General features: G+C 74.5%; 54 protein-coding genes, 1 tRNA gene and 3 pseudogenes (2 of these 58 only partly in view). 29 read left to right on the forward strand and 29 right to left on the reverse strand.

What is annotated here, in order from left to right:
- From F1C76_04045 to F1C76_04055, 3 genes are all read right to left on the reverse strand, one after another.
- A protein-coding gene (locus F1C76_04045; GenBank protein QNG35875.1) for an undecaprenyl/decaprenyl-phosphate alpha-N-acetylglucosaminyl 1-phosphate transferase crosses the window boundary here: on the reverse strand, positions 1-1203 show its 5' portion. Its footprint begins 81 nt before the window's first position; only the first 1203 of its 1284 coding nucleotides appear in the window; it begins with the start codon at positions 1201-1203; its stop codon lies beyond the left edge, outside the window.
- A 78-nt stretch (positions 1204-1281) separates the two neighbouring features.
- Positions 1282-2565 carry a serine hydroxymethyltransferase gene (locus F1C76_04050; protein ID QNG35876.1) on the reverse strand — a complete coding sequence of 428 codons (1284 nt, stop codon included), beginning with the start codon at positions 2563-2565 and terminating at the stop codon, positions 1282-1284.
- 77 nt (positions 2566-2642) lie between these two features.
- Positions 2643-3284: a threonylcarbamoyl-AMP synthase gene (locus F1C76_04055; GenBank protein ID QNG35877.1), complete on the reverse strand. Its 642-nt coding sequence runs from the start codon at positions 3282-3284 to the stop codon at positions 2643-2645.
- Between the two features lie 106 nt (positions 3285-3390).
- Between F1C76_04055 and F1C76_04060 the strand changes: the two genes are divergently transcribed.
- Positions 3391-4080: an endo alpha-1,4 polygalactosaminidase gene (locus F1C76_04060; GenBank protein ID QNG38997.1), complete on the forward strand. Its 690-nt coding sequence runs from the start codon at positions 3391-3393 to the stop codon at positions 4078-4080.
- On the opposite strand, the gene prmC is transcribed toward F1C76_04060, so the two are convergent.
- From prmC to F1C76_04110, 10 genes and pseudogenes are all read right to left on the reverse strand, one after another.
- Entirely contained in the window at positions 4077-4931 is an 855-nt protein-coding gene (gene prmC, locus F1C76_04065) for a peptide chain release factor N(5)-glutamine methyltransferase (GenBank protein QNG35878.1), read from the reverse strand. The two genes, F1C76_04060 and prmC, sit on opposite strands and share 4 nt — an antisense overlap.
- Positions 4928-5998: a peptide chain release factor 1 gene (gene prfA, locus F1C76_04070; protein QNG35879.1), complete on the reverse strand. Its 1071-nt coding sequence runs from the start codon at positions 5996-5998 to the stop codon at positions 4928-4930. The genes prmC and prfA overlap by 4 nt, the downstream gene beginning before the upstream one ends.
- 90 nt (positions 5999-6088) lie before the next feature.
- Complete coding sequence (gene rpmE, locus F1C76_04075) at positions 6089-6313, reverse strand: 50S ribosomal protein L31 (protein ID QNG35880.1); 225 nt, start codon at positions 6311-6313, stop codon at positions 6089-6091.
- Between the two features lie 124 nt (positions 6314-6437).
- Positions 6438-8696, reverse strand: coding sequence for a transcription termination factor Rho (locus tag F1C76_04080; protein QNG38998.1), 2259 nt, complete (start codon positions 8694-8696; stop codon positions 6438-6440).
- An 8-nt stretch (positions 8697-8704) separates the two neighbouring features.
- Positions 8705-8797, reverse strand: a pseudogene (locus tag F1C76_04085) (energy transducer TonB).
- A gap of 266 nt (positions 8798-9063) precedes the next feature.
- Positions 9064-9987, reverse strand: coding sequence for a homoserine kinase (locus F1C76_04090; GenBank protein ID QNG35881.1), 924 nt, complete (start codon positions 9985-9987; stop codon positions 9064-9066).
- Positions 9984-11046, reverse strand: a pseudogene (locus F1C76_04095) (threonine synthase). Before F1C76_04095 ends, F1C76_04090 begins: the two are co-directional and overlap by 4 nt.
- Positions 11043-12358, reverse strand: a pseudogene (locus F1C76_04100) (homoserine dehydrogenase). The pseudogenes F1C76_04095 and F1C76_04100 overlap by 4 nt, the downstream one beginning before the upstream one ends.
- Positions 12355-13836, reverse strand: coding sequence for a diaminopimelate decarboxylase (gene lysA, locus F1C76_04105; GenBank protein ID QNG35882.1), 1482 nt, complete (start codon positions 13834-13836; stop codon positions 12355-12357). The pseudogene F1C76_04100 and the gene lysA overlap by 4 nt, the downstream one beginning before the upstream one ends.
- A complete protein-coding gene (locus F1C76_04110; protein ID QNG35883.1) occupies positions 13833-15494 on the reverse strand; it encodes an arginine--tRNA ligase in 1662 nt (553 codons plus the stop codon). Before F1C76_04110 ends, lysA begins: the two co-directional genes overlap by 4 nt.
- Before the next feature lie 214 nt (positions 15495-15708).
- Here F1C76_04110 and F1C76_04115 point away from each other — a divergent pair, with 214 nt between their 5' ends.
- The 6 genes from F1C76_04115 to F1C76_04140 all read left to right on the forward strand — a co-directional run bounded on the left by F1C76_04115 (position 15709) and on the right by F1C76_04140 (position 19988).
- On the forward strand, positions 15709-16578 hold the full coding sequence (locus tag F1C76_04115) for a DUF3105 domain-containing protein (protein QNG35884.1): 870 nt from the start codon (positions 15709-15711) through the stop codon (positions 16576-16578).
- A gap of 5 nt (positions 16579-16583) precedes the next feature.
- On the forward strand, positions 16584-17267 hold the full coding sequence (locus F1C76_04120; GenBank protein ID QNG38999.1) for a DUF305 domain-containing protein: 684 nt from the start codon (positions 16584-16586) through the stop codon (positions 17265-17267).
- A gap of 63 nt (positions 17268-17330) precedes the next feature.
- A tRNA-Arg gene (locus F1C76_04125) sits at positions 17331-17405 on the forward strand.
- A 70-nt stretch (positions 17406-17475) separates the two neighbouring features.
- Positions 17476-17967, forward strand: a complete 492-nt coding sequence (locus F1C76_04130) for an SRPBCC family protein (GenBank protein ID QNG35885.1) — start codon at positions 17476-17478, stop codon at positions 17965-17967.
- Positions 17968-18002: 35 nt separating this feature from the next.
- Entirely contained in the window at positions 18003-19139 is a 1137-nt protein-coding gene (locus tag F1C76_04135) for an MFS transporter (GenBank protein ID QNG39000.1), read from the forward strand.
- Between the two features lie 63 nt (positions 19140-19202).
- Positions 19203-19988: a hypothetical protein gene (locus tag F1C76_04140; protein ID QNG35886.1), complete on the forward strand. Its 786-nt coding sequence runs from the start codon at positions 19203-19205 to the stop codon at positions 19986-19988.
- Here the strand turns inward: F1C76_04140 and F1C76_04145 are convergent.
- The 3 genes from F1C76_04145 to F1C76_04155 are packed head-to-tail and all read right to left on the reverse strand — an operon-like array spanning position 19960 to position 23127.
- A complete protein-coding gene (locus F1C76_04145; GenBank protein QNG35887.1) occupies positions 19960-21597 on the reverse strand; it encodes an ABC-F family ATP-binding cassette domain-containing protein in 1638 nt (545 codons plus the stop codon). The genes F1C76_04140 and F1C76_04145 overlap by 29 nt on opposite strands.
- Positions 21598-21605: 8 nt before the next feature.
- Complete coding sequence (locus tag F1C76_04150; protein ID QNG35888.1) at positions 21606-22622, reverse strand: adenylate/guanylate cyclase domain-containing protein; 1017 nt, start codon at positions 22620-22622, stop codon at positions 21606-21608.
- Positions 22623-22668: 46 nt separating this feature from the next.
- Entirely contained in the window at positions 22669-23127 is a 459-nt protein-coding gene (locus F1C76_04155) for a universal stress protein (GenBank protein QNG35889.1), read from the reverse strand.
- 218 nt (positions 23128-23345) lie between these two features.
- Between F1C76_04155 and F1C76_04160 the strand changes: the two genes are divergently transcribed.
- The 7 genes from F1C76_04160 to F1C76_04190 all read left to right on the forward strand — a co-directional run bounded on the left by F1C76_04160 (position 23346) and on the right by F1C76_04190 (position 33163).
- Positions 23346-24143 (forward strand): ankyrin repeat domain-containing protein, encoded by a 798-nt coding sequence (locus F1C76_04160; GenBank protein QNG39001.1) that lies wholly within the window; start codon positions 23346-23348, stop codon positions 24141-24143.
- A gap of 129 nt (positions 24144-24272) precedes the next feature.
- On the forward strand, positions 24273-28136 hold the full coding sequence (locus F1C76_04165; protein ID QNG35890.1) for a multifunctional oxoglutarate decarboxylase/oxoglutarate dehydrogenase thiamine pyrophosphate-binding subunit/dihydrolipoyllysine-residue succinyltransferase subunit: 3864 nt from the start codon (positions 24273-24275) through the stop codon (positions 28134-28136).
- Between the two features lie 5 nt (positions 28137-28141).
- The gene (locus F1C76_04170; GenBank protein ID QNG35891.1) at positions 28142-28333 is read left to right on the forward strand and encodes a hypothetical protein; all 192 of its coding nucleotides are present in this window, start codon (positions 28142-28144) and stop codon (positions 28331-28333) included.
- Positions 28334-28366: 33 nt separating this feature from the next.
- Complete coding sequence (locus tag F1C76_04175; protein QNG35892.1) at positions 28367-29680, forward strand: MFS transporter; 1314 nt, start codon at positions 28367-28369, stop codon at positions 29678-29680.
- The gene (locus tag F1C76_04180) at positions 29677-31122 is read left to right on the forward strand and encodes an aspartate aminotransferase family protein (GenBank protein ID QNG35893.1); all 1446 of its coding nucleotides are present in this window, start codon (positions 29677-29679) and stop codon (positions 31120-31122) included. The genes F1C76_04175 and F1C76_04180 overlap by 4 nt, the downstream gene beginning before the upstream one ends.
- An 80-nt stretch (positions 31123-31202) precedes the next feature.
- A complete protein-coding gene (locus F1C76_04185; GenBank protein ID QNG35894.1) occupies positions 31203-32354 on the forward strand; it encodes an IS30 family transposase in 1152 nt (383 codons plus the stop codon).
- A 104-nt stretch (positions 32355-32458) separates the two neighbouring features.
- Positions 32459-33163, forward strand: a complete 705-nt coding sequence (locus tag F1C76_04190; GenBank protein ID QNG35895.1) for a metal-dependent hydrolase — start codon at positions 32459-32461, stop codon at positions 33161-33163.
- Between the two features lie 2 nt (positions 33164-33165).
- Here F1C76_04190 and F1C76_04195 read toward each other — a convergent pair whose 3' ends face one another.
- Both F1C76_04195 and F1C76_04200 read right to left on the reverse strand, forming a co-directional pair.
- Positions 33166-34359 carry an NADP-dependent malic enzyme gene (locus tag F1C76_04195; GenBank protein QNG35896.1) on the reverse strand — a complete coding sequence of 398 codons (1194 nt, stop codon included), beginning with the start codon at positions 34357-34359 and terminating at the stop codon, positions 33166-33168.
- Between the two features lie 32 nt (positions 34360-34391).
- Positions 34392-34850 carry a S26 family signal peptidase gene (locus tag F1C76_04200; GenBank protein QNG35897.1) on the reverse strand — a complete coding sequence of 153 codons (459 nt, stop codon included), beginning with the start codon at positions 34848-34850 and terminating at the stop codon, positions 34392-34394.
- On the opposite strand from F1C76_04200, the gene sodN reads away from it, so the two are divergent.
- The 6 genes from sodN to F1C76_04230 all read left to right on the forward strand — a co-directional run bounded on the left by sodN (position 34806) and on the right by F1C76_04230 (position 39331).
- On the forward strand, positions 34806-35210 hold the full coding sequence (gene sodN, locus F1C76_04205) for a superoxide dismutase, Ni (GenBank protein QNG35898.1): 405 nt from the start codon (positions 34806-34808) through the stop codon (positions 35208-35210). The genes F1C76_04200 and sodN overlap by 45 nt on opposite strands.
- A gap of 83 nt (positions 35211-35293) precedes the next feature.
- Positions 35294-36532, forward strand: a complete 1239-nt coding sequence (locus F1C76_04210; protein QNG35899.1) for a serine/threonine-protein phosphatase — start codon at positions 35294-35296, stop codon at positions 36530-36532.
- Positions 36533-36571: 39 nt separating this feature from the next.
- Positions 36572-37261: a phosphatidylserine decarboxylase gene (locus F1C76_04215; GenBank protein QNG35900.1), complete on the forward strand. Its 690-nt coding sequence runs from the start codon at positions 36572-36574 to the stop codon at positions 37259-37261.
- Entirely contained in the window at positions 37258-38073 is an 816-nt protein-coding gene (pssA, locus tag F1C76_04220) for a CDP-diacylglycerol--serine O-phosphatidyltransferase (GenBank protein ID QNG35901.1), read from the forward strand. The genes F1C76_04215 and pssA overlap by 4 nt, the downstream gene beginning before the upstream one ends.
- A 92-nt stretch (positions 38074-38165) precedes the next feature.
- The gene (locus F1C76_04225) at positions 38166-38555 is read left to right on the forward strand and encodes a GNAT family N-acetyltransferase (GenBank protein ID QNG39002.1); all 390 of its coding nucleotides are present in this window, start codon (positions 38166-38168) and stop codon (positions 38553-38555) included.
- Positions 38552-39331 (forward strand): HAD family hydrolase, encoded by a 780-nt coding sequence (locus tag F1C76_04230; GenBank protein QNG35902.1) that lies wholly within the window; start codon positions 38552-38554, stop codon positions 39329-39331. Before F1C76_04225 ends, F1C76_04230 begins: the two co-directional genes overlap by 4 nt.
- A gap of 4 nt (positions 39332-39335) precedes the next feature.
- Here F1C76_04230 and F1C76_04235 read toward each other — a convergent pair whose 3' ends face one another.
- The gene (locus F1C76_04235; protein QNG39003.1) at positions 39336-39764 is read right to left on the reverse strand and encodes a hypothetical protein; all 429 of its coding nucleotides are present in this window, start codon (positions 39762-39764) and stop codon (positions 39336-39338) included.
- A gap of 122 nt (positions 39765-39886) precedes the next feature.
- Here F1C76_04235 and F1C76_04240 point away from each other — a divergent pair, with 122 nt between their 5' ends.
- Positions 39887-40843 carry a diacylglycerol kinase family lipid kinase gene (locus tag F1C76_04240; GenBank protein QNG35903.1) on the forward strand — a complete coding sequence of 319 codons (957 nt, stop codon included), beginning with the start codon at positions 39887-39889 and terminating at the stop codon, positions 40841-40843.
- 293 nt (positions 40844-41136) lie between these two features.
- Entirely contained in the window at positions 41137-41388 is a 252-nt protein-coding gene (locus F1C76_04245) for a WhiB family transcriptional regulator (protein ID QNG35904.1), read from the forward strand.
- Positions 41389-41466: 78 nt separating this feature from the next.
- On the opposite strand, the gene F1C76_04250 is transcribed toward F1C76_04245, so the two are convergent.
- Positions 41467-42957: a PAS domain-containing protein gene (locus tag F1C76_04250; protein QNG35905.1), complete on the reverse strand. Its 1491-nt coding sequence runs from the start codon at positions 42955-42957 to the stop codon at positions 41467-41469.
- A 41-nt stretch (positions 42958-42998) separates the two neighbouring features.
- On the opposite strand from F1C76_04250, the gene F1C76_04255 reads away from it, so the two are divergent.
- A complete protein-coding gene (locus F1C76_04255) occupies positions 42999-43481 on the forward strand; it encodes a GNAT family N-acetyltransferase (GenBank protein QNG35906.1) in 483 nt (160 codons plus the stop codon).
- A gap of 5 nt (positions 43482-43486) precedes the next feature.
- Here the strand turns inward: F1C76_04255 and F1C76_04260 are convergent, their stop codons facing one another.
- The 4 genes from F1C76_04260 to F1C76_04275 all read right to left on the reverse strand — a co-directional run bounded on the left by F1C76_04260 (position 43487) and on the right by F1C76_04275 (position 46115).
- The gene (locus F1C76_04260) at positions 43487-43708 is read right to left on the reverse strand and encodes a biotin/lipoyl-binding carrier protein (protein ID QNG35907.1); all 222 of its coding nucleotides are present in this window, start codon (positions 43706-43708) and stop codon (positions 43487-43489) included.
- A gap of 84 nt (positions 43709-43792) precedes the next feature.
- Positions 43793-44761 (reverse strand): carbamoyl-phosphate-synthetase, encoded by a 969-nt coding sequence (locus F1C76_04265; protein QNG39004.1) that lies wholly within the window; start codon positions 44759-44761, stop codon positions 43793-43795.
- Between the two features lie 374 nt (positions 44762-45135).
- Entirely contained in the window at positions 45136-45471 is a 336-nt protein-coding gene (rsrA, locus tag F1C76_04270; protein QNG35908.1) for a mycothiol system anti-sigma-R factor, read from the reverse strand.
- Complete coding sequence (locus tag F1C76_04275; GenBank protein ID QNG39005.1) at positions 45468-46115, reverse strand: sigma-70 family RNA polymerase sigma factor; 648 nt, start codon at positions 46113-46115, stop codon at positions 45468-45470. Before F1C76_04275 ends, rsrA begins: the two co-directional genes overlap by 4 nt.
- A gap of 264 nt (positions 46116-46379) precedes the next feature.
- Here F1C76_04275 and ybaK point away from each other — a divergent pair, with 264 nt between their 5' ends.
- Positions 46380-46859, forward strand: coding sequence for a Cys-tRNA(Pro) deacylase (gene ybaK / locus F1C76_04280; protein QNG35909.1), 480 nt, complete (start codon positions 46380-46382; stop codon positions 46857-46859).
- A 7-nt stretch (positions 46860-46866) separates the two neighbouring features.
- Here ybaK and F1C76_04285 read toward each other — a convergent pair whose 3' ends face one another.
- Both F1C76_04285 and F1C76_04290 read right to left on the reverse strand, forming a co-directional pair.
- The gene (locus tag F1C76_04285) at positions 46867-48402 is read right to left on the reverse strand and encodes a spermidine synthase (GenBank protein QNG35910.1); all 1536 of its coding nucleotides are present in this window, start codon (positions 48400-48402) and stop codon (positions 46867-46869) included.
- Between the two features lie 33 nt (positions 48403-48435).
- Positions 48436-49182: an SOS response-associated peptidase gene (locus F1C76_04290; GenBank protein QNG35911.1), complete on the reverse strand. Its 747-nt coding sequence runs from the start codon at positions 49180-49182 to the stop codon at positions 48436-48438.
- 120 nt (positions 49183-49302) lie between these two features.
- On the opposite strand from F1C76_04290, the gene F1C76_04295 reads away from it, so the two are divergent.
- From F1C76_04295 to F1C76_04310, 4 genes are all read left to right on the forward strand, one after another.
- Positions 49303-50715, forward strand: coding sequence for an NAD-dependent succinate-semialdehyde dehydrogenase (locus F1C76_04295; protein ID QNG35912.1), 1413 nt, complete (start codon positions 49303-49305; stop codon positions 50713-50715).
- A gap of 50 nt (positions 50716-50765) precedes the next feature.
- Positions 50766-52055, forward strand: a complete 1290-nt coding sequence (gene aroA / locus F1C76_04300) for a 3-phosphoshikimate 1-carboxyvinyltransferase (protein QNG35913.1) — start codon at positions 50766-50768, stop codon at positions 52053-52055.
- Between the two features lie 16 nt (positions 52056-52071).
- Positions 52072-53088 (forward strand): ribosome small subunit-dependent GTPase A, encoded by a 1017-nt coding sequence (rsgA, locus tag F1C76_04305; GenBank protein ID QNG35914.1) that lies wholly within the window; start codon positions 52072-52074, stop codon positions 53086-53088.
- An 82-nt stretch (positions 53089-53170) separates the two neighbouring features.
- Positions 53171-54949, forward strand: coding sequence for a bifunctional diguanylate cyclase/phosphodiesterase (locus F1C76_04310; protein ID QNG35915.1), 1779 nt, complete (start codon positions 53171-53173; stop codon positions 54947-54949).
- Here the strand turns inward: F1C76_04310 and F1C76_04315 are convergent.
- Entirely contained in the window at positions 54916-55464 is a 549-nt protein-coding gene (locus tag F1C76_04315) for a DUF2087 domain-containing protein (protein QNG35916.1), read from the reverse strand. The two genes, F1C76_04310 and F1C76_04315, sit on opposite strands and share 34 nt — an antisense overlap.
- A gap of 39 nt (positions 55465-55503) precedes the next feature.
- Between F1C76_04315 and hisN the strand changes: the two genes are divergently transcribed.
- A complete protein-coding gene (gene hisN / locus F1C76_04320; protein ID QNG35917.1) occupies positions 55504-56298 on the forward strand; it encodes a histidinol-phosphatase in 795 nt (264 codons plus the stop codon).
- A gap of 463 nt (positions 56299-56761) precedes the next feature.
- On the opposite strand, the gene F1C76_04325 is transcribed toward hisN, so the two are convergent.
- Both F1C76_04325 and F1C76_04330 read right to left on the reverse strand, forming a co-directional pair.
- Positions 56762-57268 carry a xanthine dehydrogenase gene (locus F1C76_04325; GenBank protein ID QNG35918.1) on the reverse strand — a complete coding sequence of 169 codons (507 nt, stop codon included), beginning with the start codon at positions 57266-57268 and terminating at the stop codon, positions 56762-56764.
- On the reverse strand, positions 57265-57671 hold the final stretch of the coding sequence (locus tag F1C76_04330; GenBank protein ID QNG35919.1) for an aldo/keto reductase. It continues 595 nt past the right edge of the window; 407 of the gene's 1002 nt are visible here — the last part of the coding sequence; its start codon lies off the right edge, out of view; the stop codon is at positions 57265-57267. Before F1C76_04330 ends, F1C76_04325 begins: the two co-directional genes overlap by 4 nt.

Genomic DNA, 57671 nt, shown 5'->3' on the forward strand with positions numbered 1-57671 from the left:
CCGGCGCACCGACACGGTCTCCCGCCGGCGTCGTCGTCCCCAGGGCCGGCGTCGTGCGGTGCGGGCGGCCCGGCTCTCCGAGGCGGCCACCGAGGCCGCCGTCCGATCGGCCCGGCGGGCCCGCGGGCTGAGCACCACGACCACCCCGACCACCAGCAGCGCGGAGACGACCACGAGCACCTCGACGGTGCCCCCGGTGATGGACAGCGCGATGACGCCGAAGCTGAGCAGCGCGGCCCAGAAGTACATGATCAGCACCGCTCGCCGGTGCGAGTGTCCGATGGTGAGCAGCCGGTGGTGCAGGTGCATCTTGTCCGGGCTGAACGGCGACTGGCCCTTGCGGGTGCGCCGGACGACGGCCAGCACCAGGTCGGTGAAGGGGATGAAGAGCACCGCGAGCGGAACGAGCAGCGGCAGGGCGAGCGGGAGCACGCTGGCCGCGGAGTCGAAGCTCTGGGTGTCCACCCGTCCGGTCGCCGACACCGCGGCGGCCGAGAGCATCAGGCCGACCAGCATCGACCCGGAGTCGCCCATGAAGATGCGGGCCGGGGAGAAGTTGTGCGGCAGGAAGCCCAGGCAGGCTCCGGCGAGCACGGCGGTGATCAGCGCGGGGGCCGAGGCGGTGTCGTCGTAGCCGACGAGGCCCAGGTTGTAGCTGTAGGCGAACAGGGCCAGCGCCGAGATCGCCGAGACCCCGGCGGCGAGGCCGTCGAGGCCGTCGATGAAGTTCAGCGCGTTGACCACCAGCACCGTGACCAGGATGGTCAGCGGCACCCCGACGTCCCCCAGCGACAGCGTGCCGATGTTGGCGAAGGGCAGGAAGACGAAGAGGAACTGCACCCCGAGCAGCACCATCACCCCGGCGCAGGCGATCTGGCCGGTGAGCTTGGTGAGCGCGTCGATGCCGAACCGGTCGTCCAGCACCCCCAGCAGGCAGATCAGCCCGCCGGCGACGAGCACCGCGTAGGTCTGGGAGTCCTCGAAGGTGCGTTGCAGGGCCGGCAACCGGCTGGCCACCAGCACCGCGGCCGCCACGCCCAGGTACATCGCCACCCCTCCCCCGCGCGGGGTGGGGATGACGTGCACGTCCCGGTCGCGCACGGCGGCCACGACCTTCAGCCGCACCGCGAGCATGCGGACGACCGGCGTGGTCAGGAAGGTGACCAGCGCTGCCACGAGGCAGACGACGACGTACTCGCGCACCGGTGCTCGGGCTCCTCGCGGTCGGACGTCGGGTGGGCGGTCACGTCCGGGCCGCGCGGGGCGGCCCGGACGCCGGGGTCAGCGGACGGGCTCGGGGTAGGCCGGGTGCGCGGTGACGAGCTCGTGGACGCGGCCGGCGACCTCGGCCGTGCGCGAGCCGTCGGTGTCGCGGATCGCGACGCCGATCAGCGAGGCGATCTCCTTCATGTCCGACTCGGCCATGCCCTGGGTGGTCACCGCGGGGCTGCCGACCCGGATGCCGGAGGCGATCGAGGCCGGCTGGGGGTCGAAGGGGATGGCGTTCTTGTTCAGCACGATGCCGGCGGCGTCGCAGCGCGCCTCGGCCTCGGCGCCGGTGACCCCGGTGGACTGCAGGTCCAGCAGCGCCAGGTGGGTGTCGGTGCCCCCGGCGACCGGGCGCAGGCCCTCGGCGGTCAGGCCCTCGGCGAGTGCCTGGGCGTTGGCGATGACCTGGCGGGTGTAGGCCTGGTACTCGGGCGTCAGGCACTCCTTGAGGTTCACCGCCTTGGCGGCGACGGCGTGCATGAGCGGCCCGCCCTGCATCATCGGGAACGCGGCCTTGTCGATGGCCTTGGCGTGCTCGGCCCTGCAGACGATCGCGCCGCCGCGGGGCCCGCGCAGCACCTTGTGCGTGGTGAAGGTGACGACGTCGGCGTGGGGCACCGGTGAGTTTATCGCCTTGCCGGCGACCAGGCCGATGAAGTGCGCGGCGTCGACCATGAAGACAGCGTCCACCTCGTCGGCGATCTCCCGGAACGCGGCGAAGTCGATCAGCCGCGGGATGGCCGACCCACCGGCGATGATCAGCTTGGGGCGGTGCTCGCGGGCCAGGTCGCGGACCTGGTCGTAGTCGATGTGCTCGGTCGTCGGGTCCACGCCGTACTGCACGGCGTTGAACCACTTGCCCGAGAAGGACACCTTGGTGCCGTGGGTGAGGTGCCCGCCCATCGGCAGTGCCATGCCGAGCATCGTGTCGCCGGGCTTGAGGAACGCGCCGTAGGCGGCCAGGTTGGCGCTGGCCCCGGAGTGCGGCTGCAGGTTGACGTGCTCGGCCCCGAAGAGCTCCTTGCCGCGCTCGATGCCGATGGACTCGGCCCGGTCCACGACCTCGCAGCCGCCGTAGTACCGCTTGCCCGGGTAGCCCTCGGCGTACTTGTTGCTCAGCGTGCTGCCCAGCGCGGCGAGCACCGCGGGGCTGGTGAAGTTCTCGCTGGCGATCAGCTGCAGACCGCTGCGGAGGCGGTCGAGCTCGTCGGTGACGACGCCGGCGATGTCGGGGTCGAAGGACGCCAGGGCGTCGAAGTCCGGACCCCAGTAGGGGGTGTCGGCGAGGGTGCTCATCGCGGCTGCGCTCCAGAGGGAGGGGGCGCCGCGTGCCCGGGGACGGGCACGCGGAGGTCACCCCACGGTATCGCCCTTCAGTCGGTGACCGAGGGCACGACCTCGCGGAGGCGGTCGGGGTCGATGGCGCCGACGCGGAGGACGCGCGGGTGGTCGCCGGTGCAGTCGACGATGGTGCTGGCGGCCGAGGAGTCGCGGGGGCCGCCGTCGAGGACCACGGCCACGTGCTCGCCGAGCTGGTACTCCGCCTGCTCGGCCGTGGTCGCGGCCGGGCGGCCGGAGCGGTTGGCACTGGAGACCGCGAGCGGGCCCGTGCGGCGCAGCAGGTCGCGGGTCAGGTCGTCGTCGGGCAGCCGGACGGCGACGGTGCCCTCGGCCTCGCCGAGGTCCCAGGACAGCGTCGGGGTGTGCTCCAGGACCAGGGTGAGCCCGCCGGGCCAGAACGCCTCGGCCAGCCGGTGCGCCATCGGGGGCACGACGGTGACCAGGCCGGCCAGCGTCGAGGCCTCCCCGATCAGCACCGGCACCGGCATGTTCCGGCCCCGGTTCTTGGCCGCGAGCAGCTTGCCCACCGCCTCGGGGGTGAAGGCGTCGGCGGCCACCCCGTAGACGGTGTCGGTGGGCAGGAGCACCAGGTCACCGCGGGAGAGCGCGCCGGCCGCGACCGTGAGGCCCGCGGAGCGCTGCTCGTCGTCGGTGCAGTCGTAGACGTCGGCCACGGTTGCCCAGTCTCCCCCACCTAGAGTCCCGGACGTGCGCGGGTTCCTGCTGGTGGCGGTGCTGCTGCTGGGCGCCTGCGGCTCCCCCGCGGCCGACCGACCGTCGATGGGCACCCGGGTGGACTACCAGCTGGGCGGCGCGTACGAGCCGGCCGACGACGTCACCGGCGTCGTCCGCGACCGCACCGACTCCCCCGCCCCCGGCCTGTGGTCCTCCTGCTACGTCAACGCCTTCCAGACCCAGCCGGGCGAGTCGGCCTTCCCCGAGGACGTGCTGCTGCACGACGCGGCCGGTGATCGCGTCGAGGACCCCGACTGGCCGGGTGAGTTCCTGCTCGACATCGGCACCCCGGAGCAGCGGCAGCGGGTGCTCGACGTCGTCGGCCCGTGGTTCGACGGCTGCGCCGCGGACGGCTTCGACGCCGTCGAGCCGGACAACCTGGACAGCTGGACCCGCTCGGAGGGCCTGCTGGACGCCGACGACGCGGTGGCGATGGCCCAACTCCTGGTGGACCGCGCCCACGACGCCGGGCTGACCATCGCGCAGAAGAACACCGCCGAGCTGCTGGATGCCGACCTCGGCTTCGACCTCGCGGTCACCGAGCAGTGCCAGGAGTTCGACGAGTGCGACGCCTTCACCGACGTCTACGGCGCCGACGTCATCGAGGTCGAGTACACCGACGACGCCTTCGCCGCGGCGTGTGCGGCCCGGGGCGGGGAGATCGCCGTCCAGCGGCGCGACCTCGACGTCAGCACCCCGGACTCCCCGGACCACGTCTCGCGCTTCTGCGACTAGCCCCGACCCAGTCGTGCCGTCGTGTACCGCGGCCGGCCCGCGAGGTCGGGGTGGTCGACGACGTCGGCCCACGGGCCGTGCGCCCGGACCAGCGCCGGCAGGGAGTCGCCCTGCAGGTCGGCGTGCTCGATCGCGAGCAGCCCGCCGGGGCGCAGCAGCCGGGCGGCGGTGCGCAGCAGGCCCCGGACGACGTCCAGCCCGTCGGGCCCACCCCACAGGGCCAGCGGCGGGTCGTGCTCGGCCACCTCGCGGGGCAGCCCGGCGCCATCGGGCACGTAGGGCGGGTTGGAGACCACGACGTCGACAGCACCCTCGAGCTCGGTGAGCAGCCCGGGGTCGGTCATGTCCCCCGCGGTGACGGTGACCGGGGTGTCCCCCGCGGCGGCGCGGGTGGCGGCGTTGGCCCGGGTCCAGACGATCGCGTCGGGGTCCCGCTCGACCGCGGTCACCCGGGCGCCGGGGTGCTCGTGCGCCACCGACAACGCGATCGCCCCGGAGCCGGTGCCCAGGTCGACCACGACCGACACCTCGACGCCGGCGACCTGCTCCAGCACCCAGCCGGCGATCTGCTCGGTCTCCGGGCGGGGCACGAACACCCCGGGGCCGACGGCGAGCTCGACGTGCCGGAAGGCCGCGGTCCCGGTCAGGTGCTGCAGCGGCACCCGGTCGGCGCGCTGGTCGACCAGGGCCAGGAAGCGGGCGGGGTCGGCGACGTCGTCGGCGGTGATCAGCCGGGCCCGGGAGACGCCGAGCGCGTGGGCGAGCAGCAGCTCGGCGTCCACCCGCGGGGACTCGACCCCGGCGGCGGCCAGTCGTGCGGTGGCCTGCCGGAGGAGCTCGCGCGGGCTCAGCTGCCGGCCTCGAGCAGCTCGGCGGTGTGCGCGGTGACCAGGGCGTCGAGCACGGGGTCCAGCTCGCCGTCGAGCACGGCGTCGAGGTTGTGCGCCTTGAAGCCCACCCGGTGGTCGGAGATCCGGTTCTCCGGGTAGTTGTAGGTTCGCACCCGCTCGCTGCGGTCCACGGTGCGCACCTGGCTGCGCCGGGCGTCGCTGGCGGTCGCCGCGGCCTCCTCGCGGGCGGCGACCAGCAGCCGGGAGCGCAGCACCCGCAGCGCGGACTCCCGGTTCTGCAGCTGGCTCTTCTCGTTCTGCGAGCTGACCACGGTCCCGGTGGGCAGGTGGGTGATCCGGACGGCGGAGTCGGTGGTGTTCACGCTCTGCCCGCCCGGGCCCGACGAGCGGAAGACGTCGATCCGCAGGTCGTTCGGGTCGACGGTGACGTCGACCTCCTCGGCCTCGGGCAGCACCAGCACGCCCACGGCGGAGGTGTGGATGCGGCCCTGGCTCTCGGTGACCGGCACCCGCTGCACCCGGTGCACGCCGGCCTCGAACTTCAGCCGGGACCAGATGCCCTCGTCGGTGCGCGACTTCACCGCGACCGCGACGTCCTTGTACCCACCGAGCTCGGCGTCGACGGCGTCGAGGACCTCGGTGGCCCAGCCGCGCCGCTCGGCGTAGCGCAGGTACATCCGCAGCAGGTCCCCGACGAACAGCGCCGACTCCGCGCCGCCCTCCCCGGCCTTGATCTCGAGGATGACGTCCTTCTCGTCGTCGGGGTCCTTGGGCAGCAGCAGCTCGCGCAGCCGCGCCTCCAGGCCCCCGATCTGTCCCTCGAGCTCCACGGCCTCGGCGGCGAAGGCCTTGTCCTCGTCGGCCAGCTCGCGCGCGGCGGTCAGGTCCTCGCGGGCGGCCTCGAGGGCGCGGGAGGTCTCCACCAGCGGGGCCAGCGAGGCGTACCGGCGGGCCAGCCGGCGGGCGCGGGACTGGTCGGCGTGCACGGCGGGGTCGGCCAGCTCCAGCTCGAGGGAGGCGTGCTCGGCGAGCAGGTCGGCGAGGCCGCCGTCCGGTGTGCCGCTCACGTGCGTCTCCTCATCGGTGGTGGTCTCCGGACACGACGACGGCGCCCGCTCCTCCCCCCGTGGGGGGCGGTGCGGGCGCCGTCGGTGGTGCTACTTGCTGGCTGCGGTCTCGCGCTTGCCGAACCGCTTCTCGAAGCGGGCCACGCGGCCACCGGTGTCCAGCACGCGCTGCTTGCCCGTGTAGAAGGGGTGGCAGGCCGAGCACATCTCGACCGACAGCGTGCCGCCGGCGATGGTGCTGCGGGTGGTGAAGGTGTTGCCGCAACCGCACGTGACAGCAGTCTCGTGGTAGTCGGGGTGGATGTCGGGCTTCATGTCCCTGGCCCTCTCTCTGTGGTCTGGCGGGCCGAGGTCAGTCGGCCTGTGCATGGGGGTGAACGTCGTCAGCGGGCGGGGTTGTTCCACGCGCGCCGGGGCTCGGTCGGTCAGTCTCCCACAGTCAGGAGTTGCGACCGCCCTGGGGCTGGTCCTCGCGCAGGGTCGTCTTCTGGACCTGCATGAGGAACTCGATGTTGTTGCGGGTCTTCTTCAGCTGACCCAGCAGCAGCTCGAGGGCCTGCTGCGGCTCCAGCGCTGCGAGCACCCGGCGGAGCTTGATGACGATGGCCAGCTCGTCCGGGCTCATCAGCAGCTCCTCCTTGCGGGTGCTGGAGGCGTTGACGTCGACGGCGGGGAAGACCCGCTTGTCGGCCAGCCGGCGGTCGAGCTTGATCTCGGCGTTCCCGGTGCCCTTGAACTCCTCGAAGATGACCGTGTCCATCGTGGACCCGGTCTCCACCAGCGCCGAGGCGATGATGGTGAGCGAGCCGCCGTTCTCGATGTTGCGGGCGGCGCCGAGGAAGCGCTTGGGCGGGTACAGCGCCGTGGAGTCCACGCCACCGGAGAGGATGCGCCCGCTGGCGGGGGCCGCCAGGTTGTAGGCGCGGCCCAGCCGGGTGATCGAGTCGAGCAGCACGACGACGTCGTGGCCCATCTCGACCAGCCGCTTGGCCCGCTCGATGGAGAGCTCGGCGACCGTGGTGTGGTCGGTGGCCGGCCGGTCGAAGGTCGAGGCGATGACCTCGCCCTTCACCGAGCGCTGCATGTCGGTGACCTCTTCGGGCCGCTCGTCGACGAGGACGACCATGAGGTGGCACTCGGGGTTGTTCGTGGTGATCGCGTTGGCGATCGCCTGCAGCACCATGGTCTTGCCCGCCTTGGGCGGGGACACGATGAGCGCCCGCTGGCCCTTGCCGATGGGCATGACCAGGTCGATGACCCGGGTGGTGAGGGTCGTGGAGTCGGTCTCCATCCGCAGGCGCTCCTGCGGGTAGAGCGGCACCAGCTTCTGGAACTCCGGCCGGGTCTTGGCCTGGTCGGGGTCCAGCCCGTTGACCGAGTCCAGCCGCACGAGGGCGTTGTACTTGTCCTTGCGCTCGCCCTCGCGGGGCTGGCGGACGGCGCCGGTGATCGCGTCGCCGCGGCGCAGGCCGTAGCGGCGGACCTGGGACAGCGACACGTAGACGTCGTTGGGCCCGGTCAGGTAGCCCGAGGTGCGGACGAACGCGTAGTTGTCCAGCACGTCGAGGATGCCGGCCACCGGCAGCAGGACGTCGTCCTCGGCGACCGCGGGCTCGCCCTGCTCGTAGCGGTCACGCCCACCCTGGCCGGGGGTGGCGGTGCCCCGCCGGTTGCGGTCGCGGTAGCGACGGCCCCGACGACGGCCGTTGCCGTCGAACTCGTCGTCGTCGTCGTCCTGCGCGGGGCCGGCGTCCCGGTCGGTGCGACCGGCGGGCCGGTCGTTCCGGTCGGTGCGACCGCGGTTGCCGTCGGGCCCGGAGCCGTTGCCGTTCTGCCGGTCGGTGCGGTCCTGGCGGTCCTGCCGGTCGCCCCGGTCCTGCCGGTCGCCCCGGTCCTCACGGGCCGGGCGCTCGTCCCGGTCGTCGCGGGCGGTGTCGCGCGGGGTGCGACCCCGCTGGCCGCGGTCGGCACCCTGGTCGTCCTGGGTGTCGCGCTCCCGGTCGCCGCGGTCGCGGTTCCGGTTGCGGGCGCCGCGCTCGGGGCGGTCGCCGTCCTGGGCGTCCCGGCCGTCCTGGGACCGGCCGTCCTGCGACGGGCCGCCGTCCTGGTCCTGCTGGGCGCGCTCGGTGCGGCTGCGGTCCCGGCTGCGCGGGGGACGCTCGTCCTCACGGGGCTGCTCGGTGCGGGGCTGCTCGCTGCGGGGCTGCTCGGGGCGCTCGTCCTCGCGGGCGGGCTCGTCCCGGACCTGGCTGCGGGTGCGGCTGCGTCGTCCGCGGCCCTCCTCGGCCGGAGCGGCGTCCTGCTGCGCCGCGGCCGGCTCGGCGGCCTCGTCGGAGGCCTGGACGGGCGCCTCCACGGGCGCACGGTCGCCGAGCACGGCGGCACCCGGGTGGGTGTCGGCCGGCGCGGGCGCCTCGACGTCCGGAGCGCCGGCCGGGCGGCTGGCCCCCCGGCGGCGGCGGGTCGGCGGGGCGGCCTCGGCGCGCGGCGGGGTCGCCACGGGCGCCTCGGCCGGCGTCTCGACGGTGGTCTCGGCGACCGGCTCGGTGACGGGGGCGTCCGCGACGGGAGCCGCGGCGGGGGCCGGGCTGCCGACCTGGCGCGCCTCGATGGCGCTCACCAGGTCGCCCTTGCGCATCCGGCCGGTGCCGGCGATGCCCAGTTCGGCGGCCAGGCGCTGCAGCTCCGGCAGGAGCATGCCCGACAGGCCGGTGCCGCGGCGGCGCTTGCCGGCGGCGGCCTCGGCGCCGGAGCCGGCGGACCCGGTGGGGTCGGCGGCGCCATCGGCGACGAGGGAGGTGGTCTCGCTCACGTACAGGTCCTTCCCTGCGGTGACCTGCGCCTACTGGCGCAGGGGGTGACCGGTGGTCCTCTCGGGTTCGCCACGACGTGGTCGTGGCGGGACCGAGGAGGGGTTCAGGTCTTCGGGGAGCGGGACGAAGGACGGCAGTCGCGCGTCGTCGACGTCTCGCGATCAGGCTCGCCCGAGGGCGGCTGCACGACGAGCCTAGACACCGGCCGACGCAACTCGCGACATCGGCTGTCCCCGATGCCTCCTCAGGCGGTCATGACGGTACAGCACGGTCTTCGTACCGGACCCGCGCTCCGGACGCCTCGACCGCCAGGTCCAGCACCTCCCAGCCGGCCGGCACGACGGTGCGGACCAGGGCGGCGTCCTCCGGTCCGGCATCGAGCACGAGCACGCTCGGCCCGGCCCCGGAGACCACGGCCGCGTGCCCGGCGTCGCGCAGGTCGGCGACCAGCGCAGCGGTGTCGGGCATGGCCGCGGCGCGGGGACCCTGGTGCAGGCGGTCCCCGGTCGCCTCGAGCAGGAACTGCGGTGCAGCCGTCAGGGCGTGCACCAGCAGCGCTGCCCGCCCGGCGTTGTACGCGGCGTCCTCGTGCGGGACCACCGACGGCAGCAGACCGCGGGCCACGTGGGTGGACAGCGTCGTCGTCGGCACGCACACCAGCGGGGTGACCTGGGCGTGGACCGGGAGCGACACCGCCCGCGGGCCCTCGTCACCGGACCAGGACAGCGTCAACCCCCCGAGCAGGCAGGCGGCCACGTTGTCGGGGTGGCCCTCGATCGCGTCGGCGAGGGCGAGCACGCGGTCGTCGTCGACGCCGGTGACGGCCGGGCACAACGCCCAGGCCGCCAGGATGCCGGCGACGACGGCAGCCGCGGAGGAGCCGAGCCCCCGGCCCTGCGGGATGCCGTTGCGGGCGTGCAGGCGCAGGCCGGTCGGGAGCCAGCCCAGGTCGACGCACGCCGCGCGGAAGGCCCGCACGACCAGGTGGGACTCGTCGGTGGGCAGCTCGCCGGCGCCGACGCCCTCGACGACGACCTCGAGGCCGTCGGCGACGGAGACCTCCAGCTCGTCGAAGAGGGCCAGGGCGAGGCCGGCGCTGTCGAAGGCCGGACCGAGGTTGGCGCTGGTGGCCGGGACCCGGATGCGGACCGTCCCACCGTTCACGGCGGCGCTCACAGGCCCAGCTGTGCGGCCGCGGCCTGCGCGTCGACCGGGATCGTCACCGGGGCCGGGGCCCCGGAGATGGCCCACTCCGGGTCCTTGAGCCCGTTGCCGGTCACCGTGCAGACGACCCGCTGGCCGGGCTCGAGCTCACCGGCAGCCGCCACCTGCAGCAGCCCGGCGACCGAGGCGGCCGAGGCGGGCTCCACGAAGACGGCCTCGGTGCGGGCCAGCAGCCGGTAGGCGGCCAGGATCGCCCGGTCGGTGACGGCGTCGATCCGCCCGCCGGAGTCGTCACGCGCGGTGAGCGCCTTGGCCCAGGAGGCCGGGTTGCCGATCCGGATCGCGGTGGCGATCGTGCTCGGGTTCTCCACGACCGCGCCGTTGACGATGGGGGCCGAACCGGCGGCCTGGAAGCCCCACATCCGGGGCCGCTTCGTGGCCGGGCCGTCGTCGCAGTACTCCCGGTAGCCCTGCCAGTAGGCGGTGATGTTGCCGGCGTTGCCGACGGGCAGGCAGTGGATGTCCGGGGCGTCGCCGAGCACGTCGACGATCTCGAACGAGGCGGTCTTCTGCCCCTCGATCCGGTACTGGTTGACGCTGTTGACCAGGCTGACCGGGTAGTCGATCGCGAGCTTGGAGGCCAGCGCCAGGCAGTCGTCGAAGTTGCCGGTGACCTGCAGCAGCTTGGCCCCGTGCACCAGGGCCTGGGCCAGCTTGCCGGTGGCGATCTTCCCCTGCGGCACGAGGACGGCGCAGACCAGACCGGCGCGGGCGGCGTAGGCCGCGGCACTGGCCGAGGTGTTGCCGGTGGAGGCGCAGATGACGGCCTGCGCGCCCTCCTCGACGGCCTTGGTGATGGCCATCGTCATGCCGCGGTCCTTGAACGAACCGGTGGGGTTCGCGCCCTCGACCTTGAGGTAGACGTCGCACCCGGTGCGGCGGGACAGCTCGGGGGCAGGCACCAGCGGGGGTGGCGCCCTCCTGCAGCGTCACCACCGGGGTGCTGGCGGTGACCGGCAGGCGGTCCCGGTAGGCCTCGATGAGCCCGGGCCAGAACGGTGACGCGGTCATGACAGTCCCTCCACGCGCAGCACGCTGGTCACGGCCCGGACGGCCGGCATCTCGCGCAGCCGGGAGATGGTGGCAGACAGCGCCGCGTCCGGGGCGCGGTGGGTGACGATCACCAGGGTGGCGGCCTCGCCGGCGCCGTCCTGGCGGACGGTGGAGATGCTCACGCCCTGCGCGGCGAACTCCTGCGCGACGGTGGCCAGCACACCCGGCTTGTCGGCCACGTCGAGGCTGACGTGGTACCGGGTGGGGGTGTCGGCCATCGGCGCGACCGGCAGGCCCGCGTAGGCGGTGGTGCCCGGCCCGGCGACGCCGGCGACCCGGTTGCGGGCCACCGCGACCAGGTCACCGAGCACGGCCGACGCCGTCGGCTCTCCTCCGGCGCCCTGGCCGTAGAACATCAGCTGTCCGGCGGCCTCGGCCTCGACGAAGACCGCGTTGAACGCACCGCCGACCGAGGCCAGCGGGTGCGAGGTGGGGATCATCGCCGGGTGCACGCGGACGGCGATCGCGTCGCCGTCGGCGCCGGACACCTTCTCGCAGATCGCCAGCAGCTTCACCGTGCAGCCGATCTCGGTGGCCCGGGCGACGTCGGTGGAGGACACCGCGGAGATGCCCTCGCGGTAGACGTCGGCGGCGGTGACCGGCGAGTGGAAGGCCAGCGACGCCAGGATCGCCGCCTTCGCGGCGGCGTCGAAGCCGTCCACGTCGGCGGTCGGGTCGGCCTCGGCGTAGCCCAGCTCGGTGGCCTCGGCCAGCGCCTCGGCGAACCCGGCACCGGTCTCGGCCATCCGGGACAGGATGTAGTTCGTCGTCCCGTTGACGATGCCGACCACCCGGGTCAGCTGGTCCCCGGCGAGGGACTCGCGCAGCGGGCGCAGCAGCGGGATGGCCCCGGCGACGGCGGCCTCGTAGTAGAGGTCCACCCCGGCGTCGGCGGCCGCGGCGTGCAGCGCGACGCTGTCGTCGGCCAGCAGCGCCTTGTTCGCGCTGACCACCGACTTGCCGGCGTCGAACGCGGCCAGCATGAGCGAGCGGGCCGGCTCGATCCCGCCGATCACCTCGACCACGAGGTCGACGTCGGGCGAGGTGACCAGCGCGTGCGCGTCGGTGGTCAGCAGCTCGGCGGGCACCTCGGGTGCCGGTCGGGCCGGCGGACGGCGACCCCGGCCACCTGCACCGGTCGCCCCACCCGGGCGGTGATGTCGTCGGCCTGGTCGGCGAGCAGCCGCAGCACGGCGGACCCGACCGTGCCGCAGCCGAGCAGGGCGACCCGCAGCGGGGCGCCGTTCGGGGCTGGCGAGGGTGCGGTCACGAGGGGCTCCCGACGGCGGGCTGCGAGGGTGCGACAGCAGGGGCGGGGACGTCGGCGAGGACGGCGTCGAGGGCGAACACGTCCGACAGTGTCTGCCGTCGGACGATCTCGGCCGACACCCCGTCCCGCACGGCGACCACCGGCGGCTTGAGCAGGTAGTTGTAGTTCGAGGCCATCGACCAGCAGTAGGCCCCGGTGGCGGCGACGGCGAGCAGGTCACCGGCGACCACGTCCGAGGGCAGCCACAGGTCCCTGACCAGCACGTCCCCGCTCTCGCAGTGCTTGCCGACGACGCGGCACAGCGCCGGCGGGGCGGTCGAGACGCGGTTGGCCAGCACGCAGGTGTAGTTGGCGTCGTACAGCGCGGTGCGGATGTTGTCGCTCATCCCGCCGTCCACCGAGACGTAGTTGCGCACCATCGGCGTCCCCGGGGACCCCGAGGCACCGAGCCGGACCGGCTTGATGGTGCCGATCTCGTAGAGGGTCACCGTGCCGGGTCCGGCGATGGCGCGGCCGGGCTCGACGGCCAGCCGCGGGACGGCGAGGCCGAGCTCGGCGCACTCCGCGGCGACGATGGAGCGGAGCTTGACCGCGACGTCCTCGGCGGCGACCGGGTCGTCGTCGGGCAGGTAGGCGATGCCGAACCCGCCACCGAGGTTGAGCTCGGGCAGCACCAGCCCGGTGGCGTCGCGGACGGCGCCCATCAGGCCGACCACCCGGTGCGCGGCCGCCTCGAAGCCGGCGGTGTCGAAGATCTGCGAACCGATGTGGCTGTGCAGCCCGGCCAGCTGGAGCGCGGGCTCCCCCACCACCCGCACGGCGGCGGCCAGGGCGTCGCCGGTGGCCAGCGAGAACCCGAACTTCTGGTCCTCGTGGGCGGTGGCGATGAACTCGTGGGTGTGCGCCTCGATGCCCACCGTCGAGCGGATGAGCACCGGCACCGGGGCGCCGCCGGCGGCGACCCGGGCGGCGGCCAGCGGCACCAGGCGGTCGATCTCGTCGAAGGAGTCCAGCACCACGTGGCCGATGCCGGCGTCCACGGCCAGCGCCAGCTCCAGCACCGACTTGTTGTTGCCGTGCAGCGCGATCCGGCCCGCGGGGAAGCCCGCGGCCAGCGCGATCGACAGCTCGTTGCCACTGCAGGCGTCCAGGTGCAGGCCGTCCTCGGCGACCCACCGGGCCACCTGCCCGCAGAGGACCGCCTTGGACGCGTAGTGCACGTCGGCGCCGTCGAACGCGGCGGCGAAGTCCGCGGCCCGGCCGCGGAAGTCGGCCTCGTCCAGGACGAACAGCGGGGTGCCGTGCTCCCGGGCCAGGTCGGTGACCGACCGGCCGGCCAGGTGCAGCTCGCCGTCGACCCGGGTCGCCCCGCGCGGCCAGACCTGCGCGTCGAGCTCGCCGAGGGAGGCCGGCGGTGCGCCGGCGGCCGAGGGCGGGGTGAGGTTGCCGTGCAGCGGACCTGCCGGGTGCGCCCTCACATCCGCTCCGGGGCGTGCACGCCGAGCACGGTCAGGCCGTTGCGCAGCACCGTGGCGGTCGCCGCGCACAGCCACAGGCGGGCGACGGTGGTCGGGGTGGACTCCTCGTCCCCGCGCGGGAGCACCCGGCACGAGTCGTAGAACCGGTGGTAGGTCCCGGCCAGCTCCTCCAGGTAGCGGGCCACCCGGTGCGGGGCGCGCAGCTCGGCCGCGGCGGTGACCACCCGGGGGAACTCGGCGATCGCCCGCAGCAGGTCGGTCTCCCGGGGGTGGGCCAGCGCGGTGGCGTCGACGTCGTCCGCGGTGCCCAGGGCGATGCCCAGGTCGGCAGCACCCCGCAGCAGCGAGGAGATCCGGGCGTGCGCGTACTGGACGTAGAAGACCGGGTTGTCGCTGGACTGCCGGCTCCAGAGGTCCAGGTCGAGGTCGATCTGCTGGTCGACCGAGGCCCGGGCCAGCGCGTAGCGGGCGGCGTCGGCGCCGACGGCCTCGGTGAGGTCGGCCAGGTTGATCACGGTGCCGGCCCGCTTGCTCATCTTCAGCGGCTGGCCGTCGCGGACCAGGTTCACCAGCTGACCCAGCAGGATCTCCAGGTTCTGCGCCGGGTCGTCGCCCAGTGCGGACACCAGCGCCTTGTAGCGGCCGACGTACCCGGCGTGGTCGGCGCCGAGCATGATCACGACCTTGTCGAAGCCCCGGTCCCGCTTGTCCTGGTAGTAGGCGCAGTCGGCGGCGAAGTAGGTGTAGTCGCCGTCGCTCTTGACCAGCGGCCGGTCCTTGTCGTCCCCGAAGTCGGTGGTCCGGAGCCAGGTGGCGCCGTCGGCCTCGTAGACGTGGCCGCGGGCACGCAGGGTGTCGATCGCCCGCTGCAGCGCCCCGCTCTCGTGCAGCGTCGCCTCGGAGAAGTAGGTGTCGAAGACGACGCCGAAGTCGGCCAGCGAGCTCTTGATCTCGGCGAACATCAGCTCGACCCCGCGCACCCGGAAGCGCTCCTGCTGCTCGGCCTCGGGGAGCTCGGCCACCCCGGGCTCGGCCGCGACCACGGCCGCGGCGATCTCGCCGATGTAGCTGCCGGCGTACCCGTCCTCGGGGGCGGGCTGCCCGTGCGCGGCGGCCATCAGGCTGCGGGCGAACCGGTCGATCTGGGAACCGGCGTCGTTGAAGTAGTACTCGCGGCTGACGTCGGCACCGGTGGCGGTGAGCAGGCGGCCCAGCGCATCGCCGACCGCGGCCCACCGGGTGCCGCCGATGTGCACCGGGCCCGTCGGGTTGGCCGAGACGAACTCCAGGTTGACCTTCAGCCCGGCGAAGGCATCGGTGCGCCCGTAGGCCGCACCGGCGGCGACGGCGTCGACCGCGATCTGGCCGAGGGCACCCTGGGTGAAGGTGATGTTGAGGAACCCGGGGCCGGCCACGTCGACCCGCGCCACGCCCGGCTGCTCCCGCAGGTCCGCGGCCAGCAGCTCGGCCACCTCCCGCGGCGGACGGCCGGCGGCCTTGGCCAGCTTGAGGGCCACCGTGGTCGCGTAGTCGCCGTGCTCGGGGTTGCGTGGGCGCTCCACCACGACGTCGTCCGGGACGGGCACGGCCAGGGCGCCGCGCTCCACGGCCCCGGCCACGACGGAGCGGACGAGGGCGCTGAGCTGCTCGGGTGTCACCCGGTGATCCTAGAAGAGGGGAACGACCGCATTCCCCGCGCCGTTGAGGCACACAGGCCCCCGTGGGCGGTGTCACAGCACCCGGAGAGCACAGCTCCGCCACCTACACTCGCCCGCCGAGACGCCTGGGGAGCGTGCGCGACCGCGCGAACGCCCCGGGTGCACCCCGCGCGGGCGCACCACCCGAGTCAGACGAGCCGGAACTGGAGTGGCCTTGCCCGAGGACCCGAAGCCCGAGAACGCCAAGCCCGGGGCCCGCCCGGCGAACCGGACGCCCGGCAAGGGCGCCGGTGGCCGTGCGGCCACCCCGGCAGGCAAGGGCCTGGGCGGCTCGGCCGGCAAGGGCGGCGGCAAGGGCGCGTCGGCCAGCCGCACCGGCAAGGGCCGCACCCGGCCCGCCACCCAGGCCGCCGTCGCGAAGCCCAGGCCGTGGGGCCTCATCGCCGCCGCGGTCGCCGTCGTCGTCTTCGCCGGTGCGGTGATCGGTTACGCCGTCTACGCGGTGAACCGGTCCAACGCCGACCAGGTCACCAGCGCCGACCAGATCCAGGGCGTGCAGACCTTCGACTACGCCGCCGGCCAGCAGCACGTGTCCACCCCGGTGGACTACCAGCAGTCCCCGCCGGTCGGTGGGCCGCACGACGGCGAGTGGGCCGACTGCACCGGCACGGTCTACGACGTCGACATCCGGCACGAGAACGCCGTGCACGGCCTCGAGCACGGTGCCGTGTGGATCACCTACGACCCGGACACGATCAGCGACGAGGACCTGTCCACGCTGACCGACCTGGTCGAGGGCAACTCCGGGATGATGCTGAGCCCCTACGCCGGGCTGACCTCCCCGATCAGCCTGCAGTCCTGGAACCACCAGCTGGCCGTGGACTCCGCGACCGACCCCCGCGTCGAGCAGTTCGTCGACTTCTTCGTGTTCGGCCAGGACGAGGACGGCGAGCCGCTGTACCCCGAGCCGGGTGCCAGCTGCGAGAACCCGCTGTTCGCCGAGACCCCCCTGGTCGTCGGGGACAGCAGCCGGTCCGGTGCCGCCGAGGTGCCCACCGACAGCGAGACGACGACCGCTCCGTGAGCACCGTGACGAGCGACCCGGAGACCACCCCCGACACCGACGGCGGCCCCGCCCGTGGGCCGGTCCGGTGGGTCAGCGGGTTGCTCGTCGCGGTGATCGCCGTGGCGGCGCTGCTGGCCGGCGGCGGGCTGGCGGTGGCCCTGGGCATCGGGCGCACCGACGACCCCACGGTCGGCTCGGTCGACGTCGGGTTCGCCCAGGACATGTCCCGCCACCACCTGCAGGCCGTGGAGATGGCCAACCTGGCCCCCGACCGCAGCACCGACCCCGAGGTCCGTCAGCTGGCCTTCGACATCTCGGCCACCCAGACCAACCAGGCCGGCCGCATGCAGGGCTGGCTGTCGCTGTGGGGAGCCCCGATCACCAACCGGGACACCATGACCTGGATGGGCGAGGGTGCGCACGACCACGCGATGGCCGAGGGCGACCTGATGCCCGGCATGGCCACCGAGGACGAGCTCGCCGAACTGCGGTCGCTGAGCGGCACCGCCTTCGACGTCCGGTTCCTGCAGCTGATGATCCGGCACCACCAGGGCGGGCTGGAGATGGCGACCGAGGGGGCCGACCGCGCCTCCGTCGGCGTCGTCCGCGGCCTGGCCCGGTCGATCGCGGAGACCCAGGCGGCGGAGTCCACGACCATGGCCCAGATGCTGGCCGCGCGGGGCGCCTCGCCCCTGCCCGCACCCTGAGCCCCCCGGTCGGGACACCGGTCCCCGGCTGCTAACGTCTGCACCGCTTCCCCAACCACACGAGCCCCCGTAGCTCAGGGGATAGAGCACTGCCCTCCGGAGGCAGGGGCGCAGGTTCGAATCCTGCCGGGGGCACCACCACACGCACCGGGCCGGGTCCACCAGGACCCGGCCCGACGTGCGTCGGGGGTCTGCCCAGGAGGAAGCCGTGCCGCGCTCGATGACGGTCTCGGACACCGTGCTGGTGTCCGCCCCGCCGGCCACGGTGTACGCCCTGGTCGCCGACCCCACCCGCACCGCGGAGTGGAGCCCGGAGAACCGGGGTGCCCGCACGCCCGGCGCCGGTCCGCTGGCCGTCGGGGCGGTGTTCACCGGCCGCAACGAGCGGCACGGCGCCCGCTGGACCACCGAGTGCGTGGTCACCGCCGCCGACCCCGGCGAGCGGTTCGCCTTCCGGGTGCGGGCGATCGGGCTGCGCACGCCGCGGGTGCGGGCCCGGATCGCCCGCTGGGAGCACCGGCTGGAGGCCACCTCCGACGGCGGCACCCGGGTCACCCAGACCTGGACCGACGAGCGACGCTGGCCGGACCCGGTGGCCGCGGTCGTCGACCGGGTGCTGACCCGCAGCAGCTTCGCGGCCTTCCAGCGGGAGAACCTGGCCACCAGCCTGGCCCGGCTGAAGCAGCTGGTCGAGGCGTGACCGGCCCCCGGTCGTGGGTGCCCGTCGCGGTCACCATGTTCGGGATCGGCTGGGGTGCCAACCAGTTCGTCAGCCTGCTGGTGGCCTACCGGCAGAGCGCGGGCTTCGGCGTCGTCACCGTCGACGGGCTGGTCGGGGTGTACGCCGTCGGGCTGATCCCGGCGCTGCTGGTGCTCGGCCCGGTGTCGGACCGCTACGGCCGGTCCCCCGTGCTCAAGGTCGCCGCCGTGGTCAGCCTGCTGGCCACCGTGGTGCTCATGCTCGGCGGGCTCCCGGCGCTGTTCGCCGGTCGGTTCCTCGCCGGGCTGGCCAGCGGTGCGGCCTTCGCCGCCGGGTCGGCGTGGGTGAAGGAGCTGTCCAGCCCGCCCTACGACACCACCTCCCCCGACGGCACCGGCGCCCGCCGGGCCGCGATGGCGCTCACCGCGGGCTTCGGCCTGGGCCCGGTCGTCGCCGGCCTGGTCGCGCAGTGGGCCCCGGCCCCCCTGGTGCTCTGCTACGTGCCGCACCTGCTGGTGATGGCCGCGGTGCTGGTGCCGCTGTGGCGCACGCCCGAGACGGTGGACGCCGGCCACGAGGGCGGGTCGGTGCTGCGCCGGATGCGGGTGTCGTCGGTGCGGCTCCCCCGGTTCCGGCGACTGGTCGCCCCGGTCGCGCCGTGGGTGTTCGGCGGCGCCACCGTGTCGATCGCGGTGCTGCCCGGCCTGGTCGCCCCCTCGGTCACCGGCTACGAGGTCGCCTTCAACGCCCTGGTCGCCGGGGTCACGCTGGGCACCGGCTTCGCCGTGCAGCCCCTGGGCCGTCGGCTGGCGGCCACCGACACCCGCCGCGGCGCCGGGGTCGGCGCCCTCGCGGTCACCGCCGGGCTGCTGCTGGCCGCGCTGGCCGCCGCGACGACCTCCCCGTGGGCGGTGCTGGCCGCCGCCGTGGTGCTGGGCGCGGGCTACGGGCTCTGCCTGGTCGCCGGTCTGGTGGAGACCCAGCGGCTGGCGCCGCCGCACGAGCTGGCCGGCCTGACCGCGGTCTTCTACGCGCTCACCTACCTGGGGTTCGCCGCCCCGGTGCTGCTCGCCGCGCTCTCGGCGGTGGCGCCCTACCCGGTGCTGCTGCTCGTGCTGGCGGCACTCGCAGCGGTCACCGCCCTCGCGACCCGGCGCCCAGACCCCGTCTGATCGTCGTCGGGTCGCGGCCGGCACGTCACCTCCCGGTCACCCCCGGGGTCCACGGTGGTCGGCATGAGCACCGGTCCCTGCTCGACCGCCTGCACCGCCGACGTCCACCCCACCGCCCCGGCCGCGTTGCGCCGACAGCGGTCCCTGCGACTGTCCGCGGCGCTGGCCCGGGCCACCGCCCGCCCCCCGGCCGGGGACGGACGACGCCACGGGACCTGCACCGCCGCCCGGCTGCTCACCGCCGCCGGCGTCCGGGTGCAGGTGCTCCCCCCGCCCGTCGCCTGGCCCGCCGGCCCGCGCCTGGTGGTCGCCAACCGGGTGTCCTGGGTGGACGACCTGGCGCTGCGCACCGCGGTCACCGCGCTGCCCGACGAGGACGCCGCGGTCTGGCCGGGGCTGGCCACCGTCCGCGGCGAGGACGTCACCGCCCAGCTCCGGCAGGGCCGTGGCGTGCTCGTCCGGCCCGAGGAGTCCGCCAGCTGCGGCACCGAGCTCGGGCGCTTCCGGCCGGCGTCCCTGCAGCCGGCACTGGACGCCGGGGTGCCGGTGTGTCCGGTCGCCGTCCGGGCCCGGGTCGCCGGCCGACCCACCACCGCCACCGCGCAGCTCCCCGGGGAGTCCTGGTGGCGCAGCGCCGCCCGGGTGCTGGGCGCGGTCGACCTCGTCGTCGAGGTGCACCAGCTGGCCCCGATCGACCCGCGCCGCGGGACGGCCACCGAGGTGGCCGCACTGGCCGAGTACGCGATCGCCGCGGTGCTCGAGACCGACCCGCCCCGGCCGCTGAGCCACCCTCGCCGGCCGCGCACCCACGCGCCGGCCGTCAGTCCTCGGACACCCGTCCCGCGCTGACCGTCAGCCGCCGGGTGGTGGCCACGGCCTCGAGCATCCGGCGGTCGTGGGTGACCAGCAGCAGGGTGCCGGTGTAGTCGGCCAGCGCCTGCTCCAGCTGCTCGATCGCCGGCAGGTCGAGGTGGTTGGTCGGCTCGTCGAGCACCAGCACGTTCACCCCCCGGGCCTGCAGCAGCGCCAGTGCGGCCCGGGTCCGCTCCCCCGGCGACAGGGTGCCCGCCGCGCGCAGCACGTGGTCGGCGCGCAGGCCGAACTTGGCCAGCAGGGTGCGCACCTCGGCGTCGGGCAGGTCGGGCACCTCGGCCCCGAAGGCCGCGGCGAGCGTCTCCTCCCCCAGGAACGCCCCGCGGACCTGGTCCACCTCGCCCAGCCGCACGCCCGAGCCGAGCGACCCCGCGCCCTCGGCGAGCTCCACCCGGCCCAGCAGCGCGGCCAGCAGGGTGGACTTGCCCGACCCGTTGGCCCCGGTGATCGCCACCCGGTCGCCCCAGTCGACCTGCAGGTCCACCGGGCCCAGGGTGAAGTCGCCCCGCCGGACGACGGCGCCGCGCAGCGTGGCCACCACGGCACCGGCGCGGGGCGCGGCGGCGATCTCCATCCGCAGCTCCCACTCCTTGCGTGGTTCCTCGACCACCTCCAGCCGCTCGATCCGCCGGTCGGTCTGCTTGGCCTTGGCCGCCTGCTTCTCCGAGGACGCCCGCTGAGCGGCCTTGACGTGCTTGTCGCCGTCCTTGCTCTTCTTGATCGAGTCCCGGACGCCCTTGGCCATCCAGTTGCGCTGCATCCGCCCGCGCGCCTCGAGCCCGGCCTTGGTGTCGGCGTACTCGTCGTACTCCTCGCGGGCGTGCCGGCGGGCCACCTCCCGCTCGGCCAGGTAGGCCTCGTAGCCGCCGTCGTGCACCCGCACGAGCTGCTGGGGCAGGTCCAGCTCGACCACCCGGGTCACCGTGCGGGACAGGAACTCCCGGTCGTGGCTGACCACGACCACCCCGGTGCGCAGCCCGGTGACGAAGTCCTCCAGCTGGGTCAGCCCGGCCAGGTCCAGGTCGTTCGTGGGCTCGTCGAGCAGCAGCACGTCGTAGCGGCTGAGCAGCAACGAGGCCAGCCCCACCCGGGCGGCCTGCCCGCCGGACAGACCCGCCGTGGGCGCGTCCAACGCCACCCCCGGCGCGACGGTGGCCACCACCTCCTCCGCGCGGTCCTCCAGGTCGGCCCCACCCAGGGAGAGCCAGCGCTCCAGCGCGTCGGCGTAGGCGTCGTCGGCCCCGGCGGCGCCCTCGGTGAGCGCCGTCAGCGCGTCGTCCATCACCGCCTGGGCGCGGGCCACCCCGGTGCGTCGGGCGAGGGCCTCGAGCACGGTCTCGTCGTCCCGGCGCTCGTGCTCCTGGGGCAGGTACCCGACCGTGGCCGAGGGCGGGGACACCGAGACCGCACCGGCCTCGGCGGGCAGCAGACCGGCCAGGGTGCGCAGCAGGGTCGACTTGCCCGCGCCGTTCACCCCGACCAGCCCGACGACGTCCCCGGGGGCGACGACGAGGTCCAGGTCGGCGAAGAGCACCTTGGCGCCGTGTCCGGCGGCCAGACCGCGGGCGAGGAGGGTGGCGGTCACCCGGTCATCTAACCGAGGACGTCGTCGGCGATCTCGTCGAGGAGGTCCTCCAGCGGGCCGGCGTCCTCCCCGGGCACCGGCTCGCCCGGGCGGCGACGCACCAGCCAGGGCTGCAGGTGGTCGTAGCCGCGCACCGACACCCGGCGCAGCGGCCGGACGCGGTAGGCCCGCCGTCCGCGCAGCCGGCGGGCCAGCTCCTGGTCGACGAGCAGGGTGCCCGGCCGGCCCAGCGAGGTGAGCCGGCTGGCCAGGTTGACCACCGGTGAGTAGACGTCGCCGAGCCGGGTGAGCACGGTGCCGTACGCTGCGCCGACCCGCAGCGGCGGCCGGTCGTCAGCGGCCCACTCCTCGGGCAGCCGCAGCCCGATCTCCACCGCCTGCACCGCCGACGTGCAGGTGAACAGCACCCCGTCGCCGACGGTCTTCACCACCCGCCCGTGGTGCCGGGCGACCAGGTCGGCGGTCAGGCCCTCGAAGTCCTCGACCATCGCGCCCAGCTCGCGTCCGCCCATGCCGCGGCTGCGCGAGGTGTAGCCCACCAGGTCGGCGAACCCCACCGCGAGCTCCCGGCGGTCCACGGCGGCACCGGACCCGACCGCCGACAACCGGTCGGCGTTGGCCGCCAGGTGGCGGCGCCACACGTGGTCCTGCACGTCACGCAGCAGCGGCAGCAGCACCTCGGCCGAGCGGACCGTGTCCAGCGAGGGGCCCGACCCCTCGGACCGCTCGGTGAGCAGCGCGGCCAGCATGTCGGTCTGCCAGTCGGCCAGCCGGGACAGCGACTGGCCCATGGCCCGGGCGATCGAGGCCTCGCTCTCCAGGTCGACGAACCCCGAGTCGATCAGCGCCGACAGCGAGCCGAGGGCGGCGACGTCGGAGTCGGTGAACGCCGGTTCGTCGTCCCCGACGTCGGCGAAGCCCAGCGCCCGCCACAGCCGCTGGGTGCGCTCCGGGGGGACACCGGCCTGCTCGGCGACCTGCAGCCGGGTCCACCGCCGGGGCCCGCCCAGCAGCAGCCGGTCCAGGGCGCCGGCCGGGTCCTCCGGGGGCGGTGCGTTCTCGTCCGTCGGGTCAGTCCGTGGTGTGCACGATCAGCACGTCGACGTCCGAGCGGCGGGTGGCGTCGGCGGGCACCGAGCCCAGCAGGCGGCCCTTGATCCCGGCGAGCCCCCGGTTGCCGACCACGAGCAGGTCGGCGGACTCCCGGCGGACGACGTCCAGCAGGGCCTCGACCGGCGAGCCGACGACGGCGACGGTGCGCACCTGGCCCGCGCCCGCCGCGGTGGCCCGCTCCTGCGCGGTGCGGACGGTCTCCTCGGCCGGGGAGGACCCCATGACCTGGTAGGCCTCGTCCTTGAGCACGTCGGCGGTGCGCTGGGCCTCGCGGTCGTCGAGCTCGGTGGGCAGGTAGGCGCAGGCGATCACCAGCGTGGCGCCGCAGGCCCCGGCGAGCGCCCCGGCGCGCGCGACCGCACGCAACGAGGACTCCGACCCGTCCGTGCCGACGACGACCGTCCGATAGGCAGACACGGGCGGAACCTATCCGACCCCGGCGGGCCGGGCGTGTCGGGGGTCACGCCGCCGCGAGCCGTGCGGTGTGTCCCCGGCCCCCCGGCCTGCTCCGATACGGTCGCACCCGCTGCCGTGCTGGGCTCCGACCTGGCCGTCCGACGAGAGAACGGGGACGACCCATGACCCAGCCGACCACCCCCGCAGGGCCCTCCACCGGGGAGCTGCGGGCCCTCCGGATGACCGCCCAGCGCCTGGCCGGGCTGATCGACGCCGGGGACACCGCCGCGGTCTCGGCCGCCGTCGCCGAACAGCCCCGGCTGGTCGGCATCGCGGTGGAGCGGGACGGCCAGGACGGGTGGACCCCGCTGCACCTGGCCGTGGCCTCCGGCTCCCAGGCGACCGTCGAGGTGCTGGTCGCCGCCGGCGCGGACCTCGACGCGCGCACCGAGCACGGCCGCACGCCGTTGCAGGTCGCCCTGGAGTCCGCGCCCGACCTCGTACCGGTGCTGCAGTCCCTCGGCGCCCCGGTCGACGCGGCCACCGCCTCGTTCACCGGCGACCGGGAGACCCTGCTCGCCGCCCTCGACGGCGGTGCCCCCCTCACCGACCCGCACAGCGGGGTGGACCTGCTGACCTGGGCGGCGTTCGGTGGCCGCATGGAGACCGTGCAGCTGCTCCTGGACCGGGGCGCCGACGCCGACGGCGGCGCCCTGCAGGCCGCGGCCGGTGGTGTGCACCCCGACGTCGTCGACGTGCTGCTCGGTGCCGGCGCCCGGGTCGACCGCCGCGACCCCGACACCGGGCGGACCGCACTGCACGCCGCGGTCGCCGCCGGTGCCCGGCCGCACGCACCCGACGTCGTCGCCCGGCTGCTGGCCGCCGGCGCCGACGTCGACGCGACCACGGCCGACGGCGCCAGCGCCCTGGACATCGCCCAGATCGCCGCGGCGCGCGAGCGCCCCGGCTCCGCCGGTGGCGCCACCCCGCACGACGAGCTGGTCCGGCTGCTTGAGGAGCACCGCGTCCGCGACTGACCGCACCACCCCGCGGGTGAGCCGTGCCACGTGTGGCGGCTCACCTCGCGGGGGCGCAGCCCGCCCCGGGGCCGGTAGAGTCGGCGACCGGTCCAACGACGTCCACAGACGAAGAAGGCACTCGACCCCGTGTCAAGCGTGAGCTCATCCCAGCCCTCCCCCACCCGATCCTCGTCCGCGATGGGTTTCGGCACCAACGAGTGGCTGGTCGAGGAGATGTACCAGCAGTACTTGTCCGACCCCGCCAGCGTCGACCAGGCGTGGCACGACTTCTTCGACGACTACCGGCCCGGCAGCCCGATGTCCGACGGCGCCGACCGGCCGGCCCCGGCGGCCGCCGGGGACGACACGGCCGGGGACGACGCGGCCGGGGACGACGCAGCAGCCGAGGCCGCGCCCGCCCCCGCCGACGCCGAGGGCTCGGCCACCCGGCCCAGCTCCCCCGCCGTCGCGCCGAGCACCCCGACGCCGCCCAGCCGGGCGACCGCGCCGGAGCCGAAGAGCACCGGCACCGTCGTCGCCAGGCCCGCGGAGAAGGCGGCCGACGCCCAGCCGGCCGCGAAGCCCGCCGCCGCGAAGCCCGCCGCCGAGAAGAAGGCCCCGGCGAAGCCCACGGCCGGCGCCGAGGCCGAGAGCGGTGGCCCCAAGCAGTCGGTGCTCCGCGGTGCCGCCGCCAGCGTCGTGAAGAACATGAACGCCTCGCTGACCGTGCCGACCGCCACCAGCGTGCGGGCCGTCCCGGCGAAGATGCTGGTCGACAACCGCATCGTCATCAACAACCACCTGGCCCGCTCGCGCGGCGGGAAGGTCTCCTTCACCCACCTGATCGGCTACGCGCTGGTCCGGGCGCTGGACGACTTCCCGGAGATGAACGCGGCGTTCGCCGAGATCGACGGCAAGCCGAACCTGGTGCAGCCCGAGCACGTGAACTTCGGCCTGGCGATCGACCTGCCCAAGCCCGACGGCACCCGCTCGCTGGTGGTCGCCAACATCAAGCGCTCCGAGGAGATGGACTTCGCCGCCTTCTGGGGCGCCTACGAGGACGTCATCCGCCGGGCCCGCGGCGGCAAGCTCACGATGGACGACTTCACCGGGACGACGGTCAGCCTGACCAACCCCGGCACCGTGGGCACCAACCACTCCGTGCCGCGGCTGACCACCGGCCAGGGCACGATCGTCGGCGTCGGCGCGATGGACTACCCGGCCGAGTTCCAGGGGATGAGCCCGGAGACGCTGACCGACCTCGCGGTCGCGAAGACCATCACGCTCACCTCGACCTACGACCACCGGATCATCCAGGGCGCCCAGTCCGGGGACTTCCTGCGCAAGCTGCACGGCCTGCTGCTGGGCCAGGACGGGTTCTACGACGAGGTCTTCGCCTCGCTGCGGATCCCCTACGAGCCGGTCCGCTGGGTCCCCGACGTCTCGGTGCGCCACGAGGGCCAGATCGACAAGGGCGCCCGCGTCGTCGAGCTGATCGAGGCCTACCGGCGCAACGGCCACCTGATGGCCGACACCGACCCCCTCGAGTTCAAGGTCCGCACCCACCCCGACCTGGACATCACCCAGCACGGCCTGACCCTGTGGGACCTCGACCGGCAGTTCCCGGTCGGCGGGTTCGCCGGGGAGAAGGTCATGCCGCTGCGCGACGTGCTCGGTGTGCTGCGCAACTCCTACTGCCGCACCGTCGGCGTGGAGTACATGCACATCACCGACCCCGAGGAGCGCGAGTGGCTCCAGAAGCGCATCGAGGTCAAGCACGACAGCCCCGACCGGGCGAAGCAGAAGCACGTGCTGGGTCGACTGAACGCCGCCGAGGCCTTCGAGACCTTCCTGCAGACCAAGTACGTCGGGCAGAAGCGGTTCTCCCTCGAGGGCGGTGAGTCCGTCATCCCGCTGATGGACGAGGTGCTCGTCGCCTCGACCGAGCACGGCCTCGAGGAGGTCGCGATCGGCATGCCGCACCGCGGCCGGCTCAACGTGCTGGCCAACGTGCTCAACAAGCCCTACTCGAAGATCTTCGGGGAGTTCGAGGGCAACATCGACCCGGGCACCGTGCAGGGCTCCGGAGACGTGAAGTACCACCTCGGCGCCGAGGGCACGTTCCAGCACCCGGCCCGGGACGCCTCGATCGCGGTCACCCTGACCTCGAACCCCAGCCACCTGGAGGCGGTCAACCCCGTCCTCGAGGGCATCGTGCGGGCCAAGCAGGACATGATCGACAAGGGCGAGGGCGGCTTCACCGTCCTGCCGCTGCTGCTGCACGGCGACAGCGCGTTCGCGGGACAAGGCGTGGTCGCCGAGACCCTCAACCTGTCCCAGCTGCGCGGCTACCGCACCGGCGGCACGGTGCACGTCGTGGTCAACAACCAGGTCGGCTTCACCACCAGCCCGGCCGCGGCGCGCTCGAGCCTGTACTCCACCGACGTCGCGCGGATGATCGGTGCGCCGGTCTTCCACGTCAACGGTGACGACCCCGAGGCCTGCGTCCGGGTCGCCCGGCTGGCCGTGGACTACCGGCAGGCGTTCCGCAAGGACGTCGTCATCGACCTGGTCTGCTACCGCCGGCGCGGGCACAACGAGGGCGACGACCCCTCGATGACCCAGCCGCTGATGTACGACATCATCGACCGCAAGCGCTCGGTCCGGAAGCTCTACACCGAGGCGCTGGTCGGCCGGGGCGACATCACCCTGACCGAGGCCGAGGAGGCCCTGAAGGACTACCGCGGGCAGCTCGAGCGGGCCTTCTCCGAGACCCACGACGCCCGCGACTCCTCCACCCCCGAGCCGGTCGTGGACCAGCGGCCCTCGGCGTCGGCCAAGACGGCGATCACCACCGAGGTGCTCAAGACCATCGGCGACGCGCACGTCTCGCTGCCCGGGGACTTCACCGTCCACCCCAAGCTGCAGAAGATGCTCGAGCGGCGCGCGGCCATGGTCAGCGAGGGCGGCGTCGACTGGGCGATGGGCGAGCTGCTGGCCTTCGGCTCGCTGCTCATGCAGGGCGTGCCGGTGCGGCTGGCCGGTCAGGACTCCCGTCGCGGCACCTTCGTGCAGCGCCACTCGGTCCTCATCGACCGGGAGGACGCGAAGGAGTACACCCCGATCGCCAACCTCACCGAGGACCAGGCGAAGTTCTTCGTCTACGACTCGCTGCTCAGCGAGTACGCCGCGGTCGGGTTCGAGTACGGCTACTCGGTGGCCAACCGCGAGGCCCTCGTCCTCTGGGAGGCCCAGTTCGGCGACTTCGTCGACGGCGCGCAGCTGATCATCGACGAGTTCATCTCCTCCGGTGAGGCCAAGTGGGGCCAGCAGTCGGGCATCGTCCTGCTGCTGCCGCACGGCCTGGAGGGCCAGGGTCCCGACCACTCCAGCGGTCGGCCCGAGCGTTTCCTGCAGCTGTGCGCGGAGAACAACATGACCGTCGCCAACTGCTCGACCCCGGCGAACTACTTCCACCTGCTGCGTCGGCAGGCGCTGTCGGAGACCCACCGCCCGCTGGTGGTCTTCACGCCCAAGTCGCTGCTGCGCGCCAAGGCCGCGGTCAGCGCCGTCGAGGACTTCACCGAGCAGAGCTTCCGGCCGGTGCTGCCCGACCCGGGCGTCGGCGGGGAGCCGCTCGACGACGCCGCCGTGCGCCGGGTGCTGCTGTGCACCGGCAAGGTCGCCTACGACCTGCTGGCCGGCCGGGAGTCCGAGGGCGTCGCCGACGTCGCCGTGCTGCGGGTCGAGCAGCTGTACCCGCTGCCGGCCAGCGAGCTGGTCGAGCAGCTGCGCCGCTACCCCAACGCCGACGAGGTCGTCTGGGTGCAGGAGGAGCCGGCCAACATGGGCGCCTGGCAGTTCATGGCGGTCAACCTGCCCGCCGAGCTGCCCGCCGGGAAGACGCTGTCGGTGGTCAGCCGCAAGGCCTCGGCCAGCCCGGCCGTCGGCTCGGCCAAGGTGCACGAGGCCGAGCAGAAGGACCTCGTCGCCCGTTCGCTGGCCCAGTAGCCGCGGTGTACTTCACCGACCGCGGCATCGAGGAGCTGGTCACCCGCCGGGGCCAGGAGGAGGTCTCCCTCTCCTGGCTGGGTGACCAGCTGCAGGCCTTCGTCGACCAGCACCCCGACTTCGAGGTGCCGGTCGAACGGCTGGCGACGTGGCTGGCGCGGGGCGGCACCGACGACGAGGACGACCTCGACGACTGAGGGCTCTCGACGACCGAGGGCTACGGTGCCCCGGTGACCGCCCCCGCGCTGACCCGGGGCACCCACCTCGGCTACGCAGCGGGCTCCATCGGGACGGCGGCGTTCGGCACCGTCCCGGGGCTGCTGCTGCTCTTCTACCTGACCGACGTGCTCGGCGTGGGTGCCGGTCTCGCCGGGCTGGTGGTGTTCGCGCCCAAGGCGTGGGACGTGCTGCTCAACCCGTGGATCGGTGCCCGGTCGGACGCCACCACCAGCCGCTGGGGACCGCGCCGGCCCTGGATGCTGGCCGGCGGGCTGACCCTGCCGCTGCTGTTCGTGCTGGTCTTCGCCGGCCCCGGGGCTCCCCCGGCGCTGGCCGCCGGCTGGGTCGCGGTCACCTTCCTGCTCGCGGCCACCGCCTACGGCTGCTTCCAGGTGCCCTACGTCGCCCAACCCGCCGAGATCACCACCGACCCCGGCGAGCGGGCCACCCTGATGTCCTGGCGGGTCGCGGCCCTGGCGCTGGGCATCCTGGTCGCCGGCGCCGGCGCGCCCGCGGTGGTCGAGCTCGCCGGCGGCGGCCGGGCCGGGCACCTGGCCATGGCCGCGTTCGTGGCGGTGCTGCTCGCCGGCGGGATGCTCGGCGCCGTCGTCGGCACCCGGCGGGCACCCACGCTGACGCGCACCAGCAGCGAGGGGCGCCTGCTGGCCACGCTGCGGGTCGCCGTCCGGGTGCGGCCGTTCCGGCTGCTGCTGGTCGGGTTCGTCGTCCAGGCGCTGGGGATCGGCGTGATGCTGGCCGGCGTCCCGTACTACGCCCGGCAGGTGCTCGGTGACCCCGCCGCCGGGACGCTGCTGTTCGTCGCCCTGGTCGGCCCGGCCATCCTGGTCATGCCGCTGTGGCTACGGGTCAGCCGCCGGGTGGGCAAGCGGACCGGCCTGCTCGCGTCGTCCACGGTCTTCGCCGTCGGCGCTGCCGCGCTCGCCCTCGGCGCGCCCGGCCGCACCGGCCTCGTGCTCGCCCTCGTCGTGGTGGTCGGGATCGGCTACGCCGGGATGCAGATGTTCCCGCTGGCGATGCTCCCCGACGTGGTCGCCGCCGACGAGACGTCCTCCGGCGAGCGCCGGGCCGGGGTGTTCACCGGCGTCTGGACGGCGGCCGAGACGCTCGGGCTGGCGGTCGGACCGGGCCTGCTGGGCGTGCTGCTGGGGCTCGCCGGGTACCGCTCGTCGGTCGGGGACGCCGTCGTGGCGCAGACCGCGGCGGCCGACACCACCGTGCTGCTGTCCTTCAGCCTGCTCCCGGCACTGCTGGTGCTCGCCTCGCTGCCGTTCATCGCCCGCTACCGACTGGAGCCCACCCCGTGACACCGCAGGACGTCCTGGCGGAGCTCACCGCGCTGGCCGACGGGGACGTCCCCACGCACGGCGGGGCCGCCATGGCCTACGTCTACGACTCCGGGCTCACCGAGGTGGACGCGCTGGCCGCCGGCGCTCAGGCGGCGTACCAGTGGACGAACGCCCTCGACCCGACCGCCTTCCCCAGCGTCGCCCGGATCGAGAACGACCTGGTCGCCGCAGCGGCCGCACTGCTGGGGGGCGGGCCGGACACCGTCGGCACGGTCACCAGCGGCGGCACCGAGAGCTGCCTGCTCGCCGTGCTCGCCGCCCGCACCCGGTGGCGGTCGGCCCACCCGGACGACGACCGCCGTCCCCAGCTGCTGCTGCCGGTCACCGCGCACGCCGCCTTCCGCAAGGCCGCGCACCTGTTCGACCTGGCCGTGGTCGACCTGGGCGTGGACCCCGACACCTGCCGGGTGCGCCCGGCGGAGGTCGCCGCGCTGCTGACCACCCGCACCGCGCTGGTCGTCCTCAGCGCACCGTCCTACCCGCACGGCGTGCTCGACCCGGTCGCCGAGGTGGCCGCGCTGGCCGCCGCGGCCGGGGTGCCCTGCCACGTGGACGCCTGCATCGGCGGCTGGCTGCTGCCGCACCTCGCCGACAGCACCGGCGCCGAGTCGTTCGACCTCTCGGTCCCCGGGGTGACCAGCCTGTCGGTCGACCTGCACAAGTACGGCTACGCCCCCAAGGGCGTCTCGGTGCTGCTGACCGCCGACCCGGAGTTCCGGCACGGCCACTGGTTCGCCACCGCGGACTGGCCCGGCTACCCGGTGGTCAACCCGACGCTGGCCGGCACCCGCCCCGCCGGACCGATGGCCGCCGCGTGGGCGGTGCACCGCTGGCTGGGCACCGAGGGCTACCGGCGCCTGGCGCTGGCGGCCCGGGAGGCGACCACGGCGCTGGTCGCCGGGCTGGCCGACGTCCCGGGCGTACGGGTGGTGGGCACCCCGGTGACCACCCTGGTGGCGCTCGCCGGCACCGACGGGCTCGACGTGCTGCACCTGGCCGACGAGGTCACCGCCCGGGGCTGGCTGCTGCAGCCCCAGCCGCCGTTCACCCAGCCCGACGGCAGCGTCCTCCCGGCCACGCTGCACCTGACGGTCACCGCGGCGACCACCGACCGGGTGCCCGCCCTGCTCGCCGACCTCGCCGACGCCGCCCGCGCAGCGCTGGCCCTGGACCCGCCCGTCCCCGACCCCACGCTGGTGGCCGCCGCGGCCGACCTCGACCCGGCGACCCTCACCGTGGCCGACGTCGACGGCCTGCTCGCCCTCGCCGGCCTGGACGGCGGTCGGCTGCCGACCCGGATGGCCCCCGTGCACGCCCTGGTCGCCGCCCTCCCCCGCCCGTTGGCCGAACGCCTCCTGGCCGGCGTCCTCGACCGCGTCTACCGCCCCACCCGCACCTGACGAGAAGCGCGGCGGTCTCAACGGGTGGATGCAACAGCCTCTGCAGATGATCACGGTGTCGTGGTCTGAGGGGTGGTCCGGTGAGGTCGTCGGGGTTGTCGGTGGAGCAGCAGGATCAGTTGTGGGCGCGATGGCGGGCCGGTGAGTCACTGCGTGGCATCGGCCGGTCATTGGGGCTGTCGCATGCCACGGTGCACCGGCATGTCACGGCGTGTGGTGGCAGACGGCCGGTAGCGCGGCGGCGGGGGCCGCTGGCGTTGAGCGTGGTCGAGCGGGAGGAGATCAGCCGCGGGATCGCCGCCGAGGCGTCGGTGCGGGCGATCGCGCGTGTGTTGGGGCGGGAGCCCTCCACGATCAGCCGGGAGCTGGCCCGCAACGGCGGGCGGGAGGCCTACCGGGCCGCAGCAGCCGATGCCGCGGCCGATCGTCGGGCGCTGCGACCCAAGCCGGCGAAGCTGGCGATCGACGGGCGGCTTCGCGCGGAGGTGCAGCGTGGGCTGGCCCTGGAGTGGTCACCGCAGCAGATCGCGTCACGCTTGGTCGTGGACTTCCCCGACGATGAGGCGATGCGGGTCTCCCACGAGACGATCTACCTGACCTTGTTCGTGCAGGCCAGGGGCGGGTTGGCCCGTGAGTTGACCCGGTCGTTGCGCACCGGTCGGGCGACCCGGCACCCGCGCGGGGCCAAGTTGCCTTCCGGGCGTGGGCAGCTGCGCGGGATGGTCCCGATCTCCGAACGACCCGCCGAGGCCACCGACCGGGCGGTCCCCGGGCACTGGGAGGGCGACCTCGTCTTGGGCAAGCTGCCCAGTGCAGTGGCCACCCTGGTGGAGCGCACCACCCGGTTCGTGGCGTTGGTGGCGCTACCGGAAGGCAAGAAGGCCGAGCAGGTCCACCCGGCTCTGGCCGCAGCGATCAGGCGGGTGCCAGCCCAGCTGCGCCGGTCCCTGACCTGGGACCAGGGCAAGGAGATGGCCGCCCACGCACAGTTCACCGTGGCCACCGGCGTCGACGTCTATTTCTGCGACCCCAAGAGCCCCTGGCAGCGGGGCAGCAACGAGAACACCAACGGCCTCCTCCGCCAGTACCTGCCCAAGGGCGCCGACCTCACGGCCTTCACCCAGCACGACCTCGACGCCATCGCCGCACGACTCAACGGCCGACCCCGACAGACCCTGGACTGGAAGACTCCCGCCGAAGCATTCAACGAGGCCGTTGCACACACCCGTTGAGACCGCCGCCCTTCTCGTCAGGAGTCCTGACGAGAAGGGCGCTTCTCGTCGGGGGGCGGGGGCGCCTCCCGGGGGGAGGGCGGTCCGGCGGTGACCATGGGTGGGTGCTCGGTCACTCCCACGCCCTGTCCGGCCTCGCCGTCGGCGCCGCCACCCTGCCGGTCGCCCCGCTGACCGGGACGGTCGCGCAGCTCGGCTGGGTGGCCGCCGTTGGCGGGATGGCGATGCTGCCCGACCTGGACCAGCGCGGGTCGACGATCTCGCGCATGTGGGGGCCGCTGTCCGAGGTCCCGTCCGGGATCGTCGGCCGGCTGTCCGGCGGGCACCGCAAGGGCACCCACGACGCACTGCTGGCCCCGGTGGCGTTCGGGCTGCTCGCGGCTGCCGCGTCCCGGGCGACCTGGGCCTCACTGCTCCTGCTGGCGCTGGCGATCGGGCTGGCGCTGCGGGCGCTGCACGTCGTGGTCCCCGGGAGGTTCGAGACCACGGTCGTCGGCAACCTGGTGCTGTCCTGGGGCGGGGCCTGGCTGCTGCTGGACCACAGCCCCAGCCCGACGTGGCTGCCCTGGGCGGTCGCGCTGGGGGTGCTGGTGCACGTGGCCGGGGACTTCCTGACCTGCGGCGGGGTGCCCGTGCCGTTGGTCTGGCTGGCCCGCCCGCGCGCCACGGTCGCGTTCTCCCCGATGGAGACCGGCGGGTTCACCGAGAAGGTGGTGCTGGTGCCGCTGTTCGTCGTGGCCACGCTCGTGCTGCTGTGGCTGAACACGCCGGCGGCGGCCGTCCTGGGAGGACTGACCGCCGCCGGGTGAGATCAGTCGCGCGTCACGCCCTCGGCGCGGGCAGCCGCGCCGACCGCGGCCGCCACGGCCTCGGCGACCCGGCGGTCCAGCGGCGAGGGCACGATGAAGTCGGCCCGGACGTCGTCCCCGACCACGTCGGCGATGGCGGTGGCCGCGGCCAGCTTCATCCCCTCGGTGATCCGGGTGGCCCCGGCGTCGATCGCGCCCCGGAAGACGCCCGGGAAGGCCAGCACGTTGTTGATCTGGTTGGCCAGGTCGCTGCGCCCGGTGGCCACCACCGCGGCGTACTTCGCCGCCATCACCGGGTCGACCTCGGGGGTCGGGTTGGCCAGGGAGAACACGATGCACCCCGGCGCCATGGCCGCGATGGCCTCCTCGGGCACCGAACCGCCGGACAGCCCCAGGTAGACGTCGGCGCCGGCCAGGGCGTCGACCATCGACCCGCTGCGGCCGGTGGGGTTGGTGTGCGCCACCAGCCACTGCTTGGTCTCGGTGAGGTCCTCGCGGCCGGCGTGCAGCAGGCCCTTCGAGTCGGCGACGGCGATCTCGCCGATGCCGGCCTCGAGCAGGATCTTGGTGCAGGCCACGCCGGCGGCCCCGGCCCCGGACACGACCACCCGCAGGTCGGCGAGCGGGCGGCCGACCACCTTCGCGGCGTTCCGCAGCGCGGCCAGGACGACGATCGCCGTCCCGTGCTGGTCGTCGTGCATGACCGGGATGGGGAGCTGCTCGCGCAGCCGGGACTCGATCTCGAAGCAGCGCGGCGCGCTGATGTCCTCGAGGTTGATCCCGCCGAAGGACGGCGCGATGGCCAACACGGTCGCCACGATCTCGTCGACGTCGGTGGTCGCGAGCACGATCGGCACCGAGTCCAGTCCGCCGAACTCGCGGAACAGGCAGGCCTTGCCCTCCATGACGGGCAACGAGGCGGTCGGCCCGATGTCACCCAGGCCGAGGACGGCGGTGCCGTCGGAGACCACCGCGACCACCCGTGGGGCCCAGGTGAAGCGCCGGGCGAGCTCGGGCTCGGCGGCGATCGCGCTGGAGACACGGGCTACACCCGGGGTGTACGTGAGTGCGAGGTCGGCGATCGAGGTGATCGCGCTCGTCGGCTGCACGGTGAGCTTGCCGCCCTCGTGCACCGCGAACGCGGGGTCGTCGCTGAACCGGTCTGACGTGTCGGTGCCACTCTGCACTGAGCCCATGGGACCGGGAGCGTAGAGCAGCCCCACGGCGGTCAGGGGGGCGCGGGCAGACGGCCGGGCCGGGGTGTGACGCGTCCCACCACCCGGCCGACGACGACGGCGGTCCCGAACGAGCGGCTGTCGTCGGTGACGAACGGGTTGTCGCCCTGCACCCAGTGCCCCCCGGGGACGGCGCGGACCACCCGCTTGACCACCAGCAGGTCCGGGCGGGCCGGGAAGCGGGCGAGCACCACGTCCCCGGGTGCGGCGGTGTCACCCCGGCGGACCAGCAGCCGGTCGCCGTGCCGGACGGTGGGGCTCATCGAGGGCCCGATCACCCGGGCGAGCACCCAGGGCGAGGGCAGCCCCGGGACGTCACCGGGGGGCCCACTTCTCGACGTGTCGGCTCTGATCACCGCGAGTAGTGTCCGGCACGACCCATCCCCACGAGCTCCGGAGGGACGACCATGCGTCTGTTCACCCTGTTCACCGCCGTGGAGGCCACCGCTCACTGCGACCTCCCCTGCGGCGTGTACGACCCCGCCCAGGCCCGCATCGAGGCCGAGTCCGTCAAGGCCCTGCAGGAGAAGTACCAGGGCAGCGACGACGAGGTCTTCAAGACCCGGGCGCTGATCATCAAGGAGCAGCGCGCCGACCTGGTCAAGCACCACCTGTGGGTGCTGTGGACCGACTACTTCAAGCCGCCGCACTTCGAGAAGTACCCGCAGCTGCACGAGCTGTTCAACAAGGCCACCAAGCAGGCCGGTGCCTCCGGTGCCAAGCAGTCGGTCGACCCGGCCGAGGGGCAGAAGCTCCTGGACTACATCGCCGAGATCGACACGATCTTCTGGGAGACCAAGGCCGCGGCCTGAACCTCCTGACGCACGGTGCCGGGTCGTCCCTCGTGGGCGGCCCGGCACCGTCGTCTCCACCCCACGACGAACCGGATGACCCCATGGACGACCGCCCTCGGCTGGACCTGCGCCGCCTCCTGGAGAGGGTGGAGGCAGCCGCCCCGGTCGACGCCGTCACCGTGGTCGCTGCCGAGCTGTCCGACGTCGTCGGCGCCCGGGCGGTCTCCTTCCTGATCGCCGACTTCAGCGGTCACGCCCTGGTGCGGCTGGGCACCGTGCTGCCCTCCACGGCGACGACCCGCAGCTCCGGCGTGGAGAGCGCGCACACCGTCCCGCTGGAGGACTCCCCCCACGGCGAGGTGCTGCGCACCCAGCAGACCCGGGTCCTCCCCCACCCCGACGGCGCCCTGGTGCTGGTGCCGGTCACCGACCGCGGCGACGCCCTCGGGGTGCTCGAGCTGACCCTCCCCACGGCCCCGGACGACGAGGGGCTCGCGGAGCTGTCGTCGGCCGGGCACGCGCTGGCCTACGTGCTGATCGCCAACCGCCGGCACACCGACCTCTTCGAGTGGGGCCAGCGGACGACGCCGTTCTCGCTGGCCGCGGAGATCCAGCGCCGGCTGCTCCCGGCGAGCTTCACCTGCGAGGCCGGGCAGTTCACCGTGTCCGGGTGGCTGGAACCCGCGGCGACCGTCGGCGGTGACACCTTCGACTGGTCGCTGGACCGGCACACGCTGCAGGTCTCGATCACCGATGCCGTCGGGCACGACGTCGCCGCCGCCCTGCTGGCCACGCTGCTGGTGGGCAGCCTGCGCAACGAACGCCGGCGCGGCACCGACCTCGCCACCCAGACCCGGGTGGCCAACGACGCGGTGGCCGCCCACCTGCCGCCGGGGCAGTTCGTGACCGGGCAGGTGCTCCGGGTCGACCTCACCTCCGGTCGGGCGGTGGTGGTGAACGCCGGACACCCGCTGCCGCTGCGCCTGCGCGACGGCCTGGTCGAGGAGGTCGAGCTCGAGGTCGACCTGCCCTTCGGCGTCGAGGCGGGCACCGAGTACCGGCTGCAGGAGTTCGACCTGCGGCCCGGGGACCGGCTGGTCCTGCTCACCGACGGCATGCAGGAGCGCGGGGCCGAGGTGATGGACGTGGCCGCCACCCTGGCCGCCTCCCGCGGGCTGCACCCGCGCCAGGTGGTGCACGCCCTGGGGGCCGCCGTCGTCCGGGCGACCGAGGGCCACCTCGGTGACGACGCCACCGTGGTGTGCCTGGACTGGTACGGCGGGGAACCCCGTCCGCGGGACAGCAGCAGCGGTGCCAGCACCGAGCACGCCTCCCGCTGACCGGTCGACCGCCGCCTGCCCCGGTAGCCTCGGACCTCGATGCGCATCGACCCGGCCGGCTGGCCCTTCATCACCGTGCCGCTGGCCCCCGCCCTCGCCCTGGGCGCCGCCGGACGGCTCACCGGCCGGCGCGCCGTCGGGCGGTCGGGCTGGCCCCTGCTGGGCCTGGCCGCCTACATGGCGCTGTTCTTCCGTGACCCGCAGCGCCGCTGCGACCACCAGCCGGCCGCCGCCGAGGACGTGCTCTCCCCGGCCGACGGCGTCGTCATGGTCGCCGGTCCCGCCCAGGAGGGCGTCGGCCCCGAGCCCGCCCCCGAGGGCGGCTGGCAGCAGGTCAGCGTCTTCCTCTCCGTCGTCGACGTGCACGTCAACCGATCGCCCTACCGCGGCACCGTGACCCAGAGCAGCTACACCCCGGGCAGCTTCCTCGCGGCCTACCGGGCCGAGAGCGCGCACCGGAACGAGAAGACCGAGATCTGGCTGGCCGACGGCGACCGGACCGTGGTGTTCCGGCAGCTCGTCGGGGTGCTCGCCCGGCGCATCGTCACCCGCACCGGGGTGGGCCAGCAGCTGGCCACCGGCGAGCGCATGGGGCTGATGAAGTTCGGCTCCCGGATGGACGTGTTCCTGCCCCAGGAGGCCACCCTGACGGTGACCAAGGGCAAGCGGGTGCGTGGCGGGGAGACGGTCATCGCGCGCTGGGACGCAGCAGCCGGGTCCCGCCCGTGACAGCCGACCGGCGGACCCCCACCCGGCGCACCCAGACGGTGGAGTTCGTCCGCAGCTCGGCCCGTGGCGGTCGGAGCCGGGCCCGCCTCTGGCTGCCCAGCCTGTTCACCCTGGGCAACATGCTGTGCGGCTTCGCTGCGATCCTGGTCGCCTTCCGCGGCCAGTACGACCTGGCGTGCGTGCTCATCGGCGCCTCGGTGGTGCTCGACATCGCCGACGGCGCGGTGGCCCGGCTGGTCGGCGCGGTGAGCCCCTTCGGCCTGCAGTTCGACTCCCTGGCCGACCTGGTCTCCTTCGGCCTGGCCCCCTCGCTGCTGGCCTTCGCCCTCTTCTCCGACGGCCGCGACGGCTTCGACCCCCTCGGGTGGATCGCCTGCTTCGTCTGGCTGGCCTGCGCGGCCATCCGGCTGGCCCGGTTCAACACCACGGTCGACCCGACGGCGGACAAGCGCTTCTTCGTCGGGCTGCCCAGCCCCGGCGCGGCCGGCGTGGTGATGGCCAGCGTGTTCGCGTTCTCCGACGTGCTGCAGGGCCGGGACCGGCTGTGGGTCCTGCTGGTCGTGATCGTGCCGGGGCTGCTGATGGTCTCGAACATCCGCTGGCGGTCGTTCCGGTCGCTGGTCAGCCCCAAGTCCGGCCGCCCGTTCGGGCTGGTGACGGCCGGGGTGCTCGTCGTGGTCGGGCTGGCGACGGTCCCGGTGTTCACCTTCTGCCTGGTCGCCTACCTGTACCTGTTCTCCCCGCTGCTGTTCCCGCTGGTGTCCCCCCTGGGCCGGCTGGTGCCGGCCCGGGTGCGCGAGCTGCTCTCGTGAGCGTCCGGCCGGTCACCGCGGACGACGTCGACGTCGTCGTGGGTCTGGTGCGCGAGCTGGCCGACTACGAGAAGAGCCTCGACGAGGCCCGGATGACCCCGGCGCAGCTGCGCGAGGCGTTGTTCGGCGACTCCCCGGCGCTGTTCGGCCACGTCGCCGAGGACGTCGACGGCACCGTCGTCGGGTTCGCGCTCTGGTTCCTCAACTTCTCCACCTGGCGGGGCACCCACGGGGTGTACCTGGAGGACCTCTACGTCTCCCCCGCCCACCGCGGCACGGGCCTGGGCCGCGAACTGCTGCGCACGCTGGCCGCGGTCTGCGTCAAGCGCGGCTACGCGCGGCTGGAGTGGTCGGTGCTGGACTGGAACACCCCGTCCATCGAGTTCTACCGCGCTGCCGGCGCCCGGCCCCAGGACGGCTGGTCGGTCTTCAGGCTGACCGACCGGGCCCTGCACGACTTCGCCCAGGAGAGGACGTCATGACCGAGCGCAGGCCCTCGGAGTGCTGGCTGACCGACATGGACGGCGTCCTGGTGCACGAGGGCCAGGCGCTGCCCGGCGCCGCGGACTTCCTCCGCCGCCTGGTCGAGCGGGAGCGCCGCTTCCTGGTGCTCACGAACAACTCGATCTTCACCCCGCGCGACCTCGCCGCCCGGCTGCACCGCTCCGGGCTGGAGGTGCCCGAGGAGGCGATCTGGACCTCGGCGCTGGCCACCGCGGACTTCCTGGCCTCCCAGCTGCCCGGCGGCTCGGCCTACGTCGTCGGTGAGGCCGGGCTGACCACCGCACTGCACGAGGCCGGGTACACCATCACCGACACCGAGCCGGACTACGTCGTGCTCGGGGAGACCCGGACCTACAGCTTCGAGGCCATCACCCGGGCCATCCGGCTGGTCGAGGCCGGTGCCCGCTTCATCGCCACCAACCCCGACGTCACCGGTCCCTCCCCCGAGGGCTCGCTGCCGGCGACCGGCTCCGTCGCGGCCCTGATCACCAAGGCCACCGGCGCCGAGCCCTACTTCGTCGGCAAGCCCAACCCGATGATGTTCCGCAGCGCGCTGAACCGGATCGACGGGCACTCGGAGTCCACGACGATGGTCGGCGACCGGATGGACACCGACATCGTCGCCGGCATCGAGGCCGGGCTGGAGACGGTGCTGGTGCTCACCGGCTCCACCCGGGCCTCGGACGTCTCGCGCTTCCCGTTCCGGCCCAGCCGGGTGCTCGACTCGATCGCCGACGTCATCGACCTGGTGTGAGGCGCTAGACCTCGGAGTACGCCAGCCGGGCCTCGGGGGTGGCCAGGAACCAGAGCACGCCGGCCACGCACAGCAGCACCGGGACGCCGATGTAGGGCAGCCCGGACTCGAACGCGGTCACGTAGCCGGTGAGGCCCAGCAGCAGCTGCAGGACCACGACCGGGCCGCGCGCCCACGGGGCGGCCCGGCCCAGCCCCCAGGCGCAGAACCCCAGCGCCGCGGCGGCGGTGAGGGCGTAGGCGACCTCGGCCAGCGCCCGCCCGGTGCTGTCGGCCGTGCTGGTCAGCGTCAGGACGAGCACGACGCCGGCGATGACGAGGGCCGCGACCGCCTCCACCGCCACCAGCAGCGCCGCCCGACGCAGCGCGGGGGGCGCCGCAGCCGGGTCGCGGGGCGGCCGGGGCGCGGACTCCTGCGCGGCGCCACCGAGCAGCCGTTCTGCGCGGCGGCGCGGGGTCCCCTCGTCCCGGGGGTCCCCGGCATCGGCAGCGGCGGCGTCCCGGGGTGCTGGCACGCCCGCGAGGCTACGCGGGGGCGCTGGATACCCTCGCCGGCGTGCGTGCGCTCCTCGTGACCAACCCGGCAGCCACGACCACCACCGCCAAGGTGCGCGACGTCCTGGTCCGCGCGCTGTCCAGCGACCTGTCCCTGGAGGTGGCCGAGACGACCCACCGCGGGCACGCCCGCGAGCTGGCCGTGCAGGCGGCCGCGGACGGCGTCGACGTCGTGGTCACCCTGGGCGGCGACGGCACGGTCAACGAGACGGTGGACGGGCTGCTGCAGGACGGGCCCGGACCGCACGTGCCCACCCTGGCCGTCGTCCCCGGTGGGTCCACCAACGTCTTCGCCCGTGCCCTGGGCCGCTCGCAGGACCCGGTGGAGGCGGTCGCGGAGATCCTGTCGTCGCTGCGGGCCGGCCGGACCCGCCGGGTCGGCCTCGGTTCGGCCAGCGCCCGGCTGGCGGGCGCGGACGGGTGGACCCGCCCGCGGTGGTTCGTGTTCTCCGCCGGCCTCGGGTTCGACGCCGACGTGATCGCCCGGGTCGAGGCCCAGCGGGCCCGCGGCCGCCGCTCCAGCGGCCTGCTCTACCTCCGGGCCGGCGCGGCGTCCTTCCTGCTCGGGCCCGACCGCCGGCGTCCGCCGATGACCCTGCACGTGCCGGGCGAGGAGCCCGTCCCCGGCCTCTTCCTCTGCCTGGTGTCCAACGTCAGCCCGTGGACCTACCTCGGCGAGACCCCGATCAACGTCAGCCCGGAGGCCTCCTTCGACACCGGGCTGGACGTGTTCTCCCTCGGCCGGGTCGGGCCGCTGGCGATGGTGAACCACCTCCGGCGGAGCATGGCGCGCGAACCGGACTCCCGGGGCCGGGGGGTGCACCGCTGGCACGACCTGCCCGAGCTGACCCTGACCTCGGAGCGCCCTCAGGGCTGGCAGCTGGACGGCGACCACCTCGGCGAGGCCACCGGCCTGCGGGTCCGCGCGGTGCCGCTGGCCCTCGACGTCGTCGTCTGAGGCGACCACGGGCGGGCACCGTCGTGGCAGCCGCCACGCGTCCGGGTGACCCGTGCTGGGCACCCGGTCGGGAACAGGGGTGGCGGACCTGCTAGGACCGTGGTGAGGTTGCTCATACGGAGGACGGCTGAGCGGCTGAACTGCTTGACAGTCGGTCCTCGCGTGAAAGCATCGAACCCGAACGCAACCTGCTGGTAACACCAGCGTGCGGGAGCCGGACGACATCGAACAGACGGTGTCGGGCCCTCCGGGGCACAGGGCACACCGTAGACGACACCGAGGAGCACACCGACATGGACTGGCGCCACCGCGCCCTCTGCCGGGACGAAGACCCTGAGCTCTTCTTCCCGATCGGGACGACGGGCCCTGCGGTCACGCAGATCGAGCAGGCCAAGGCCGTCTGCCAGCGCTGCCCCGTGGTGCAGTCGTGCCTCGAGTGGGCGCTGACCTCCGGTCAGGACTCCGGCGTCTGGGGTGGGCTCTCCGAGGACGAGCGCCGCGCCCTCAAGCGCCGCACTGCTCGCACGCGCGTCCGCACCGCCTGACGACGTCCCCGCACCAGCGGGCACCCGGGAGCCGGACACCTCGACGAGGTGTCCGGCTCCTGCCGTCTGCGGCCCCGGTCAGCGGCGGACGCGACCGGCCCCGGGCAGGGTGAGGACGGCGACCGTCCCCTGCCCGCCCTCGGGGGTGCTGGTGGCCAAGTGCCCGTGCAGTTCGCTGGTGACCAGGGTGCGGACGATCTGCAGGCCCAGGCCCTTGCTGGTGGCGACGTCGAACCCCGGCGGCAGGCCCTGACCGTCGTCGCAGATCCGGACGACCAGGTCGTGGCCGTCCCGCTCGGCCGTGAGCTCGATGGTCCCCGGCTGCCCCTCGGGGAAGGCGTGCTCCACGGCGTTGTGCAGCAGCTCGGTGACCGCCATGACCAGCGGGGTCGCCGCACCGGCCGGCAGCTCCCCGAAGCGGCCGATCCGGGTGATCCTGGCGGCCGGCCCGACCGAGGCGACGTCGCCCAGCATGGGCAGGACCTGGTCGAGCACGTCGTCGACGTCCACCACGTCCTCCCGGCTGCCGGCGAGGGTGTCGTGCACGACGGCGATCGACGCCACCCGGCGCACCGACTCCAGCAGCGCCTCCCGGGCGGCCGGCTCGCTGACCCGGCGGGCCTGCAGCCGCAGCAGGGCGGCGACGGTCTGCAGGTTGTTCTTCACCCGGTGGTGGATCTCCCGGATGGTCGCGTCCTTGGTCATCAGCGCCCGGTCGCGACGACGCACGTCGGTCACGTCGCGGACGAGGACCAGCGCCCCGGACTCCCCGCCCGGGGCCTGCAGCGGGAGGGCCCGGACGAGCATCGTCGCGGCCTCGCCCTCGACGTCCATCGGGTCGGGGAACCGGCCGGCGACCGCGGCGGTGATGCTGGCCGCGACCGCCTCGCCGGCCACCCGGTCGGTGGCCGCCGACCGGGTCAGCTCGGACAGCTGCCCGCCCACGACGTCCCCGGCCAGGCCCATCCGCCGGTAGGCCGACAGCGCGTTGGGGCTGGCGTAGACCGCGGTGCCCCGGCCGTCCAGCCGCACCAGACCGTCACCGACCCGGGGGCTCATCTCGGCGTCCTCGAGCATCCGCGGGGGGAAGGTGCCGGCGGAGACCATCAGGCACAGCTCACGGGCGATGTCGAGGTAGGTGAGCTCCAGCGGGGACGGCGACCGGGTGGCCGACAGCCGGGTGTCCCGGGCCAGCACGGCGACGACGGCGCCCTCGTGGCGCACCGGGATCACCTCGCGGCGGCGGGGAGCGGTGCCCGACCCGTCGAGCTCGTCGGTGACCTGCACGCCCTCGCGGTGGGTCTGCACGAACGCGGCGGCGTCGTCGCCGGCCACCTCCACCCCGACGAGGTCCTCGGGCTGGCTGGTGGGGGCGGTCAGGGGGCGCACTTGCGCCACGCACCACCAGGCGCCGCTGGCCAGCGGGACCCACAGCGTCAGGTCGGCGAAGGACAGGTCGGCCAGGAGCTGCCAGTCGGCCACCAGCCGGCGGGCGTGGTCGACCTGGGAGGGGCTGACCGAGGAGCCGCGGGCGAGCCGGTCGGAGAGGCTGCTGGGGGTGCTCGTCATGGTGGGGCGAGCCTAGGGCGAGGGCTGCCTACGCTCCTCCGGTGACCCTCGAGATCTCCCCGGCCGACCCGGCCGACTTCCCGGCCATCGGCGAGCTCACCGTCTCGGCCTACGTGTCGCAGGGCTGGGCCACCCCCGACTACGCACGGGAGCTCGCCGACGTCGCCGGCCGCGCCTCCCGCTCCGAGCTCCTGGTCGCCCGGCTCGACGCACGCCTCGTCGGCAGCGTGGCGCTCGTGCTGGACGGCGCCTTCGGGGAGATCACCGAGTCCCCGGACGAGGCGGCCTTCCGGATGCTGGTGGTGGACCCGTCCGCGCGGGGACAGGGCGTCGGGGAGGCCCTGGTGCACGCCTGTCTGGACCGCTCGCGCGCGGCGGGCAGGACGGCGGTGGTGCTCTCGACCGACCCGCGGATGCACGCCGCCCACAGGCTGTACGAGCGGATCGGGTTCACCCGGCTGCCGGCCCGCGACTGGTCGCCGGTGCCGGGGGTCGACCTGCTGGTCTACCGCCTGGGGCTCTGAGCCGCTCAGCCCTCGACGGTGGCGATGAGGTCGCCCTCCTGGAGGACCTCGCCCTCGACCACGTGCAGCTCGGCGACGGTGCCGGCGCGCTCGGTCAGCACCGGGATCTCCATCTTCATCGACTCGAGGATGACCAGGGTGTCCCCCGCGGCCACCTCGGCGCCCGGGGCCACGAGGACCTTCCAGACGCTGGAGACCATCTCGGCGTGGATCTCCTCGACCGCCACGGGTCCTCCTCCAGCTCGCCGTGCCCGCGCCGGGGCTGCTGCCCCGTCGCGGTCATCCAACCACCACGCGGGGGGTGGGCAGGTTCAGCCGTCGGCGAGCCGGTGCAGCACCGCGCAGACCGCGTCACCGTCGTGCGGCACCCCCGTCTCGGGCAGCCCGGTGAGCACGTCGGCGGCCCGGCGGGCGGCGGTCGCGGTGTCCGCCCCGGTCGCGCTGACCGTGGCCAGCAGCGCGTCGTACCAGCCGTCCAGCCGGTCACCGGGGTCGTAACCGCTCACCGCGGCCAGCTCGGCGTCCCGCTCGCTGGGCCAGACGTCGGGCAGCCGACCGGTGACGCGACCGGCCTCCCCCGGCGGCAGGGTGGACCGCAGCTGCACCGCGACCGCCGGCCGCGGCTCGCCGTCGGTGCCCGGCCGCACCCGGCCGGTGGCGCTGCGCAGCGCCAGGGCGACGGCGTCCACCCCGTGGGCGCGCTCCAGCACCGCGAGGTCCAGGGAGAAGCCGGCCGACACCTCGGCCAGCTCCCCGTCGGGGTCGATGCCCACGGTCACCAGCCCCCGCCAGCCCAGTTCGGGGAGCCGCCCGGCCGCTGCCGGCAGCGCGACGTCGTCCCCGGCGCCGGGGACCCAGGACACCCGGGCGGTGCCGGCGTCCCGGTCCCGACGCACCGGGGTGACGTGCCGCAGCCCGTCCGCGGTGACGACGGCGAGGAACCCGCGCGCGCTGGCCGGCTCGACGCCGTCGCCCCCGAGCCGCTCCAGCACGCCCGCCTCGGGACCCACCCAGATCAGCCCGGCACCGACCACGGCCGCAGCCAGCTCGCTGTTGCCGGCCAAGGCGGGGGGCACCGGCAGCACGGCCGTCACCCCGCTGCGCCGGGCGGCCTCGACCAGGCGCGGCACCGACAGGTAGGACTCGGCTGCCGGCGCCGGGCCCAGCCACACGGCGTCGTCGGCCAGCCGCACGTGCCGGGCCTCCCGCTCGGTCGCCGAGTGGACCGCCACCGTCTTCACGCCCAGCGCGGCACAGCTGCGCACCACCGCACAGGCCATCGGCCCCCGGCCCGCCACCAGCACGCTGTCGATCCCCGTGTTCCCGGTGTCCGCCACGTCCCCCACGCTGCCGCACCGGTCGGGTCGGCGCCCGCTGGGCCGGACGTGAGACCCTGGAACGTCAGCTCGGCCGGTCCGCGGGGTCCGGTCGGGCACCGGCGGGCCCAGCGACACCGGACCCGCCCGGGAAGGCCCAGCAGCACCCCGTCGGACCAGTGAGAGGAGGGCAGCGATGTCCAAGCGAGGACGCAAGCGGCGCGCCCGCAAGAAGAGCGGCGCCAACCACGGCAAGCGCCCCAACGCCTGAACCGTGCACAGCAGAGGCCCGGGACGACGTCGTCGTCCCGGGCCTCTGCTGTGCGCTGGTGGGTCGGTCAGCGGTCGGTGGTGTGCTCCACGGTGACCCGCTCGACGCTGACGGAGGTGCCGTCCTCCTCGAAGGAGACGGTCGTCAGCTGCATCTTGATCCGGTCCTTCAGGCCCAGCGGCGTGGGGTCTCCCCCGCAGCGCCGACGGACCAGGGCCTTGAACTCCTGCTCGATGCCGAACTCCCGCAGGCACGGCGAGCAGTCCTCGAGGTGCTCGGCGATGACGGCCCGACGGGCGTCACCGGTCTCCTGGTCCAGGAACTCGAAGACGTGGGACAGCACGTCATCGCAGCTGTTGATCTCGTGGTCGTCCTCGGCCGGTACCGGGCTCTCCGCGGTCATGACGCAGTCCCCTTCTCGGGTGCCCCGGCGCGGGCGAACCCGCGCTCCCGGGCGTAGTCGGCGAGCAGCTTCTGCAGACCCCGCCGCCCGCGGTGCAGCCGGGACATGACGGTGCCGATCGGCGTCCCCATGATCTCGGCGATCTCCTTGTAGGCGAACCCCTCGACGTCGGCCAGGTAGACGGCCAGCCGGAAGTCCTCCGGGAGCTGCTGCAGGGCGTCCTTGATGTCGGAGTCCGGCAGGTGGTCCAGGGCCTCGATCTCGGCCGACCGCAGGCCGGTGGAGCTGTGCTGCTCGGCGGCGAACAGCTGCCAGTCCTGCACCTGGTCGGTGGGGTACTGCTGCGGCTGCCGCTGCTTCTTGCGGTAGTTGTTGATGTAGGTGTTCGTCAGGATCCGGTACAGCCAGGCCTTGAGGTTCGTGCCCTCGGCGAACTGGTGGAACGCGGAGTAGGCCTTGACGAAGGTCTCCTGGACGAGGTCCTCGGCGTCGGCGGGGTTGCGGGTCATCCGCAGCGCCGCCGGGTACAGCTGGTCCAGGAAGGGCAGGGCGTCGCGCTCGAACCGGGCGTCGCGCTGGGCGCGCGTCTCGGCCTGCTCGGAGCGGCTGCCGTCCGCCCGCGCCTCGGGGGTCTCGGTCACCACCGGCGCACTCGCGGCGACCGTCGTCGCTGTGGTCTCGTCCGTGGTCTCGTCGGGCACCGACCGTCCTCTCTGCGGGGCCCGCAGACGGGACACCACGTCGGTCGATGCTAGTCGTGCGGTCACCGGACGGCCGGGCGGACGGCGGACGACCACGACGTCGGAGGACGCCGCGGACCGCAGGGCCCGGGTCGGTGCGGAGGAGCTGCTCACGCCTCCTACAAGGTGCCCACCCCGGCTGCTCATTCCCACACCTAGGGTGTCGGCATGGCGGCGGCGACCCCCGCGGTGCGGGTGCTGGAGAGGGCGCGGGTCCCCTTCGAACTGCGCACGTACGACCCCGACGAGCACGCCGACGGCCAGGGCTGGGGCGAGGCAGCGGTGGCGGCGCTGGGGCAGGACCCGGCCGCGGTGTTCAAGACCCTGGTCGCCCGGGTGGACGGCGCACTGACCGTGGCCGTCGTCCCGGTGGCCGGTCAGCTGGACCTCAAGGCGCTGGCCGCGGCGGTCGGAGGGCGCAAGGCCGTGATGGCCGACCCCGTCGACGCCGAGCGCAGCAGCGGCTACGTGCGTGGGGGCATCAGCCCGCTGGGCCAGCGGAAGGCCCTCCCCACGGTGGTGGACGACTCGGCACTCCAGCTGGCCACCGTGTGCGTGAGTGGTGGCCGGCGGGGGCTGCAGATCGAGCTGGCACCGGCCGACCTGGTCACGCTCACCCGGGCCCGGACGGCGCCGATCGGCCGCTGAGGACGGCTCAGCCGTAGGGCGTGAGCAGCTGGTCGACCGGGGCCAGGTCGTCGGTGAGCACCGGGGCGTCGGCGACGAACGCGTCGAGCTCCTCGCCCTCGACGACCTGCCAGTCCAGGTCCCGTTCGGCCAGCACCGCGGTGATCGCTGCGGCCGGCAGGGGCTCCCGGGACGCCACGGCCACCACGTTGCCCCCGTCGACGCCCTCGACCACGGGCTCGCGGGCCAGCAGCAGGACGTGGTCGAACACCGCGCCCATCGTGGCCAGCTCGGCCCGCACGAAGTCCAGCGGCGGGTTGTCGATCAGGTTCGCCGCGTAGACCCCGTCCGACGTCAGGGCCCGGTCGACCAGGTCCAGGGCCTCGACCGTGGTCAGCTGCCAGGGCACGGACAGGCCGCCGAACGCGTCCCCGACCACCAGGTCCCGGCCGTCGGCGGGTTCCCGGGTGAGCCCGATCCGGGCGTCCCCGACGTCGACCCGCAGGTCCGCCGACGTCTGCAGGTCCAGCAGGTCGCGGTCGATCGCCAGCACCCCGGCGTCGACCTCCAGCACCCGGCTCTGCGTCCCGGGGCGCACCTCGGCGAGGTAGCGGGGCAGGGTCAACCCACCGCCGCCGAGGTGCAGCGCGGACAGCGGGTCGCCGGCCGGGGCCATCGCGTCGGTGACCGAGGCGATCGCCTGCACGTACTCGAACTCCAGGTACGTCGGGTCGTCGAGGTCGACGTAGGAGTGCCGCAGGGTGTCCAGCACCAGGGTCCGTCCGCCCTCCCGCTCGGGGTCGGCCACCACCCGGGCGCAGTGGTAGGTCGTCTCCTCCTCGCACGGGTCTGGCGCGATCACGGCCATCCCGGTGCCGGCCAGGGTCAGCACCAGCAGGGCGCCCGGGAGCCGGGCGGCGGCGGTGGACCGACGCCGCAGGAACAGCCACAGCCCGATGCCGGTGGCCACCACCACCAGGCCGGTGCCGACCAGGATGACGGTGGTGGGCAGCACGGCGACCAGCACGAACCCGGTGCCGAAGGTGGCCGCGATGCCCCCCAGGGTGCCGATGCCCGACAGCTTGCCGACCACCGAGCCGGTCTCGCGCAGGCTGCCCAGCTGCAGGGTGACGATCATCGGCGGCACCGCCGACAGCAGGGCCGCGGGCACCACGACGGCCACCGCGGCCAGCAGCAGCACGTTGCCCGCGGCCGCACCGGTCAGCAGGGCACCGGCGAACCGGACCAGCGGCACGACCGCGACCAGCAGCGCTCCACCGGCCACCAGCAGCGGGGCGAGCAGCCCGCGCGGGTCCCGCCGGTCGGCCACGGCTCCCCCGGCCCAGGCACCGACGGCGATCGCGGCCAGCGCGAACCCGATGACCGCGGTGTTGGTCTGCAGCGTGATGCCCACGTAGGGCGCGATCAGCCGCAACCCGGCGATCTCGAGCACCAGCACCGCCCCGGAGGCCAGGAAGGTCACGACCGCGGCCACCCAGCCCGGCAGCGCCCGACTCGGGGTGGCGGGTGGTGCGTCGACGGCGGGGTCGGGCGTCGTGCTCAGCGGGTCACCTCGGGGTGGCTCGGGTACGGGGGGTCAGAACAGGGCCGGCTGGTCGGCCGGCTCGCTGACCGACTCGACGCGGGCGGTCAGCTGCGGGCCGTTGTTGGCGACGTTGCCCACCGCGGCACCGACCGGCCGGATCTCCAGGGTCTCGACGAACTCCGGCGGGGTGGGCGCGGCGAGGGCCTCGACGTCGTCGCGGGCCGGGTCCAGCCAGTCGGCCCAGCGGTCGGGCGGGAGCACCAGGGGCATCCGGTCGTGGATCTCGGCCAGTGCCCCGACGGCCGGTGCGGTGACCACGGTGCAGGAGTACAGCCGGTCCTCCCCGCGCCCCCAGACCTCCCAGAGCCCGGCGAAGGCCAGGCCCGACCCGTCCTCGGGCGTGACGAACCAGGGCTGCTTGCCCGGGGCGTGCGGTTTCGGTGACCACTCGTACCAGCCGTCGGCCGGCACGAGGCAGCGGCGGGCCCTCGCGGCCTTGCTGAACGCGGGCTTGCTGGTCAGCGACTCGACCCGGGCGTTGAGCATCCGGTTGCCGACCGAGACGTCCCTGGCCCAGGAGGGCACCAGCCCCCACCGGACGACGCGCAGCTCACGGTGCGAGCCCCCGGTGGGCGCGCCCTCGGCGTCGCGCTCCGTCGCCTGCCGGACGACGTACACGTCCTTGGTGGGGGCCACGTTGTGGTCGGCGGCCAGCGGCGGCTGCCCCGGGGCCGGCACCGCCTCGAACTCCACCGTCAGGTCCTCGGGACGACGACTGGCTGCGTAACGCCCGCACACGGTGACCTCCTGGGCTGGCCGGACTCGACAGCGACTGTAGGTGCGCCCGCCGATAGTGCGTGCTGTCGGACCCCACGGGTAGGACTGGACGGACGCACCCGTTCGACGAGAGGCACCTCCGTGACCAGCACGACACAGGACTCCCCCAGCACCGATCGCGCCTACGCCACGGTCAACCCCTTCACCGGGGAGACCGAGCGGGAGTTCCCCGCCCTGGCCACCGCCGACGTGCCCGCCGTCGTGGAGCGGGCGCACACCGCCTTCCTCGAGTGGCGCCGGCGCAGCGTCGCCGAGCGGGCCGCCGTGGTCGGGAGGGCCGCGGACCTCATGCTCGAGCGCACCGACGCCCTGGCCGCGCTGATCACCCGCGAGATGGGCAAGCGCATCCAGGAGGCGGCCGGTGAGGTGCAGCTGGCGGCCAGCATCCTGCGCTACTACGCCGACCACGCCGAGGAGTTCCTCGCCGAGCGCACGATCCAGGTGATGAAGGGCGAGGCCGTCGTCGTCAACGAGCCGACGGGTGTGCTGCTGGCCATCGAGCCCTGGAACTACCCGCTCTACCAGGTGGTCCGGGTCGCCGGCCCGAACCTGACGCTGGGCAACACGATCCTGCTCAAGCACGCCGAGAACAACCCGCAGTGCGCCCTCGCGCTCGAGGAGCTCTTCCGGGACGCCGGTGCCCCCCAGGGCGTCTACACCAACGTCTTCCTGGCCATCTCCGACGTGGAGAGCGTCATCGCGCACCCCGCCGTGCAGGGCGTGACGCTCACCGGCAGCGAGAAGGCCGGGTCCTCGGTGGCCTCGCTGGCCGGCAAGCACCTGAAGAAGTCGGTGCTCGAGCTCGGTGGCAGCGACCCGTTCGTCGTGCTGGACACCCCCGACCTGGGCCGCACGGTCAAGGCCGCCACGATGGGCCGGATGGCCAACACCGGCCAGGCCTGCATCGCGGCGAAGCGGATCATCGTGCTCGAGGACGTGTACGACGACTTCGTCGCCGGCATGACCCAGGCGTTCTCCTCCTTCACCCCCGGCGACCCGGCCGACCCGGCGACCACGCTGGGCCCGCTGTCCACCGAGAAGGCCGCGGCCGAGCTGGCCGCCCAGATCCAGGACGCCGTCGACAAGGGCGCGACCGTGCTGGCCGGCGGTGGCCGCCCCGACCACGCCGGCGCCTTCGTCGAGGCCACCCTGCTCGCCGACGTCACCCCGGAGATGCGGGCGTACTCCGAGGAGCTGTTCGGTCCGGCCGCGGTGCTCTACAAGGTCGCCGACGAGGACGCCGCCGTGGCGCTGGCCAACGACAGCTCCTACGGGCTCTCCGCGGTGGTCTACAGCGGGGACGCCGAGCGCGCCCGCGGCGTGGCCGACCGGCTGGAGTCCGGGATGGTCTGGATCAACCAGCCGTCGGGTTCCTCCCCCGAGCTGCCCTTCGGCGGGGTGAAGCGCTCGGGCTACGGTCGTGAGCTCTCCGAGCTCGGCATGTTCGAGTTCGCCAACCGCCGCCTGGTCCGCACCCTGCCGGCGACGAGGTGAGCGGCGGGCAGGGCGTCGACGGCGTCCCGGCGGCGGGCAGGATGGGCGGCATGACCAGCTGGACGACGCCGCACCACCCCGCGCCGGTCGACGCCGTCGTCACCCTGCCCGGCTCCAAGTCGATCACCGCCCGGGCCCTGGTGCTCGCCGCGATCAGCGAGGGCCCCTCCCGGCTGGTGCGCCCGCTGCGCGCCCGGGACACCGACCTGATGGCCGAGGGTCTGCGCGCCCTCGGGGTCGGGATCGAGGTCGACGGCGACGACTGGCTGGTCACCCCCGGTCCGTTGCGCGGCCCGGCCACCGTCGACGCCGGCCTGGCCGGCACGGTGCTCCGGTTCCTGCCGCCGGTGGCCGCCCTGGCCGACGGCCCGGTCACCCTCGACGGCGACGAGCGGCTCCGGGACCGGCCGAACGCCGGTCTCATCGAGGGGCTGCGCGGCGCCGGGGTGACCGTGGAGGACGGCGGCCGCGGCAGGGCCCCGTTCACCGTGCAGGGCACCGGCGCGGTGCGCGGCGGCACGGTCACCGTGGACGCCAGCGAGTCCAGCCAGGTGGTCAGCGGCCTCCTGCTGGCCGCGGCCCGGTTCACCGAGGGCCTGGACCTGCGCCTCACCGGGGGCGTGCCGTCGATGCCGCACGTGCAGATGACGGTGGAGACCCTGGCCGAGCACGGTGTGCTGGTCGACCGCACCGACACCGGCTGGCGGGTGCACCCCGGCCCGGTCGCGGCCGTGGACCGGGTGGTCGAGCCCGACCTGTCCAACGCCGCCCCGTTCCTGGCCGCCGCGCTGGTCACCGGTGGGCGGGTGACCGTCCGGGACTGGCCGCTGCGCACCACCCAGCCCGGGGCCCAGCTCGAGCACCTGCTCACCGTGATGGGCGCCGACGTGCAGCGCACCGCGGACGGGCTGCAGGTCGCCGGCGGCACGTCGGTCCGCCCGCTGGTCGCCGACCTCTCCGAGGTGGGCGAGCTGACCCCGGTGCTGGCCGCCCTCTGCGCCCTGGCCGACGGCCCGTCCCGGCTGACCGGCATCGCCCACCTGCGCGGCCACGAGACCGACCGCCTGCAGGCCCTCGACGAGGTGCTGACCGCCGTGGGGGCCCGGGTCGTCCAGCTGCCCGACGGCCTGGAGATCACCCCCGACCCGGTGCACGCCGCCGAGCTCGACTCCTACGCCGACCACCGGATGGTGATGGTCGCGGCGGTGCTGGGCCTGGTCGCCGACGGCGTGGTGGTGCGCGACCCCGGAGCGGTCACCAAGACGCTGCCCGACTTCACCGACCGGTGGGCCGGGTTGCTCGGCGCCGGCCTCGCTGCCGGCACTGCGGTGTCGTCCTGACCGGGCGGGCGTTCTGATGGCCGGCCGCACGTTCGACAGCCGCTCCGACGAGGACGACGTCCGGGTCCGCCCGGGCCGCCGCGGCTCCCGGCCGCGCACCCGCACCCGGCCCAGCCACGACGACGCCGTCCCCGGCCTGGTGGTCGGGGTCGACCGCGGTCGGATGAGCGTGCGGGTCACCGGGCCCGAGGGCGGGGACGTCGAGGTCACCGCGATGCGGGCCCGCGAGCTGGGCAAGCACGGTGTCGTCACCGGCGACCGGGTGCGCCTGGTCGGGGACACCAGCGGTCGCACCGACAGCCTGGCCCGCATCGTGGTGATCGAGCCCCGTGCCACCACGCTGCGGCGCACCGCCGACGACACCGACCCCACCGAGCGGGTCGTCGTGGCCAACGCCGACCAGCTCGTGGTGGTCACCGCGATCACCGACCCCGAGCCGCACGTCGGCTTCCTCGACCGCTGCCTGGTCGCCGCGTTCTCCGGCGGGCTGACCCCGCTGCTCTGCCTGACCAAGGCCGACCTGGGCAGCCCCGACGAGCTGCTGGCCCGCTACGCCGGGCTCGAGGTGGAGGCGATCGCGGTCTCCCAGGACACCACCCTGGCCGAGCTGCAGCCGCGGCTGGACGGGCGGATGAGCGTGTTCGTCGGGCAGTCCGGGGTGGGCAAGTCGACCCTGGTCAACCGGCTGGTGCCCGACGCCTACCGGGCCACCGGCGGGGTGAGCAAGGTCGGCAAGGGCCGGCACACGTCGTCCTCGGCGGTGCTGCTGGACCTGCCCGGCGGCGGGATGGTCATCGACACCCCGGGCATCCGCAGCTTCGGCCTGGCCGACACCGACCCCGCCGACGTGCTGGCCTCCTTCGACGACCTGGCCGAGGTCGCCCGGGACTGCCCGCCGCTGTGCGCGCACACGGCCGACGTCCCCGACTGCGCCCTGGACGAGTGGGCCGCCGAGGGCCCGCCCGCCCGGGCCGAGCGGCTGGGCAGCTTCCGCCGCCTGGTCGCGGCGGTCAGCCAGACCCCGAACTGGTAGCGGCACCGCCGGGGTGGCCCGCACGAGGGAGTAACTACCGTTTCCGGATCCGGTCTGTCCGGAAACAGCCGATGTGTCCTGCGTGTCCGCCCACCGTCGAGCCGCCCCCGAGGTGGCCACCCCCCGCGTGATGGCCCGGGTGACCGGTGGTCTCTACCTCGCCGGCGCCCTGGCCGTCCTGGTGCTGGGCTCGGCCGCCTGGCCCCGGCCGGGCGCGGGCGTGCTGCTCGCGGTCGCGGCCACGGCTGCGGTCACCGGTGCCGTGGTGAGCTGGTCGGGACGGCGCCTGCCCCGCTGGGCCTACCACGGCCTGGTCGCTGCCGGGACCGCGCTCATCACCGTCACGGTGGTCGCGTCACCCGGACCGGCGACCGCAGTGGCCGGGGCGGCGATCGGTGCGTTCGTCGCGCTGGACGCCTTCTTCTTCTTCGGCTGGCCCGGGGCGGTGGCGCAGCTCGGGTGGCTGGTCACGACCCTCACGGTCGCCCTCGCGTCCCGCCCGACGGTCCCGGTCAGCGCCGTGGTCGTGGTGGACCTGGTGCTGCTCGCCGTCGCCGTCGTGGTGGGCGGGCTCGTCCAGCGGGCGTCCAGCGCCGGCCGGGACCCGCTCACCGGCCTGGCCAACCGTCGGGGCTTCGACGAGGCCGCCACCGACCTGGTGCGGGGCTGTCGACGCTCGGGCCTGCCCCTGTCGGCCGCGCTGCTGGACCTGGACCACTTCAAGGCGGTCAACGACCGTTCCGGCCACTCGGCCGGGGACGACCTCCTCCAGTCGGTGGCGTCCCGGTGGCGGCCCGCGCTGCCCGCCGGTGCGGTCCTCGCCCGGCACGGCGGGGACGAGTTCGCCCTGCTGCTGCCCGACGCGACCGGACCGGTGGCCCTGGCCGTGGTGGAGCAGCTGCGGTACGCCGTCCCGGGGGTGGGGCTGTCCTGCGGGGTGACCCAGTGGCGTCCGGGCGAGACCGTGGCCCAGCTGATGCGGCGCGCGGACGGAGCGCTGTACCAGGCCAAGAACACCGGCCGTGGCCGCAGCGTGCTCGACGACCAGGGCCCGGACCCGCTCGTGGCCGAGCTCACCGCCGCTCTGGCCGCCGACCCCGGCGAGTCCGGACTGGAGGTGTACTACCAGGGCATCGTGGCCGTCGGGTCGGGGCAGCTCGTCGGCGTCGAGGCGCTGGCCCGGTGGGAGCACCCGACCCTGGGGGCGCAGAGCCCGGCTCGCTTCGTGCCGCTGGCCGAGGACCACGGTCTGATCGACGTGCTGGGTCGCCGGGTGCTGGACCAGGCCTGCCGCGACCTCGCCGAGCTGCACCGGCAGACCGGCCACCGGCTGCTGCTCACGGTGAACGTCTCCGGCCACCAGCTGTGCGACCCCGACTTCCCCGGCGACGTGCGCTCGGCCCTCACCGCGGCCGGCTGGCCCGCGGCGTCCCTGGTCCTCGAGGTCACCGAGAGCCTGGTCGAGGCCGACTCCGCCGCGGCGGTGGCCGCGCTGACCGCCCTGCGGGACACGGGTGTGTCCGTGGCGATCGACGACTTCGGCACCGGCTTCTCCTCGCTGGCCCGGCTGGACACCCTGCCGGCGGACTACCTCAAGCTGGACGACTCGTTCACCGCCGCCCTGACCACCTCGACCCGCCGGGCCCGGCTGATGCGCAGCATCGTCGGCATGGCCGAGGCGCTGGACCTGCAGGTGATCGCCGAGGGGGTCGAGACCCCGGAGCAGGCCGAACGCCTGCGCGCCCTGGGGTGCCGCTACGCCCAGGGCTTCCTGTTCCACCGGCCCTCCCCCGTCGCCGGCCTGCGGGAGCTCCTCCGGGAAGGGGCTCAGACGTCGACCGGGCCGCCGCTGCGCCAGTAGACGCCGGCGTCCCGGCTCAGCAGGTCGCCGTCCACGAGGTACCGGCGCAGCGCCGCGGTGTCCGGGTGCCAGACCGCGAGCAGGGCGTTGACCTCGCGCTCGGGGTAGCGGAGGCCGGGCTCGAAGACCCGGACCAGGTGCTCGAGCACGATCCGGCGCTTGGCCCGGGGCACCGGGATCGAGGTCAGCCGGCCGTCGGTGATGAAGGTCTGCAGCACGGCGTCCTCGGCCGGATCCGACGACAGCGGCTCCGGCGGCGGCGTGGCCTCGGCGGCACCGCGGGCCGCGGCACCGAAGAGCTCCCGGCGCAGCTCCAGGCCGGTGCCGTCCCGGCGGACCAGGCCGCCGCGGCCGAGTCGGCGGGCGGCCAGCGCGACCTGGGTGCCGGTCAGCCCGGTGGCCTCCGCGACCGAGCCGATGTCGGTGGCACCCAGGGCCAAGGCCGCGACGACGGCCAGCCGGGTGTCGTCGGCGAGCAGGCCGACCAGCTTGGCGGCATCGGGGGCAGGACTCACCGCCCGACGGTAGAACGAGGCCGCCAGTACGGTCGCCCCATGACGGGCTCGCGGGGTTACACCGAGGACATGCAGCTGGCCCACGTGCTGGCCGACCAGGCCGACGCGATCAGCCTCGACCGGTTCAAGGCCCAGGACCTGGTGATCGACACCAAGCCCGACCTGACCCCGGTGACCGATGCCGACCGCGCGGTGGAGCAGCAGCTGCGCAGCTCGCTGGGCCGTACCCGCACCCGGGACGCCGTACAGGGCGAGGAGTTCGGCACCACCGGGCACGGTGCCCGCCGCTGGGTGGTCGACCCGATCGACGGGACGAAGAACTTCGTTCGCGGCGTGCCGGTCTGGGCCACCCTGATCGCCCTGCTGGACGGCGACGTCCCGGTGGTCGGCATGGTCAGCGCACCGGCGCTGGGCCGCCGCTGGTGGGCCGCCGCCGGGGTGGGCGCCTACACCGGGCGGCGGCTGGAGTCCGCGACCCGCTGCCACGTCTCGGGCGTCGACAGCCTCGCCGACGCCAGCCTCAGCTACTCCAGCCTCTCGGGCTGGGAGGAGCGCGACCGGCTCGACGGCTTCCTCGACCTGACCCGCTCGGTGTGGCGGACCCGCGCCTACGGGGACTTCTGGAGCTACACGATGCTCGCCGAGGGCGCGGTCGACGTGGCCTGCGAGCCCGAGGTGTCGCTGTGGGACATCGCGGCGATCGACGTCATCGTGCGGGAGGCCGGTGGGACGTTCACCGACCTGGACGGCACCCCGGGCCCGGCCGGTGGGTCCGCGGTGGCCACCAACGGCCACCTGCACGGCGAGGTGCTGACGGCGCTCGCCCCCCGCTGAGGGCGAGCACCGCCCGGCCTCAGCGGGTGCCGGTCCCCTTCGAGCCGCCGCCCTGCAGACGACGCCGGACGTCGTCGATCTTGGCGCGGTTCTTCGGGTCCTTGGCGAACTGCTGGGCCTTGTCGGTGGCCTGCCGGATCGCTCGCTGACCCTGCGGGCTCTTGGCGAACTTCATGATCTTGTCGATGAGCGGCATGGCGCACATCCTCCTCGTGCTGGGACCCGGTCGGTCCGACCGCTGACGTCAACGTCGGTGCGGGTCGCGGCGTTCCGCCCACGTGTCGGTCCGCCGGGCTTCGGCCCGACGGCCGTCGCACGTGTCGGCCCAGGTGTGGACGAGGGGGCTGCCGATCGACCAGGGGGTGGACGCCGGGCGGGCAGACCTGCCCACCGGCGCCCCCGGCGGACGGGATGACCCTCGGGCGGAGGTCGAGACAGCAGCCGCCCCGACCGGCCACCCGGGTCAGAAGTCGAACCCGCCGGGGCGTCCGTTGCGGTCGGCGAGCAGCCCGGCCAGCGTGGACACCGCGATCTCCGCCGGGGCCCGGGAGCCGATGTTGAGCCCGATCGGCCGGTTCACCCGGGCCACCTCGGCGTCCGGCACCCCCAGGGCGGCGAGCGCGGCGACGTGCGGACCCTCGTGGTGCGGGTTGCCCATCACCCCGATCCACCGGTTGCGCACCGCCAGCGCGTCGCGGAGGACCCCGCCCAGCTCCTCGCGGTGGTGGTCGCAGGCCACCACGTCGGCGTGCGGCTCGTCGGGCACCGCGGTCAGCACGACGGTGCCCTCCGGCAGCCCGTCGACCTCCCGCCCCGCCGGGTCGACCAGCACCGGTGCGTAACCGCACTCCGCACCCAGCCGCAGCAGCGCCGCAGCGACCGGGGAGGCGAAGACCGCGACCAGCACGCGGTCGGCCGCGGGCTCGCCGGCGGAGTGCCCGTGGGCCACCCCGCAGGTCGGGTCGCTCATCGCGCCGGGCTGTCGCCGTAGGCGTAACCGGCGTTGGCGTAACGACCGCCCTCGGCGGCACCGGGCGGGGCGATCTCCTCCAGGCGCGCCAGGTCGGCGTCGGTGAGCTCGACGGCGTCCGCGCCGGCGTTCTCCGCCAGGTAGGTGCGCCGCTTGGTGCCCGGGATCGGGACGACGTCGTCGCCCTGGGCGAGCACCCAGGCCAGCGCGAGCTGCCCAGCGGTCACGCCCTTCTCCCCCGCCATCGCCGTCACGGCCTCCACCAGGCGCAGGTTGGCCTGGAACGCCTCGCCCTGGAAGCGCGGCATGTCCTTGCGGAAGTCGTCGTCCCCGAAGTCGGCCGGGCTGGTGATCGCACCGGTCAGGAAGCCCCGGCCCAGCGGGGAGAACGGCACGATGCCGA

This window comes from Geodermatophilaceae bacterium NBWT11, from assembly GCA_014218215.1.
Taxonomy (GTDB): Bacteria; Actinomycetota; Actinomycetes; order Mycobacteriales; family Geodermatophilaceae; genus Klenkia.

Coding starts and splice junctions, on each gene's coding strand:
- F1C76_04050 (QNG35876.1), bottom strand. CDS start 2,565: ATGAGCACCCTCGCCGACACCCCCTACTGGGGTCCGGACTTCGACGCC.
- F1C76_04060 (QNG38997.1), top strand. CDS start 3,391: ATGGGCACCCGGGTGGACTACCAGCTGGGCGGCGCGTACGAGCCGGCC.
- rpmE (QNG35880.1), bottom strand. CDS start 6,313: ATGAAGCCCGACATCCACCCCGACTACCACGAGACTGCTGTCACGTGC.
- F1C76_04080 (QNG38998.1), bottom strand. CDS start 8,696: ATGCTCCTGCCGGAGCTGCAGCGCCTGGCCGCCGAACTGGGCATCGCC.
- F1C76_04135 (QNG39000.1), top strand. CDS start 18,003: ATGTTCGGGATCGGCTGGGGTGCCAACCAGTTCGTCAGCCTGCTGGTG.
- F1C76_04140 (QNG35886.1), top strand. CDS start 19,203: ATGAGCACCGGTCCCTGCTCGACCGCCTGCACCGCCGACGTCCACCCC.
- F1C76_04160 (QNG39001.1), top strand. CDS start 23,346: ATGACCGCCCAGCGCCTGGCCGGGCTGATCGACGCCGGGGACACCGCC.
- F1C76_04195 (QNG35896.1), bottom strand. CDS start 34,359: ATGGGCTCAGTGCAGAGTGGCACCGACACGTCAGACCGGTTCAGCGAC.
- sodN (QNG35898.1), top strand. CDS start 34,806: ATGCGTCTGTTCACCCTGTTCACCGCCGTGGAGGCCACCGCTCACTGC.
- F1C76_04210 (QNG35899.1), top strand. CDS start 35,294: ATGGACGACCGCCCTCGGCTGGACCTGCGCCGCCTCCTGGAGAGGGTG.
- F1C76_04215 (QNG35900.1), top strand. CDS start 36,572: ATGCGCATCGACCCGGCCGGCTGGCCCTTCATCACCGTGCCGCTGGCC.
- F1C76_04225 (QNG39002.1), top strand. CDS start 38,166: ATGACCCCGGCGCAGCTGCGCGAGGCGTTGTTCGGCGACTCCCCGGCG.
- F1C76_04230 (QNG35902.1), top strand. CDS start 38,552: ATGACCGAGCGCAGGCCCTCGGAGTGCTGGCTGACCGACATGGACGGC.
- F1C76_04245 (QNG35904.1), top strand. CDS start 41,137: ATGGACTGGCGCCACCGCGCCCTCTGCCGGGACGAAGACCCTGAGCTC.
- F1C76_04250 (QNG35905.1), bottom strand. CDS start 42,957: ATGACGAGCACCCCCAGCAGCCTCTCCGACCGGCTCGCCCGCGGCTCC.
- F1C76_04265 (QNG39004.1), bottom strand. CDS start 44,761: ATGGCCTGTGCGGTGGTGCGCAGCTGTGCCGCGCTGGGCGTGAAGACG.
- rsrA (QNG35908.1), bottom strand. CDS start 45,471: ATGACCGCGGAGAGCCCGGTACCGGCCGAGGACGACCACGAGATCAAC.
- ybaK (QNG35909.1), top strand. CDS start 46,380: ATGGCGGCGGCGACCCCCGCGGTGCGGGTGCTGGAGAGGGCGCGGGTC.
- aroA (QNG35913.1), top strand. CDS start 50,766: ATGACCAGCTGGACGACGCCGCACCACCCCGCGCCGGTCGACGCCGTC.
- rsgA (QNG35914.1), top strand. CDS start 52,072: ATGGCCGGCCGCACGTTCGACAGCCGCTCCGACGAGGACGACGTCCGG.
- hisN (QNG35917.1), top strand. CDS start 55,504: ATGACGGGCTCGCGGGGTTACACCGAGGACATGCAGCTGGCCCACGTG.
- F1C76_04325 (QNG35918.1), bottom strand. CDS start 57,268: ATGAGCGACCCGACCTGCGGGGTGGCCCACGGGCACTCCGCCGGCGAG.